This window comes from Streptosporangium sp. NPDC002721, assembly GCF_042888905.1.
Lineage (GTDB): Bacteria > Actinomycetota > Actinomycetes > Streptosporangiales > Streptosporangiaceae > Streptosporangium.
Genome location: NZ_JBIAQI010000002.1, coordinates 1 through 57,453 on the forward strand (window position 1 = coordinate 1; position 57,453 = coordinate 57,453).

Below are 57,453 nucleotides of genomic sequence, written 5' to 3' on the forward strand. Positions count from 1 at the left end.
GCGCTACGAGCGCCGGGCCGACCACTTCGCATCCTTCGTCGCCATCGCCGCAGCCCTCATTTGCTACCGCCGACTCACCAAATGAGTCATGGTCTAAGTAGTCGTGCTCGTTCAGTAAGGACAAGAGCACGGGGCGCAACGGTCGGTCCCGTAGATAGCGCACGACAGCCGCACGGCTTGAGCGCACATTCCCGCTGGTAGAGGGAGAGATCGCGCTACGTGCGCACTTGGCGGCGCCGAAGTGGTCGAACACTGCGGCGGGTCCTTGACCGCACACTGGAGGTGCGATCCATGGATCACTCTAGGGGCGATCCGCCTCGCGTCACAGAAGAGCATGCCGAGAATCAGGAGAGGGCTCTCGCTGTCGTGCAGCGACTCCTGCAAGAGCGGGGAGTCCGCGCCCACCGGCACAGCACGATCGTCCTGGAATTGTCCGTCACCGGGAGACAATGGCCCGCCCCTCCGGTGCAATCGTCGGTAGAGCGACACCCGCCCGAACTGGCGGTGATCGGTCCGCAGGGCTGGCGCGATGCCACGGTGACGGTAGGGCAGCGCTCGGGCTCTTACTTGGTCAGCGTCCGTGGTGCTCCCACTCTTCAGACGGTGAGAAGTGAGCACCCGGAGCAAGTGGTTGATTTGATCATCGCCGCCCGGTCGGGTAGGCAGTCATGACCATGGCGGAGTTGGTGAAGCTCCACGGGCGGACCTGGAAGTTCTCGGAGGCAGTAGGAGGCGGCTGGTATGCCGTGCGGCGTGCTGACCTCTCCTCCTACGGGCTTGAACACGGCTTGTCCAACGTGCGGTGCGGAGACTCCCTGGCGGAACTGGCTTGCAATCTGGAAGCTGAGATGCGGCTGGAGAACCAGGCTTGGCGTCGTGTGCCGTTGCGAGTGGTCTCCTGACCGCTGACTGATCCTCAGAAGAGCGCTAGATCACTATGGGGCGATCCGTATGAGCGGATCGCCCCTTTCGGCTTTCAAAGTAGCAACAGCCAACAAGGTCATTTCCACGAGTCTGCAGGGCCTTCCAAAGTCACTACGGAGCGGAGCGGCCGGCGCCAATCCGAAGTAACCCGTAGGGTCCGCGTAGTGGTTGGGGCCGGTGGTCGGAGCGGCCTACCGCTGGGTGTCAGCCATCGTGGGACCGGTACGTCATGTAGATGAGTTGTCGAGGAGAATCGGGCCGGATTTTGGCGATAGACAAGCCGTGGCCGATTCAGCCCGTACTGTGGCCACCGAAGACGATGCAGAACGGGTGACCGACGGGATCGGTGAAGACGCGAAAGCCTGTCTCGCGTTCTCCTGGGACACGGGTGGCACCCAGAGCAAGAAGTTCTTGCTCGGCCCGGTCGGGATCGCTTACGCGAATATCGAGGTGCATCTGCTGGGGATACACCGGGTCAGGCCAGCGCGGTGGAACCCACGGGGTCGCCCTCTGGAAGGCCAACTGTCGAAGACCAGGTTCCAGGCCAATGACCACCCAGCCGTCGATGTCCTCGTTGACCCTCATGCCAAGCACCCGGCAGTAGAACTTCGCGAGAGCGCGCGGATCCGGGCAGTCGATCACTGTCTTTTCGAGATGTCCGATCATGCATAGAGAATGCCAGCATGCTGGTGACGAACGCTTCCGTGCATCGGCAGATCCGCACGCTATAGACCGTTGCCTGCTGAGCCCTACCGTCAAAATTCGGCCCGGTCCTCCCTGAAGGCCATGACGTACTGCGCGGGTGTACGTCATCGCGTCGTCCTGGGGCTGAGGGGGCTGCGCGTTGGTGGTCGGCGGGTTCGTTCGGTACGGCGGGTGGGCTGTGCGGCGGGCGGCGGGGTCCGGCCGTCCGCGCCGGGCGGGCGCGGGACGGGACTGGCCTCCAGGCCGCATGCCCGCGGTCCCGATGTCCGCGCGGCGCGGACGGGCGTGCCGCGCCGGACAGTGGCGTGGAGCACTGACGCCTTAACAATGCAGATGAACCTGCGGTCTCTTTATCCCGAAGCAATCAGGATGTGATCAAGGCCGACGCACAGATACGAACTTTGTCCAGCCGTGGGTCTCGGCGACGTGCTGGGCCTTGGCGAACCGCCAGGCGTACATGCTGGAGGCGCCGAGGTGGCGGGCCTTGCCCGACCGTACGACGTCGTGCAGGGCCTGCATGGTCTCCTCGATCGGCGTGTCGGGGTCCCAGCGATGGATCTGGTACAGATCCACGTAGTCGGTGCCCAGGCGGCGCAGCGAGGCGTCGATTTCTCCGCTTCGCGCGGGTCAGCTCGTCAAGCCGTCTTCGTCCCCCAAGCCCGCGAAGCGGATCATCCGCCGGTCACCGGGTAGCGGCTGAAGATCTCGGCTCGCTGCGTCTCCGACGGCCGGTGGAAGTAGAGCAGCTCGCCGGGGGTGTTCAGGCACTGGACCGGGCCGGCCAGCTCGGCGCCGTGGGTCTCATCGATGATGAGAAGATCGCTCGTCGCACCGTGGGCCGCCAGCTCCGCCGTCGCGGCGTCGACTGTGTCCTCCTCGACCACCACGAGCCGGTAGGTGACGGGCACCGGCAGCCGGCCGTCGAGGGCCCGCGCGGCGGACTCGAAGCAGCGCATCGCCTCCACCCAGCCGATCCGTTGGCCGGTGGGGTTCATGGCCAGGCCGACGATCGACTGGATCGCCACCTCGGGCGCCTGATGCTTGGCCGTCATGTAGGCGAGGTTGCGGACCCAGTCGTTGTACATTCCGGCGTCTATCCCCCGGCGCCGCTGGTGGTAGGCCACGGCCGAGACGTTGAAGGCGAAGGCCAGTCCCGCCTGCCGCAGCCGATATCCCAGGTCGGTGTCCTCAAGGCCCCAGCCGAGAAACGCCTCGTCGAAACCACCGAGCCGGCGTAGGTGCTCGACGCGCACCGAGGCGTTGCAGGTGAACAGGAGATGCCAGCAGATGGCGAGCCGGTTCATGTTGCCCGAGAATTCGGCCAGCACCTTCTCGCGCGGATCATCCCAGGCGACGGCGGGCATGGCGTCGAAGGTGAATTCGCGGCTGAGGCGCTCCTCGTCGAAGTCTCCCTCTCCGAGGTCCGGGCGGGGGCCGATCACTACGAGATCATTCCTGAGCCGGTGATAACGAATGTGTTCGGCGAGATAGGTCGGCCCGACCACCGTGTCGGCGTCGACCATGACGACGAGCTCCCCGGTGGCCTTGGCGATGGCCGCGTTACGGGCGGCCGCCCGGCTCGACCGATCGGTGCGTGGGAGGTAGAGGTAGGTCAGATCGTCATGGCCCGCCAGCTCGGCGACCATCTCGCCGGTGCCGTCGGTGGAGCCGTCGTCGGCGACGACGATCTCGAAGGAGTCTTCCGGATCGAGCACGCTGTGCGCGAGGGTGTGCAGCAACAGGCGCAACGTGCTCCGCGCGTTGAAGGTTGGAATGACGACGCTGACCTTCACGGAACCTCCTGTGAACGGGCGACAAAGGATGACCGGCACGGTCACGTCGAACGCCTTCGCGACCAGAATTATCAACCGTCCGCAAGTCCGGTGCAACGATTGCGGGACGGGCGGGGCTCCGTTCTTCCAGGCTTGATAGAGAGGTTCGGAGTTAGATCCAGCCGTACTGGCGGGCGACGCGGGCGGCCTCGTGGCGGTTCGCGGCGCCGAGTTTTCCGGCCGCGGAGGAGAGATAGTTGCGTACGGTGCCGGGTGACAGTGCCGCCCTGCGGGCTATCTCCTCCACCGGTGCTCCCTCGGCTGCCAGTTCCAGCACGTCGGCCTCGCGCGGGGTGAGAGGGCTGTCGCCCGCGCCGATCGCCTCGGCGGCGAGTTGCGGGTCGACGTAGCGGCCCCCGGCGTGGATCGTGCGCACGACGTCGGCCAGCACGGCGGCGGAGACGGTCTTCGGGAGGAAACCCCGCACGCCGGCGGAGAGCGCCCGCTTCAGGTGCCCGGGGCGGCCGTGGCTCGTGACGATCATGGTGTGGCAGCCCGGCACCTCCTCGTGGATCATGCGGGCCACGGACACCCCGTCCAGGTCGGGCAGTTGCAGGTCGAGCATGGCCACGTCCGGCCGGAAGACGCGGGCCATGGCGAGCGTGTCGGCGCCGGTGGCCGCCTGGGCCACCACGCTCAGGTCCTCCTCAAGGGCGAGCAGCGCCACCAGGGCACCCCGGATGAGGTGCTCGTCCTCGGCGAGCAGGATCCGGATCGGCGCGCCGCTCACCTGACGTCCCCCGGCCGGGCCGGGGGCCGCGCGTTGGTCATGCGCGGCGGTCATCGGGTCTCCTCCCGGGTGGCCACGGGCAACGGCAGTTCGGCGACGAGACGGAACCGGCCGGGTGTCTCCCGCTCGGTGACGACACTCCCGCCGAGCGCCGCGAGACGTTCCGCCAGGCCGGGAAAACCGTTGCCGATCGGCGGGTGGCCGTCGGGAGACTCAGGACCCGTCACTCCGTCGTTCTCCATGCTCAGCGTGAGCCGCTCGGTGCCGCCACTCGTCGACCGGCGCAGGGAGACCGTGCACGTCCGCGCCTCGCTGTGCCGCAGCACGTTCGTCGTACCCTCTCGCACCACCCAGCCGAGCGTGCTCTGCACCTCGGCGGACAGGCCCTGCCCGTCGCCGACCACCTGGCAGCGCACCCCGGCCGAGGCGAGCACCGACCTGGCGCCGGCCAGTTCCGTGTCCAGGTCGGCGGTACGGTACCCGCGCACCACCGCGCGCATCTCGGCCAGCGACTCGTGCGCGATCCTGCTCACCTCGCGCATCTCGTCCACCGCCCCGGACCGGCCACGCTCGGCCAGCCCCGCCGCGAGCTCACTCTTGAGAGCCACCACCGACAGGTTGCGGCCGATCACGTCGTGCAGGTCGCGGGCGAAGCGCAGCCGTTCCTCGGCCACCGCGAGCCGGGCGTGCGCCTTCCTGGAGTGGTCCAGTTCCCAGACGCCCTTCAGCCCCCACATCGAGACACGGTAGGTGAGCAGCCAGGCGACCATGAGGCCGCCCAGGCTGATCGCGGCCGGGAGGGCGAGCGACATCGGAGCGCCCTCCATCAGGGACACCGCGACCTTCGTCGCCACGGCCGCCGCCAGCACGCCCACGGTGACGGAGGACGGCGCCGCCGACGACACGGCGGCGACGAACGCGGTCGCGAGGAGGATCACCAGGCCCGAGGCCGGACCGTCGGGGTGGCCGGGTTGCGCGTCGGGATAGGCCACGGCCCCGGCCGCCACGCCCGCGACCGTGAGCCCGGCGGTGAGAGCGATCAGTCTCACCGGCCGGGACCGACGCCCCAGACAGTGATCCAGGCCCGCGTGAACGAGCCACGCGCAACTGACGGCATGGAGGGTGACATAGGCCGATATCACCCACCGCGCGAGCGACCCCACCTCAGGGCCGATCATGATGACGGCCCACATCGGTTCGAGGGCGTACGCCCCGCAGAGCGAGACGCGGGTCCACAGTTCCCAGCGCTCCGCCTGGCCACGCCGGCGCCACCGCCGCGCCCGGTCCGCGAGCCCGCTTCCCATCCCACCCACCCCGTCATGGTCGCACCCGTTCTCGCGGGACGCTTCCGGCTTCGGCTGCCCGTACGGTCCCCGCTACGGCGCGAACCGCATCTCCGGCCAGAGCTTGGACGGCTCGGCGAGCAACGGGCTCGGCCGTCCCAGCAGATGGCGGTCGAAGAACGCGCGCACGTAGCGGCGCTGGATCAGCACCGAACGGGGACCGTCGATCTCACCGATCATCCCGGTGACCTGGTCCGGCGGCAGTCCCAGTGGATGCTGCCGCAGCAGCACCTGAAGGTCGGTGAACGAGGTGTGGCCCGTACCGTCCAGCCGTAGCTCCAGCCGCCACCCCCGCAGGCGGGTCCACAGCGCCGCCCAGCTCGGGTCGTCGCCCCGGCCGTGCCCCGAGCTGCCGACCTGCAGGAACGGCCGGTCCAGTCCCTCCCGCAGGACCGGGCCGAACAGCGAGCCGTCCAGATTGACGCCGGCCTTGACGCGCGCGTCCGCGTGCATGGTCGCGGCGGCGGTGGCGCCACCCAGTGAGTGCCCGAACATGCCGACGCGGGACAGGTTGAGCGCGCCGCGCAGTCCCCTGGGCACGGGCCGGCGCCCCGCGTCGACGACGTGCCCGCGATTGAGCGCGGTCAGCCGGTCAACGACGAAACGCGTGTCGGCGAGGCGGGCGGCCACCGCCTTGGTGGCGACGGGATCGTCCGGGTCGTCGAAGTCCGGCGGTGGTGAGCTCGCCGCGTGGAGCCTCACCCGCCCGTCCGGGAACTCCACCGCTCCGGCATCGTGGGTGTGGTCGATGGTGGCGACCACGTACCCGTGGCTGGCGAGATCCTCCACCAGGGCGGTGCTGGAGGTTCGGTCGGCGGCGAAGCCGTGCGAGAAGAGCACCACCGGCCACGGCCCCCGCCCTTGACGCACCGGGGCTCCCACGCGCCCATGTGTGACCGGCAGGCGTACGGTCCCCGCCGGAACACCCGCCAGGACGGCCTCGGCGATCTTGGGTGAGAGCCATGGTGCCCGGGGGTACGTCGTGGCCTTCCGGGCCGGGTACCACAGCTGGACCATGAGCTCCCGGGACGGGATGGCGGGCACCCACGGGTCGGGGCGTGAACGGTCGACCAGGTGGAGCGACACGGTTCCGACCCGGTACGGGCCGGTGGGTTCCGGCAGCGTGAGCACGACGGGCGCCCTCTGGCCCGCGCCGGGGCCGGTGAACGCGGCATTGGTGACTTCGGGGGAGGCAAGCGCGGGGTCGGCGACTTCAGGGATGGCGAGTGCGGGGGAGGCGAGTGCTGGACCGGCCACGAGCGCCAGTCCCAGCACCGACGCCAGCGCGGCCCGGCAGAGCGTCGCGACCCCTCGCCGGGGCGAGCCGGCCTCTCGTGGAGCCGTCTCAGCAGGTCGGGGCCGGAAGGCCGGGGAGAATCGATCGGGTGTCGTCATGATCCCAGCGTCCGGCGCCGCCCGGCCGCGAAGTAGTGCGAACACTCACCGGCTCAGGTGATCTCCTCCCGGCCGGACGATGACAAATCTCACGGGCGGCGGCGAGAGACGGCGTGCCGTCCCCGCTCCGCCTTCACACTCACCCGGGACCGGGCTGAGCTGGTTTCCCGGCGCCGGATGGAGTGTCGCGATCCGTCAGGGGCCCAACGGAGTGCTCCGGGGGCCATCGGGGGTGACGCCCGGGACCGGGAGGTGAGTATGTACTTTTACTCATGGAATCAGTCGATAGCACTCAAAACCGTACATTCGATATGACAGGTGGCGAGGTCAGGCGCGACAATCCCAGGCATGAGTTCATCGCGACACGACCATCCCCTGCCTCCCGCGCGCGTCGAGGAGGTCTCCGACGGGATCTACGCCTACCTGCAGCCCGACGGAAGCTGGTGGATCAACAACACGGGCTTCCTGGTCGGACGCCACGGAGTGATCAGTGTGGACTCCTGCTCCACCGAGCGCCGCACGCTCGCCTACCGCGAGGCCATCAGGTCGGTCACCGACCGGCCGATCACGACACTGGTCAACACCCACCACCACGGTGACCACACCTTCGGCAACTTCGCCTTCCCCGAGGCGACCATCGTCGGGCACGAGCGGACCAGGGAGATGATCCTCGCCGAGGGGATCCCCAACTACCTGGGCATGGCCTGGACCGAGGTCGAGTGGGGCGACCTGGAGGTCCGCCCGCCGTTCCTCACCTACACCGACGGGGTGAGCGTCTACTCCGACGAGCTGCGCTGCGAGGTACGGCACATCGGCGTCCCCGCCCACACGACCAACGACTCGATCGTGTGGATTCCCGAGCGGTCGCTGCTGTTCGCCGGTGACCTGGTGTTCAACGGCGGCACGCCGTTCGTGATGATGGGGTCGGTGACCGGGGCCATCGCGGCGCTCGACGAGCTCAGGGCGCTGGGCGCGGAGACGATCGTCCCGGGGCACGGCGGGGTGTGCGGGCCGGAGGTGATCGACCGCGTGCAGGGCTACCTGCGGTTCGTGCTCGACACCGCCGAGCGCGGCAGGGCCGCCGGGCTGTCGCCGCTGGAGACCGCGCGCGAGACCGACCTCGGGGAGTACGCCGGGCTGCTCGACCGCGAGCGGATCGTCGGCAACCTGCACCGGGCCTACGCCGAGCTGGACGGGCTGCCCCCGGGCGCGCCGATCGACCTGGTCACCGCGATGCTGGAGATGATCGACTACAACGGGGGGAAGCCCCTCACCTGCCTGGCCTGACCGGGCCGGTCCCGGCGGGCGCCGGGACCTGCGGCCGGGGGGGCCTGAGCCGCGGGTGCCGTACGCGAACGCCCGGCCGGGGGCCTGAGCCGCGGGTGCCGTACGCGGATGCCGCGGGTCCCGTACGCGAACGTCAGGACAGGTGGCGGGACCACCATTCCAGGACGGCCTCGAAGCGCTGCACGCGATGCCTCGGACGGCCGCCGCGTGTGAGCTCGTGCCCCCCGGCGGGGAAGAGCAGGAGCTCGGCGGGTGTGCCGTTGCGGCGCAGCGCGACGAACATCCGCTGCGCCTGCTCGACCGGGCAGCGGAGGTCGTCCTCGGAGTGGACCACCGCGAACGGCAGGGTGATCCGGTCGGCCTGATAGAGCGGGCTCATCGCGCGCTGGGCCTCCGGGTCGGGGCCGCAGTAGGCCTCGGCGAAGTACCAGCCGATGTCGGAGGAGCCGGTGAAGGAGTCCCAGGCGTTGACCGCGCGCTCGCTCCAGGCGGCCCGGAACCGGTCCCCGTGGTGGGCGGCGAGCCAGCTCGTCATGAAGCCGCCGTAGGAGCCGCCCATCACGCCCACCCGCCCGGCGTCGCACGCGGGGTCGGCCAGCGCGGCGTCCAGCAGGGCGAGCACGTCGTCGGCGTCCACGGTGCCCAGCGCGCCGACCACCGACCGGCCGTGCGCCTCGCCGTACCCGCTGGAGCCGCGCGGGTTGGGCAGGACCACCGCGTACCCGGCGCCCGCGTAGACCTGGGTCTCGTCCAGGAAGGACCACCCGTGCTGGTGGAACGGGCCGCCGTGCACGTTCAGCAGGACCGGGTGCGGCCCGTCGCCCTCGGGCAGGGCCAGCCAGCCGTGGACCGGGTAGCCGTCGGCGGAGACGGCGGTGATCTCCCGCAGCGGCCTGACCCCCGGGAGCGGGCCCGTGAAGTCGGTCAGCGCCCCGTCGGGGGTGACCACCTCGCCGGGGCTCACGGGCGTGGACACCACCGCGACGATCCGCTCCCCGTGGGAGGTGAACGCCTTGACCCTCGCCCGCTCGCCCAGGACGAGGGCGAGCTTCTCCAGCGGCGCGCCGACGGCGTCGAAGGGGACCAGGCGCAGCTCGATCGCGCCGCGCGTCCGCACCGCGACCAGGACGCCGTCCCCGTGGGGCACGGGGGGCAGCGCCTCGCAGTCCACCGACTCCTCCTCGGTCAGCCGGGTCCCGGCCGCGCCCGCCCCGTCGTCGCCGATCTGGAGTGGCGCGCGGTAGAGGCCCAGGTTGTGGGCCACCGCGTCGAGGCCGGAGAACTCCGTGCCGAGGTAGAGCACCTCCCCGCCCGGCAGGGCGACGGGATGCTCGGCGGAGCCGCCGCTGCGCACCGCGAGGACGGGGGCGCCCCCGCCGGAGGGGACCGCGTAAACGTCCGTGTGCAGGCTCTCGCCGTCGAGGTCGCGGGGGGCCGAGACCAGCACGTGCTCGCCGTCCGGCGTCCAGGCGGGGGAGTCCACGTCGTAGGGGCCCTCGGTCAGCCGTACCGGCCGCGGGACGTCGGCGAGGGCGTTGACCACGAACAGGCTCTGCCGCCGGTCGACGACGAAGCCGACCCCCTCGGTCCGGTAGCGCAGCCCGGTGATCCGGCGGGGCGCCTCGGCCGCGGCGCTCACCCCCTCCTCGGTGCCGTACCGGCCGGGCTCGGCGACGCGGGCGACGAACGCGATCCGGCGCGAGTCCGGGGCCCAGACGGGGACGCCCACGCCCAGCGGCAGATCGGTGACCTGCCTGGCCTCGCCGCCGCCGGTGGGCATCACGTACAGCCGCACGGGGCCCTCGTCGCCGGCGCGCAGGAAGGCGACCCAGGCGCCGTCGGGGGAGACGCGCGGCGCGCTGTCGTGCTCGCCGAAGGTGAACCGGACGGGCGGGCCGTCCGCCGGAACCCGCCACAGGCCTCCCCGGTAGGCGTCGGCCTCCGGATCGGGCCTGGACACGTCGACGAGGAGGAGGTCGCCGTGGAGCGTGACGCTGCCGGGGACGTTGAGCAGGGCGAGGTCTTCAGGGCGCATGGTCAATAACGCTATCACCCCTTTAGTCATTAATAAGGCTATTTAAAGTGCTATATCGGTTTTGGTGAGGATGGTGCTTGTGTTGTGTCTTTTTAGGGAAGGGGATTGTTTGTCCGATCCCCCGAATACCTGAAGGCGTCGATACGAAAGAACGGTTGAGTCGTCGGTAGGGTCGTGTCACTTTTGGTAGGAGCCTTCCTTTTGGTGAAGGCCCTGGTGAAAGGACGGTCGCGGTGTCCGCCAAACGAACTCTCTCGCGAGTCGTGTACGGCTCCCGCTACGACCACGTCCCCTGGGGACAGAGGGTCTACGTCCGCCCGGGGGAAAGGCTCGCCCGCGAGATCCAGTGGCGCCTGAGAATCCGCCGGGCCCCCGTGATGAGGTTCCAGGACTACCGCGAACGGACACTCCTGGGGGAGATCGAGGAATTCGTCACCTGCCACCTGTGCGGGGAGACGCGCCAGCAGCCGATGTTCGAACCGGCGGGCGACAGGCGGGGATGGAGCTACCGGGTGGTGCGCTGCCCGACGTGCGGCTTCCTCTACCGCAACCCCAACATCCGGCCCGAACGGCTGGGCGACCTGTACTCCACCGGCTACAGCGGCTTTTTGACGGGGAAGTACGCGGCCAACCGGCAGCGGCGCTACCGGCTCACCATGGACGCCTTCGGCCCCGTCTTCTCCTCCGGGCGGGGGCGCAGGCTGCTCGACTTCGGCTGCGGCACCGGCCTCTTCCTGCAGCTCGCCGAGCAGCGCGGCTTCGACGCGGTCGGGATCGACCTCTCGCCCGACTCGGTGGTCGCCGCCAACAAGCGCCTCACCTCCGCGAGGGCCTACCTCGGTGCCCCGCAGGACGTCCCGGAGGTCGCCGCGGGGGGCTTCGACGTCATCACCCTGTGGTCGGTCCTGGCCCACCTGCCCCGCCCGCTCGACGACTTCGGGCGCTTCCGGTCCCTGCTCGCCCCCGGCGGGGTGCTGCTCGTCCTCACCGTGAACGCCGCCTCCCTGCAGCTCAAGGCGTACGGCAGCGGCTGGAACGGCTTCACCAGGAACCACCTGATGTTCTACTCGGCCGAGACCATGCCCGTCCTGCTGCGCCGCACCGGATTCGCCGGGGTGGCCTTCGCCCCCTTCTACGGCGACACCGTCGAGGCGAGCACCACCAAGCTGCCGGAGCAGCTGAGCCGGCGCCTGCGCCGCAACGTCGAGATCAGCGACGGGGGGAACATGCTCAGGGCCCTGGCCTTCGCCGACGCCGAGGCCGTCGACAGGTGGGGCGCGAACCTCCAGGTCCGCCGCCTGACCTGACCTGACCGGCCCGGTGATCCCTCAGCGCCGGGGCGGCAGGATCATCGTCACGCCGGGGACGGAGCCGATCGAGGCGAGCGCGGCCCCCGCCTCCTCCAGGCCGATGGAGCGGGTGACCAGGGCGTCCGGCCTCAGGGCGCCGGAGGCGACGGCCTCCAGCATCGCCGGGTAGGCGTGGGCGGCCATGCCGTGGCTGCCGAGGAGTTCGAGCTCGTAGCCGATCACCCGGCCCATCGGGAGCGGGGTGAGGCCGGGCAGCAGGCCGATCTGGACGTGGCGTCCCCGGCGGCGCAGGCTCTCGATCGACGCCACGCACGTTTCGGGACTGCCCAGCGCGTCGATGGAGACGTGGGCACCGCCCGAGGTCAGCTCCCTGACCCGCTCGGCGACCTCGACCCCGGCCCCGGACGGTTCGGCTCGGGACGGTTCGGCCCGGGGAGCTCCGGCCCTCGACGGTCCGGCGCCGGGCGGTCCGGCTTCGAACGCTCCGGCTCCCGGCGGTTCGGCGCCGGACGGTTCGGCGCCGACACAGGCGACGGCGCCGAACTTCCGGGCCAGCTCCAGGGCGCCCGCCGAGACGTCCACGGCGACCACCCGGGCCCCGGCCGCGGCGGCGATCATGACGGCCGACAGCCCCACGCCGCCGCACCCGTGCACGACCACCCACTCGTCCGGCCGGACCCGGCCCACGGCGGTCACGGCGCGGTACGAGGTGGCGAAGCGGCAGCCCAGGCTCGCGGCGGTGGAGAAGGACATCTCCCCGGGGAGCCGTACCAGATTCACGTCCGCGTGGTCGACGGCCACGTACTCGGCGAAGGAACCCCAGCGGGTGAACCCGGGCTGGGTCTGGCGCTCGCAGACCTGCTGGTCGCCGGACAGGCAGGCCGCGCAGGAGCCACAGGCGCAGACGAACGGAACGGTGACGCGGTCGCCCGGCCGCCACGAGGCGACGCCGGGACCCACCGCCTCGACGACCCCGGCGAGCTCGTGCCCCGGCACGTGCGGGAGGACCCGGATGTCGGGGTCGTGGCCCTGCCAGCCGTGCCAGTCGCTCCGGCACAGCCCGGTCGCCTCCACGCGGATCACCGCTCCGCCGGGCGGGGGCTCGGGGGCGGGCACCTCCCGTACCTCCGGATCGGCCCCGAAGGCGTCGAAGACCACCGCTCGCATCCGCGCACACTCCTTGGCCCTGGCTCCCCGGTCCTCCCACCGGTGAGGCCGATGAGGCCGGTGAGGCCGGTCTGGTGGACGAGCCTATTCGCTGCCGTGCGGTCCTGTCCGGTCCTGCCCGGCCCTGTCCGACCCGCTGGGCCGATCTTGTGGACAGGCCCACACGGGCCAGGCGGCCGGGACAGGTCCGCCGGGCGTTCCCCGGCCGCCTCGAAGGCCGTACGACCTGCGGTGACGCCGTACGCGCCCCCGGTGGCGATGTGCCCCGATTAGAACGCGCACTCTGGGAGAGAGGGAGGGGCACAAGGGTCAACGGATCGGACGGTGCGATGGGGCAGAAAGTCGACAAGGACCGTTACTCCGAGGCGGAGTTCATCCGTTTCAGGGCGAGGCTGGCGGAGCAGCTCGACACCCTCCGTGAGGTGCTCGCGAGGCCGGGTTTCGGCACCGGTCCCGCGACCATCGGAGCCGAGCTGGAGATGTTCCTCATAACGCCCGAAGGGCGGCCGCTTCCCCGTAACCACGAGGTGCAGGACGCCGCGGACGACGACCGGCTCACGCTGGAGCTGGGCAGGTTCAACCTGGAGGCCAACCTGACCCCGCTGCCGATCGCCGGGCGGCCGTTCACCGCCCTGGTGCGCGAGATGCGGGAGATCATGACCGTGGTGGACGAGGCGGCCGCCACGCAGGGCGGGCAGGCCGTGGCGATCGGGATCCTGCCCTCGCTGAGCGAGTTCGACTTCACCCACGAGGCGCTGAGCGGCGAGGGCCGCTACCGGGCGCTGGCCAGGGGCATGCGGCGGCTGCGCACGGAGCCGTTCCGGGTGCGCGTCGAGGGCGTCGAGCTGCTGGAACTGGAGGTCGAGGGGGTGATCCTGGAGAGCGCCAACACCTCCTGGCAGGTCCATCTCCGCACGGCCCCCGCCGACTTCGCCCGCGTCTACAACGCCGCCCAGCTGGCCATCGGCCCGGTCCTCGCGGTCAGCGGGAACTCGCCCTCCTTCCTGGGCAGGAAGCTCTGGGAGGAGACGAGGATCGCGCTGTTCGAGGAGGCCGCCGACGACCGGGACGTGGAGCGGCTCGACCGCAGGGACCGGCGGGTCGGGTTCGGCTCGGGCTGGGTGCGGGGCATCGAGGAGATGTTCGAGACGTGCGTCCGCGACTACGAGCCGGTGCTGCCGATGACCTCGGCGCCGGAGGAGGCGCCCGGCGGCGTCCCGGAGCTGGCCGAGCTCCGGCTCCACCAGGGCACCGTGTGGCAGTGGAACCGGCCGGTCTACGACCCCGGTGACGGAGGCCACCTGCGGGTGGAGATGCGCGCCCTGCCCGCGGGGCCGAGCGCGGCCGACATGGCCGCCAACAGCGCGTTCCTGCTCGGGCTCACCGCGGCCCTCGCCGTCCGGCCGGTCGAGGACTTCCCCTTCTCCGGGGCCTACCGCAACTTCTACCGCGCCGCGATCCACGGCCTGGACGCGCCGCTGAGCTGGCCGGGCCTGAGCGAGGAGATCCCGGCCGAGCGGCTCGCCCTGGACCTGCTGCCGCTCGCCGAGGCAGGGCTCGAGAGGATGGGGGTGGACCCGGACGAGATCAAATGGACGCTGGACATCGTGCGGGAACGCGTCGTCCGCCGCCGTACCGGCGCGATCTGGCAGCGGGAGGCGCTGGCCCGCGAGGGCGGCGACCAGGCCGCGGCGGCGCGCGTGGTGAGCCGGTACCGGGAGCTGTCACTGGCCGGGGACCCCGTGCACACCTGGCCTGTATGACGACGGAAGGGACTTTTCACAGCTGACTCTCAGCACAAAAGGGATTTGAGTACCGGCATACTCATGAACTCCGCATCTTGATCCGCCGATCCTGGTGGAACCGGACAGGGAGAGACCCCTCATGAGTCAGATGAAGGCCGTGTCGGCGGAGCCGTTCGGGCTGAAGCGGGACGGTGGCGGCCTCGCCGCCGGGATCAAGATCCTGGAGAAGGAGCTCAAACGGGCTTCCCTCGACACCGTCCTGGCCAAGGCCAACCGCGTCACGGTCAGGAAGGGGTCGGCCGGCGCCGGGGCGTTCGCCACGATGAGGCCGAAGCCGGTCGACTGGTACACCTTCGACGCCGGGGACAACGCCACCCGGGAGTGGTACCCCCAAGGCCTGACCTGCGCCTCCGACGCCGGGATCGGCGGGAGCGCGTTCGTGGTGAGCTGGTACCACACCCCGGCGTCGGGGGCCGAGCGAGGCGTGCGCCTGAGCTTCCTGAACACCGCGACGCTCCGCTACCGGCACGTCCTGCTCGTCCGGGCCGGCGCCGACGGCGACATCGCGCCGATCAACATCCACGCGGGAGGTGTCGCCTGGTACGGCAACCTGCTGTACGTCGCCGACACCACCCGTGGCCTGCGGGTCTTCGACACCCGGCAGATCTTCGAGATCGACGGGACCGGCACGGAGAGCATCGGCAGGAAGGGCGACGTGTACGAGGCGTTCGGCTACCGCTACGTGATGCCGCAGACCGACGCCTGGACCACCACCAGCGGCACCGTCCGCTTCTCCTTCGCCGCCGTCGACCGCAGCACCACCCCCGACACCCTGATCTCCGGCGAGTACGTCGACACCGCGGGCACGGTCGGGCGGGTGGCCCGCTGGACGCTGACCGAGGGGGGAACCCTGAACGCCCCCGCCGGCGGCGTCGTCAAGGCCCTGGACGCCTACGCGCTGCCCGGAGGCAAGATCCAGGGCGCGCTCTCCTACGAGGGCACCTGGTATCTCAGCCAGACCGTGGGCGCCGCCGGGAACGGCACCCTGATCGTGGTCGGCGACACGGTGCGCAGGCGGCCCTACCCGGTGGGCCCGGAGGACCTGACCTGCGTCCGCGACAAGAGGACGCTGTGGAGCGTGAGCGAGTTCCCCGGCCGCCGCACGGTGTACGGCGTGCCCCTCTGACAAGGCCGCACCGAATTTGACAAGGCCGCACCGAGCACGGCCGGCGGCTCTCAGCAGGGGCCTACCGGGCGCCGACGAGTGGTCCTCAGCGGGGAGAGCGGCTCAAGGTGCGGAGGCCCTCAGTGCAGGGAGCCGCCGATCAGGCGGAGGTCGCCGCCCAGGGAGACGGAGAGGGCGGTGGTCACGATCGCGGTGAGGGCCTGGGCGACCACCGGGACCGGCATGGAGGGCACGGCCTCGTCCAGGACCTGCTCGGGGCTGAACGGCACGTGCACGAACCCCCCGCGGATCGTCGGCCTCTCGGTGGCGATCATGTGCATGAGGCCGTAGAAGAGGTGGTTGCACAGGAACGTCCCGGCGCTCTGCGAGACGCTCGCCGGAACTCCCACGGCCCGCGAGGCCGCCACGCACGCCTTCACCGGCAGGGTGGAGAAGTAGGCGGCGGGACCGCCGCGCACCACCGGCTCGTCGATCGGCCGGCGCCCAGCGCTGTCGGGGATGCGGGCGTCGTCGAGGTTGACGGCCACCCGCTCCACCGTCACGTCCGGCCGTCCCCCGGCCTGCCCGACGCACACGACCACCGCCGGATCATGCTCGGCCACCGCCGCGTGCAGGTGCTCCAGAGCCCCGCCGAACGCGCAGGGAAGCAGCGCGGTCCGCGCCCCGGGCACCAGCCCGATCGCCTCCCACGAGGGGTTGCCGACACCGTCGAGCGGCTCGAACCCGGTGATCAGGACGCCCTTCATCGACGCTCCGAAACCGCGGGCCCGGAAGTCGCGGAGCTGGAAGGCGCGGGGTCCGGAACCCCGGGATCGGAGATCATGGAACTCGCGGGCGGGGAACCCGCGGGCGGCGAGCCCGCGGGCGGCGAGCCCGCGGGCCCGGAGCGCGGGGGCAGGGCGCAGGCGGGGGTGCCGCCCGGCAGCCGGTGACGGTTGGCGGCGACGAGCCGGTAGACCCCCCGGGCCACCCACCGGAACGGCGGGACCCGCAGCACGAACCCCAGGGGGCTCCACGGGAGACCGGCGGCGATCAGCAGCCGGGCCACCGCCTGGGCCCCGCCGGACACCCGGCCGTCCTCCGCGACCCAGAGCACCTCGCGCTCGGCCCGCTCGCGCGTGACGCCCAGCGCCCGGAGGTCCGCGAACTGCCAGGGGACGACCCGGGCGCGCACCCCGACGCGGCGCTCGGCGAACCGGACGCTCGTCGTGCAGAAACCGCAGTCGCCGTCGAAGACCAGTACAGGTTCTCCCGTCATGCAGCTGACATTACCCAGCGCGATCCGATCAAGGCTCGGCGACCAGGGTGACCGCGACCGGACGGTGGTCGGAGTGCGGGACGTCGGGGTTGGCGTGGTCCTTCCCGGTGAGACCCGGGGTGACGAGCACGTGGTCGATCTGCTCGGCCGGGCCGCTCCGGGACGGGATGGTGTTGAACGGCCTCACGGGCGCGAAGGGGTCGGTCAGGTTCGCGTCGGCCAGCACCCGCCAGGCGGGGTCACCGGGCTGGAGGTTGAGGTCACCGGCCACGACCACCGGGGCGCCGCTCTTCGAGGCGTTCCTCACGATCTCCCCGAGCTGCTCGACCTGGTCGAGCTCGCGCCAGTCCGGCGGGGGCTGCAGGTGGGTGCCGATCACGGTGACGTCCTTGCCCTGCCAGCGCAGCCCGACCTCCAGCGCCTGCGCGCCGGTCGGGCCGCCCTGCACCAGCACGTGGTTCCTTATCGAGGTGATCGGCAGCGTGGTGAGCAGGGCGTCGCCCCACACCTCGTCGGTCGCCGGGGCCCAGATGTAGTGCATGTCCAGCCGCTCGGCGATCAGCCGTACCCCGTCGTGGCCGCCGTTGAGCAGCCAGCCCCTGTCGGCCTCGCTCAGCACCACCACGTGCGGCCGGAGCGCCCTGATCGCGTCGGCCTGCCGCTCCAGGGAGAGCCTGCCGGACTCGCCGTACCCCATCCTGATGTTGTACGCCGCGATCCGCAGCCCGTCGCCCGGCCCCTCCCAGCGGGGCGGGGTGCCCTGCCACAGGGGGACGGCCGCCACCAGCGCGACCGAGGCCACGGCGGCGGCCGCGAACCGGCGGTCGTAGGAGCGGCGCGGCAGGCCCGCGCTGCCCACCACACCCAGGAGCGCGACGACGAGCGCCGCGCCGATCGGCACCCACCCGTTGGGCAGGTAGAGGTCGTAGGCGGCGTAGTAGCCGAAGACGAACACGACGAACAGCAGCATCCCCCCGGCCGCCGACAGGCCACGCCGGGCCGGCCGCTCCCGGCCGAAGGTCGTCGCGGCGTGCGCCAGGCAGGCGCCCAGCGCGACCTGGCCGACGATCTGCGCGACGATCGTCCAGCCGGGCGCCACGCCGTGGACGCCGTCCACGGTGGCCCTGCCCAGGGTGAACGCCACCGCCGAGGCCACCAGGGCGATCGCGGGCAGGAGCGGGCGGCGCAGCACCGGCAGCGCGGCGGGCGCCGCCGACACCACCGCGAACGCCGCCACGATCACGGCGGCGGCCTGCTGGGCGGAGTCGGTCGCCGCCTGGGCGTGCGCGGTGTTGCCCGTGTAGAGACCCCAGAGCAGCAGGGCGGGACCGATCGCCAGCCAGGCGCGGGGAGCCCCGGAGTACTCCTCGTCCGGGGGTTCGGCCCGGACCGTGAACGCGCAGAAGAGGAAGAGCTCCACCAGCAGCAGCGCCCACGGGACCGCTCCAGAACGCCACATCAGGTCGATGCCGTCCAGCGCCGCGTGGACCACCGTGGCGGCGGCCAGGCCGACGATCAGCCCGCCCATCACGGGCCGGGCGTCCCGGCTGCTCATCGCGATCGCCACCAGCCAGACCAGCCCGGCCAGCAGGCCCAGGCTCGCCACGTACAGCTGCGCGTCACCGCCGCCGGTCATCTGGAGCACGAGCCTGGCCAGGAGCAGCAGGCCTGCGGCGCCGAGGGCGATCAGCGGCGGCCGGACGCGCCTGGCCAGCGGAACGGCCAGGAAGGCCAGCACGAACCAGGAGACGGCGTACAGGCCCATCATCTCCGCGGGGGTGCTTCCCGCCCGTCCGAAGAGTGTGATCAGCGACGGCAGGAAGACCCTGAGCACGTCGACGAGCACGACCACGCCGAGGGTCACGTCCAGGCGGATCCGCATGCTACCTCCAAAGAATGCGAGCTATCCTCGCCTTCTTCGCGACCCCTGACAAGGGCGAGACCTGCCCGAACCGTCACCGCGCTCCCGGGAGGACCCCGAGGAACCGGAAGGATCCGGAAGGGCCCGCCTGAGTGTCTCAGCGGCCCGGAGGTTCCTCCGCGGCGCCCCCGGAAGAAGACGCGTCCCCGGCCCCGGGGGAGGACACGTCACCGGGAAAAGACGCGTTACCGGAAGAGCCGGAAGAGCCGGAAGAGCCGGGAGAGCCGGGAGAGCCGGGAGAGCCGGGAGAGCCGGGAGAGCCGGAAGAGCCGGGGGACCCCTTCGCGAAGGGCGCGGGGCCGTCGAGGTAGCGGAACGCCTCGTGCGCCGAGCGGACGCTGTCGCGCAGCGCCTGCTCAAGGTGACCGGCGTCCTCGGCCAGCCGCCCTATCTCCGGTACGGCGAAGGCGTCCGCGCCGGACTCCGCCAGGAGCTCCTCGTAGCGGGGGAGCCGCGCGCGAAGCGCCTCGATCTGGTCGTGGGCGCGCAGGGCCCGCTCGGCGTCGGACACGTGGCCCGCGTAGCGTTCCAACGCCTCGACCCGCGCGAGGACGGCGGCCTCGCTGGCGGCCAGCGCCCGCTCCAGCGGCGCCATGGCGGCGGCCACCTCCGGCGTGCTGCCGCCGTACACGAACTCGTGGTGCTCGTTCCGCAGCGCGGAGAGCTTGGTCAGCAGCCGGGCGATCTCCCACTCCTGCGCGGGGAGCATCACCGAGTTGCGCACGCTGTCGAGCATGCCCACCGCGTTGACTCGCGAGCGCAGGATGTAGTCGATCGCCTGCTGGGTCCGGTCGAGCAGCTGCCCGGCGTTGTAGTCGAAGTCCTCGGCGGGCAGCAGGTAGCGGCCCTCGTACCAGCGGGCCTCGCGGTAGAGCTCGTGCTCGACCGTCTCCGGCTCGGCGGGCTCGCGGGCGGCGAGCAGGCCGACGAAGACCACGAAGACGAGCAGCGCGAGCATGAAGAACAGCAGCTGCCCGACGTCGGCGAGGAACATCAGGCACACCAGGAAGAGCGCCGCCACCCCTCCGCCGACGTTCAGGAAGCGTCCGGGCAGGCGCGAGTTGGGCGTCGGAGGCTCGGGGCTCCAGCCGGCGCGGATGCGTGACAACATCGACGCGTGCCGGCGGAACAGATCGGCGGTCTTGGGGGGGACTTCAGGATCGACCACCACTCGCCGCACAGGCTCGCCCCTCCGTTCGATCGCGTTCAATTCAACCGTCGAGATGGCGAAACGCCTCGTGCGCCGAGCGTACGCTCTCGCGGAGCGCCCGCCGGAGCATGTCGGCGTCGTCGCTGAGATGCCCGATCTCCGGGCCGGAGAACCTGGCCGCGCCCGTCTCGGCGACGAGCTGTTCGTACTCGGGCAGGTGCGCCCGCAGGACCTCGATCTGTCCCTGGGCGAGAAGCGCCCGCTCGGCGTCGGACACGTGGCCCGCGTAGCGTTCCAACGCCTCGACCCGCGCGAGGACGGCGGCCTCGCTGGCGGCCAGCGCCCGCTCCAGCGGCGCCATGGCCGCGACCACCTCGGGGCTCCTGCCCGCCCTGGCGAGGTTGTGGTGCTTGGCCCGCAGCGCGGAGAGCTTGGTCAGCAGCCGGGCGATCTCCCACTCCTCGGCGGGGAGCATCACCGAGTTGCGCACGCTGTCGAGCATGCCCATCGCGTTGACCCGCGAGCGCATGATGTGGTCGATCGCCCGCTGGACCCGTCCGAGCAGGTGCCTGGCGTCGTGGTCGAAGTCCTCCAGGATGAGGAAGTGCCCGTGCCACCGCCGCGAGTGCGCGTACAGGATCCGCTCGGCGGAGGTGAGGGACGTGGGCTTCCTCACGAGGTAGACGACCCCGAGGATGAAGAGGTAGAGGAAGATCAGCGGGGTGAGTAGCACGACGGACGCCGAGAGCGGGGCACCGAGGGCGAAGAGGGTGCCCGCCGCGAGCGCCGTCGTCCCGCCGAAGAACCCTATGAGCACTCCGGGGACCGCAGCGTCGTCCTTGTCCCTGGGCGGGCGCATTGTGCGGAGGCGGTAGAGCAGCGGGCCGTGCTGGCGGAAGAGGTCGGCGACATCCCTGGGCACCTCAGGATCCACTACCACGCGCTGCACAGGCTCGCCCCCTTTGCCATGTTTCAAGAGCATAGCGATTAACCATGTTTCAGGTCATGCGTCCTTACATGGTGCCTCCCTATCATCGAGTATCGCGTGCCAAAAAGATGATCGTAATAATTGCCCGGGGATCACCCCGGGTGGGAACGGCCCGCTCGGGGCGCGGTTCCGGGGCGCGGAGCCATGGCGACAGGCGAGGGGAAGGCACGGAATGGGCGGCGGGGCCCGGTGGAGCGACAGGTCCGAGCGCGGCTCCGGGACGTCGCTCGGTGAGGAATCGCTGGACCGGTCGCTGGCGCAGGGGGTGAATCCGGATCTGATCTACCTGGTGGACCTGCCGGGATTCGAGCTGGTCGACATGTCGGTCGGCGTGGTCGGGGACGACGGGTTCGGGGCCGACTACCTCTCGTCGAGGGGCACCTCGGAGGGCAGGCGTGTGCAACTGAGGATTCATCGCGAGACGTTCGGCGACGCCCTGTGCGCGAGCACGAGGCTCAGCGGCTCCGTCCCGTGGACGGTGCCGCTGAGGTGGGAGCGCGACGAGGTGGGCTGGTACCGCCTGGGGGGAGGCCGGCACGAGTACGCGGTGCTCCGGGGCGCCGATCACCTCATCCGGCTGAACTGCCCCGTCGGGGACGCCGATCGGGCCCTGTTGAAGGCCGCCGTGGCGGGCGCGTGGCACGTGTCCTGGAAGGGCCCTCGTACACCCCCGCCGCGAGACCCCCCGGTGCGGCGCGGCGACCTGCCGAGCTTCGGCGGCGGCCCGCCGATCAAGCGGAGGGGCGTCGGCGGCTGACCCGGTCGAGCCGGCTGACCCGATCGAGCCGGCTGACCCGGCCCGTGCGGAGCGCGATCCGGTACGGACATGGCGCGGCACGGACCGGGGGTGCCGTGCGCACCGGGGGTGCGGCACGGAGCGGTGCGCGAGAGCCCGGCCGGGTGCTGTCAGCCGATCCTCTCGCCGTACACGTGGTCGACCGTCATCACCATGAGCACCCGGCGGTCGGACACCATGACGGAGCGGTACTCGTCCCAGTCCGGGTGCTCCCCGGCGGCGGCGCGGTAGTAGTCGACCAGCGCCTCGACCTCGGGACCGTGCGGGTCGGTCCCCGGCCCGGTGAGCGTGGCCGTGCCCTCGGCGGTGGCCCACGCCCGGCCGTCGGGGCCGGTGACCTCCAGGGTGGCCCGGGGGTCCCGGCGCAGGTTCGCCGTCTTGGCCCGCCCCTCGGTCATCGAGACGTACAGGACACCGGCCTCCCGGTCGTAGAAGGGCATGACGGGGGAGAGCTGGGGGCGGCCGTCCGACTTGATCGTCGCGAGGACGCCGAGCCTGCTCTCCGCGAGCAGCGTGCGCGGATCGAATGATGTGGCGGTCATGCTCAGGGCCAAGTCGCGAGCGGGCACCGGTTATTCCTGCCGTTCCCGCTCGCCCGCCCGCGCGGGCCCGGGAGGCAGGCGGGTGCGGTGGCGGCTCACCCGGTCTCAAGCGTGACTCACCCGGTCTCAAGCGTGGCTCACCTGGTCTTGGGGGTGTCTCAGCCGGTCTCGGGGGTGGCGGGGGCGTCCTCGGCCGGGAACAGGATCGGGCTGAGCAGGTACCGGGCGCGGCCGGGCGCGGGCGGGTTCGCCAGCCGGGGCGCGATCGCGTCGCGCAGCTCGCCGATCATCTCCAGGAGCTCGTCCCGGCTGAGCCAGGCGGCGTGCTGCCGGTAGCCGACGAGATCCGCCACCGGGTCGGCGTGGTCCCGGTCGAGGTAGGCGTTGAACTCGGCGAGCAGGGTGGCCATCGCCGTGGCGAACCCGTGCCGGTGGTCGTCGAGCGACATCGACTCGACCATGCCGGCGTCGATCGTCGCCCGGTCCTGGCGCAGGCGGTAGCGCCGCTCGACCGCGCCGCGGACGCGCTGCTCGCCGGCCACCTCCAAAATCCCCCCGGTCGCGAGCAACTCGACGTGCCGGTAGACGGTGGCCTTGGAGACGTCGGGGATGCGGGCGCACAGCTGGGAGGTCGTCAGCGTCCGCCCCCCGCGCATCGCGTGCACGACGCGCAGCCGTATCGGGTGCCCCAGAAGCTCGAAGGTGTTCACCCCCGTACGATCTCATGTCGTGCTACCTTTCTCAAAAATCGAGAAAGGTTGTGTCGGGGATGACGATGGGAACCGACCCGGCGGCGACCGCCCTCGCGGTCGTCGAGATGGCGCGCCGGGAACGCTTCGCCGAGATCGAGGAGCTCTTCGCGCCGCCGCTGCGGGCGATGGCCGGAGCCGAGGCGGTGCGGGCCGCCTGGACGGCCGAGACGGACAGGAACGGGCCGGTCTCCACCGTCGGAGAGCCGGTGAGCGAACCGGCCGGGGCGGGGCCCGTCCTCGTGAGCGTCCCGGTGACCTGCGAGCGCGGCGGGCTCACCGTGATGATGTCGGTCGGCCGCGACGGCCTGCTGCACGGCCTGCGGCTCACCGCGGACACCGCGCCCTGGCAGCCGCCGTCGTACGCCGACCCGGCGAGCTTCGGCGAGCACGACGTCACGGTCGGCGACGGGCCCCTCGCCGTGTCCGGCACGGTGAGCCTGCCGCACGGTCCCGGCCCGCGACCGGGGGTCGTGCTGCTCGGCGGGGGAGGCCCCTTCGACCGCGACGCCACCGCGGGGGCGAACAGGCCGCTCAAGGACCTGGCCTGGGGGCTGGCCACCCGGGGTGTCGCGGTTGCGCGGTTCGACAAGGTGACCCACACTCACGGCGACCAGGTGGCGGGCATACCCGGTTTCACGGTGACCGACGAGTACGTGCCGCACGCGGTCGCCGCCGTCCGCCTGCTCCAGAGGCAGCCGGGCGTGGACCCGGCCCGCGTCTTCGTGCTCGGCCACAGCATGGGCGGCAGGGCCGCCCCCCGCGTCGCGGCCGCCGAGGCGTCGGTCGCCGGTCTGGTGATCATGGCCGGTGACACGCAGCCGATGCACCGGGCCGCGGTCCGCGTCGTCCGCCACCTCGCCTCGCTGGATCCCGGACCGGCGATGGAGGCCGCCGTCGAGGCGTTCACGCGGCAGGCGGAAGCGGTCGCCGATCCCGGCCTGTCACCGTCGACCCCGGCCGAGACGCTGCTGTTCGGCCGGTCGGGGGCGTACTGGCTGGACCTGCGCGACGACGACCCGGTCGCGACCGCGGCGGCGCTGGACAGGCCGATGTTCGTCCTCCAGGGTGGCCGCGACTATCAGGTGACCGTCGCCGACGACCTGCCGGCCTGGAGGGCCGGCCTCGCCCACCGGCCGGATGTCACGATCCGTGTCTACGACGCCGACGACCACCTGTTCTTCCCCGGCACCGGCCCGTCGACGCCCGCGGGGTACGAACCCGCGCAGCACGTGGACCCGGCCGTCGTCGCCGACGTCGCCGAGTGGCTGACATCGCCGGGGTGGCTGATCGTGGACCGCGAGAGGATCACCTGACCGGTTTCCGGCGTCGCGTGGAAGCCGTTCGCCGTGTGAGGGCCGTTCGCCGTGTGAGGGCCGGCCGTCACGCGGGCCACTGCGAGTGGGTGACGGAGTCGGTCAACGGGTCCATCCGCCGGTGGCGCGCCGAGGAGGGGGGTTGCTGGTCGGGGGCGGCCCGCCGGGCGCTGGCCAGCGCGGCCAGGGAGGTGGTGATCGGGACGGCGGCGATGAGCCCCAGGGTGCCCACGACGCTGCGGATGATCTCGGTGGCGATGACCGGATTGGTCAGCACCTCGCCGAGGGGCTGTTCGCCGACGCTGACCAGCAGGAGCAGCGGCAGGGACGCGCCCGCGTAGGCGAGGATGATCGTGTTGATCACCGAGGCGATGTGGGCGCGGCCGACCCGGGCGGCGGCCCGGTACAGCTGGGCGAAGGTGTAGCCGGGGTTGGCGTGCGCGAGTTCGGTGACGGTGACGGCCTGGGTGACGGTGACGTCGTCCAGCACACCGAGCGAGCCGATGATGATGCTGGCCAGCAGCAGGCCCTCGGTGTTGATCCGGTAGCTGACGTCCAGGTAGAACGAGCTCTCGTCGGTGATCCCGTTGAGCTGGGCGAGGCCGATGGCCGCGTACGAGAGCACGCCGGTCAGGCTGAGGCTGATCAGGGTGCCGACCACGGCCATCGAGGTGGGAACGGTGAAGCCGTGGGTGAGATAGAGCACCGTGAGCATGATCGCCGCGGCGCCGACGATGGCGACCAGCAACGGCTGCTGCCCGGTCAGGATCGCCGGGATGACGAACATCAGGAGCAGCACGAACGTGATGGCCAGCCCGACCAGCGCCATCACCCCGCGCCAGCGGCCGAAGGCGATCACCGCCGCCGCGAACGCCACCCCGGCCAGCCACAGCGGGGAGGACCGGTCGTGGTCGGAGATCTGGTACGGCGGCAGCTCCAGCTCGCCGCCGTCAGGGGTGTGGATCAGGATCACGTCGTCGCCCGCGGCGAACTTCTGCGACCCGGGCCCGCTGGGCAGGCCGCTGGTGACGAAATGGCCGGCCCGCGGCCCGCTGGTCAGCTCGACCTTGGCGTCGCCGCAGGTGGCGGGGTCGGTCGGCTGCTGCCGTCCGGCGGGCTGCCCGTCCGGGGGCGGCTCCTGCGGGCACGGGGTGAGGGTGACGGCGGTGATCGTCCCGGTCACCCGCTCCAGGTTGGCCGGCTGCTGACCGGTGGAGGTGAGCTCGGCGGGCCACAACCAGATCAGCGCGGCCAGCGTGGCCAGCGCGAGGGGAACGATGACGGCCAGTGTCGCCCACACCGTGCCACGGGAGCTGGGAGCGGCCGGGCCGTGTGAATGGTTGGCACCCATGGTCGAAAAGCTCTCCTCAGGGACGGGAAAGCCGAAAGTACCGCACCACGGAGGTGGCCGCGTCGCCGTACACCGGTGTGAGGGGCCGGACGCCGGCCACTCCTTCCCCGGCTGGGAAGTGGTGGCCGGCGTGCGGGTCGGGTGAGGGCCTTGTCCCGGGACCGGTCAGCGGTAGCCGGCGGTGATCACGTTGGCCTGCACGGCGTTCTCGGTGGCGTCGGTGGGGTAGCCGGCGACCATGGCCCCCTCGTAGAAGGTGCCCGCGCTGAGGTTGGCGCCGCCGTCGGGCTTGCAGCAGTCGCCGCCGCTGCCCAGGATGATCGCTCCCTGCTTTCTCATCGGGCTGTATCCCGGGGGAAGCGAGCCGTCGTACAGGGTGTACAGGCCGCCGGACTGGGCGTTGCTGCCCTTGATCGCGAACCGGGTCGTGCCGTTGTTCTTCAGCGTGGCGGTGACGAACTTGTGCGGGAAGGCCCGCTGGTTGGGGTTCCACGCCTGGCTGCCGCCGGGGAACAGACCCCATTCCAGGTCGGCCTGGACCCAGGGGCCGCTCCCGGAGCAGCCGCCGAACCAGCACTGGGTGCTGAAGTTGATGGCGTCCATGGCGCCGGCGGCGTCGGCCTTCCTGGTGGTCTCGCTGTTGCCGTAGTCGAAGCAGCAGCCGCCGTTGACGTGGGTGCCGCTGGTCACCATGTACATGCCCTCGGGGGCGCTGCCCGTGGGGACGCCGGTCAGGTGGCCGTCGCGCCAGTAGCTGTTGCCGGGGTTGATGTAGAGGGAGTAGGCCTTGTTGCCGCCGACGGTGAGCGACTCGGTGGTCGCGGTCGCGGGCCTGCTCTGGGGGGAGCCGGGGACCACGCTGGATCCCTGGTACCACAGGTCGTTGCCCCGCCCGGACTGGTCGTACACGACCGTGATGACGCACGCTGTGCCGGTGCAGAACGAGTCCTGTGCCGCGGCGTTGGCGACGCCGCCCGCGGTCAGGACGGCGATGTTCCGGGTCGTGCTGTCGGAGGAGCGCCTGACCTGGTAGAGGTTGCCGCCGTAGGCGCCGTAGAGCGCCCGGGTCGTGCTGTGCGCGGCCACGCACGGCGTGCCGCCCGAGGCGTAGAGGTCACACGGGCGCGCGCCGGGCGGGGGCGGCGTCGGGGTCACGGTCGGCGTCGGGGTGGGCTGGGTTCCGGTGCCCCACTTCTGGTTGGTGCCGCCGTGGCAGGTCCAGATGTGCACCCTGGTGCCGTTGGCGGTGCCGTAGCCGGAGACGTCCAGGCACTTGCCGCTGCCGGCCGCGGTGACGCTGCCGTCGCTGTTCAGGCGCCATTTCTGGTTGTTCTGGCCGTTGCAGTCCCAGATGATCACCGCGGTGCCGTCGGCGGTCCCGGCCCCGTTGACGTCCAGGCACTTGCCGCCGTACACCCGCAGCTCGTCCGAGGCGGTCGTGGTCCACTGCTGGTTGGCCTGGCCGTTGCAGTCCCAGATGTTCACCGCGGCGCCGTTGGCCTGCGAGGCGCCGTTGACGTCCAGGCACCGGCCCGAGGCCGCGCCCACCAGCGGCGTGGTCGCCGCCGAAGCCGGTGCCCACCAGCTCAGGCCGGCGGCCAGGAGGGCCGTCAGCACCGTCACGGCGGACGCGACGACGGCCGTCCGGGAGCGCCGCTCACGGGTCGTACGGCCGGGTAAGGGAACGGGGGAAGCCCGCATTGTCGTGCTCCTTGGGAGTAGGGCCCGGCGGAGACGGACGCGTCCGGAGGACCGCGAGGCTCCGCCGGGAAGCCGGCCGCCACTACGGATGTGAATCGATTCGACACGATTCTGAATTCGCCGGGGAGGAGGAGACGGTGGTGTACAGCGAAGCACATACGACGGTCGGACCGCTTGTCAAGGCTCAGTTCTGCCCGGCTGCCTGCCGGGTTCCCACCCGGCGGCTCTCGCCGGTGACGCTCGCGTCCCGCCGGAGACCGGGCCCGGAGAAACGCCCATCCGTCCCGCACACCTGCTCACCACCCGCCCGGACCTCCCGCGATCGAACCGGTTCGGACATCATTGCGGCCGATCACCGGCTGGAGCCGAAAGGGAGCCGGAGGGGAGCCGGAAGGTATCGAGAGGGAGGGCGTCGCCGGATCCCGTCGCGGCGGTCGTCGGGGGTGTCGTCGGCGCGCGCGACGCCGGCCAGGGCACAACCGGCCAGAACGCCCTCGCGGCGGGCCCGGCGGCGCCCGATCAGTACGACACATATGAACATTTCATACGGGACGATCGGCGCGGATGTTCGTGACGGCGGACATATCCGCAGGTCAAATCAGAAAATGGCTAACTATGCCCCCGGTCTAAGTGTGCGTATTGTGAAATAAGTGGGCTTAAGGTCTTGACGGGCATAAGTGGTCGGAACGTAATTGGTACTGAGGTCCGGGGGTGATCCTTCCGGTGCCTCCGCAGCCGGATCACATGAGCGGGATGTGACCGGATCCGCACAGCCGGCCGCCGTCGTACACCTCCCCGTCCGGCGACGGCCTCCACCTCGGGAAAGGCGTCACCCACCTGACCTCCACCTCGGGAAAGGCGTCACCCACCTGAGGAGGAGGGCGTGACCTGACCCACACCCCCCACCCCCGAAGGAAGCACAGTGCAACCACCTTCACCCGCCGTGGCGCGTAGACCGGTCCTGACCGGCGTCGTCGCCGCGGCGCTGGCCGCGACGTTCACCCTCGTCGCCCCGGTCACCTCCACCCTCGCGGCCACCCCGACCCGGCACGCGTCGTCCTCCGGCACCGGCGGTGCGGGCGCGCTCGCGCTGAACATCCCGGCGTCCGACTACCAGCAGATCCCGCTCGCGACGGGCGGCAACGAGCTGGGTGAGGCGATGTCACTGGCCGTGATGCCGAACCGGTCGGTCTTCCACACGGCCCGCGACGGCACACTGCGCGTGACCGACGTCAGCGGCAACACGAAGGTGGCCGCCAGGCTCAACGTCTACACCCACGACGAGGAGGGCCTCCAGGGGGTGGCGGTCGACCCGAACTTCGCCACGAACCGGTACGTCTGGCTGTACTACTCACCCCGGCTGAGCACGTCGAGCGGCGACGCCCCCTCCACCGGCAACCAGTCGCAGTTCGACCAGTGGAAGGGCGAGTTCTATCTGTCGCGCTTCACCGTCAAATCGGACGAGACGCTCGACACGAGCAGCGAGAAGGTGGTCCTGCGGGTCGCCAACGACCGCGGCCAGTGCTGTCACGCGGGCGGCGACCTCGACTTCGACGCCCAGGGCAACCTGTACCTGACCACCGGCGACGACACCAACCCCTTCGAGTCGAGCGGCTACTCCCCGCTGGACGAGCGGACCAACCGCAACCCGCAGTACGACGCCCAGCGCTCGGCCGGCAACACCAACGACCTGCGCGGCAAGCTCCTGCGGATCAAGCCGCAGGCGGACGGCACCTACACGATCCCCAGCGGCAACCTGTTCGCGCCGGGCACGGCGGGGACGCGGCCGGAGATCTACGCGATGGGCCTGCGCAACCCGTTCCGGATGAGCGTCGACAAGGCGACCGGCGTCGTCTACCTGGGCGACTACGGGCCGGACGCGGGGTCGAGCAACTCCAGCCGGGGACCGAGCGGGCAGGTGGAGTTCAACCGCATCACCAGCGCGGGCAACTACGGCTGGCCGTACTGCACGGGAAGCAACTCCACCGGCGAGACCTACAACGAGTGGAACTTCTCCTCCAACAGCACCGGCTCGAAGTACAACTGCTCGGGCGGCCCGACCAACAACTCCTTCCGCAACACCGGCCTGACCACGCTGCCCCCGGCCAGGCCGGCGTGGATCAGGTACGCCGGTGACTCCGGCTCGCCGCCGGAGTTCGGCAGCGGCTCGGAGTCGCCGATGGGCGGCCCGGTCTACCGGTACGACGCGAACCTGAACTCCGGCGTCAAGTTCCCCCCGTCGCTCGACGGGCGTTTCTTCGCCGGCGAGTACGGCCGCCGCTGGATCAAGGCCATCGAGGTCAGGAGCGACGGCGGCTACGGGGAGATCTCCTCGTTCCCCTGGTCGGGGACGCAGGTGATGGACATGGCCTTCGGCCCCGACGGGGCGCTGTACGTGCTGGACTACGGCACCGGGAACAACAACCAGGCGCTCTACCGGATCGAGTACATCGGCCAGGCCGCCAACCGCAACCCGATCGCCAGGGCCTCGGCCGACAGGACCTCGGGCCCGGCCCCGCTGACGGTGAACTTCTCCTCCTCGGGCAGTTCCGACCCCGAGGGCGGCGCGCTGTCGTACTCGTGGAACTTCGGCGACGGCACCACCTCCACCTCCGCCAACCCGAGCAAGACCTACTCCGCCAACGGCTCGTACACCGCCACGCTCACCGTCCGCGACCCGCAGGGGCTGACCGGGAGCGCGAGCGTCGCCGTGTCCGTCGGCAACACGGCCCCGGCCGTCACGCTCACGAGCCCCGGCGACGGCCAGCTGTTCTCCTTCGGCGACACGGTGCCGTTCCAGATCGGCGTGAGCGACCCCGAGGACGGCACGATCGACTGCTCGAAGGTCACGTTGACCTACTCGCTCGGCCATGACAGCCACGCCCACCAGATCACTTCCAAGACCGGCTGCGGCGGCTCCATCGCGGTGCCGGTCGACGGCGAGCACGACTCCGCGGCGAACATCTTCGGCGTCTTCACGGCCTCCTACACCGACGCGGGCGGCCTGACCTCCACCAGCACCCGGACGCTGCAGCCTCGGCACCGGCAGGCCGAGCACTTCGGCGCCCAGCAGGGCGTGCAGACGGCCGACCACGCCACCGCCGAGGGCGGCAAGACCGCGGGCTTCATCGACGACGGCGACTGGATCTCCTTGCAGCCGTACAACCTGAGCAACGCCAACAGGTTCACCGCGAGGGTGTCCTCGGCGGGCGCGGGCGGCCGGATCGAGGTCCGGGCGGGCTCGGCCACGGGCACGCTGCTGGGAACGGCGACCGTCGCGAGCACCGGCAGCTGGGAGACCTTCGCCGACGTCTCGGCGAACCTCGGCGGCGGGCCGGGCGGCGCCACGACGCTGTACCTCGTCTTCCGGGGCTCGACCGGCCAGGGCTACCTGTTCGACCTGGACGCCTTCACCCTCGGTACCGGCACGACGACCACGCCGACCCCGACCCCGACGCCCTCCGGTGAGACGAGCGCGTTCCGCGGGACGGGTTCGAACCGGTGCCTGGACGTCTCCGGCGCCTCGCAGTCCAACGGCGCCGCGGTGAACATCTGGGACTGCAACGGGCAGACCAACCAGCGGTGGACCACGACCAGCGCGGGCGAGCTGCGGGTGTACGGCAACAAGTGCCTGGACGTCAACGGCGGGGCCACCGCCGACGGCACCGCGGTGATCATCTGGGACTGCAACGGCCAGAACAACCAGAAGTGGCGCCTGAACAGCGACGGGACGATCACCGCGATCGGCAGCGGCAAGTGCCTGGACGTGTCCAACTACGGCACCGCCAACGGCAGCAAGGTGCACATCTGGACCTGCCAGGGCGGCACCAACCAGAAGTGGACCCGCGTCTGAGGTCGTCCGCCGACCACGCGACCTCGACCACCCCCCGAGCACCAGTCGATGTGGCGCCCGGCGCGGCCCTGCTCGTCGCCGAGAAGGGCCGTGCCGGGCGCCACGACGGAAGGACACCCATGCTTCGACATCTGACACCCGCCGCGGGCGGCGGCCGGAGGACATCCGTGCTGCGCCGCCTGTCGGTGGCCGCGGTGGCGCTCGCCGCCGCCGCGGCCACGACCGTGATCCCCGCCCTCCCCGCCCAGGCCGCCGCCTTCGAGGTGCTGGTCTTCTCCAAGACGGCCGGGTTCCGGCACGACGCCATCTCCGTCGGGATCCAGACCATCCGCGACCTGGGGGCCTCCAACGACTTCACCGTCACCGCCACCGAGGACGCCGGCGCCTTCAGCACGTCCAACCTCGCCCGGTACAGGGCGGTGGTGTTCCTCAACACCACCGGTGACGTGCTGAACGACACCCAGCAGAGCGCCTTCCAGACGTACGTGGACGGCGGGGGCGGTTACGTGGGGGTGCACTCGGCCGCCGACACCGAGTACAACTGGCCGTACTACGGGCAGCTGGTGGGCGCCTGGTTCAACAGCCACCCGGCGATCCAGCAGGCCACGGTGCGCACCGAGGACCGGGCGCACGCGGCGACCTCCCACCTGGGGGCGACCTGGTCGCGCAGCGACGAGTGGTACAGCTTCCGGAGCAACCCCCGCCCGAACGTGCGGGTCTTGCAGAACCTGGACGAGAGCAGCTACAGCGGCGGCGGCATGGGCGACCACCCGATCACCTGGTGCCGCACCCAGTCCGCGGGCCGCTCGTTCTACACCGGGCTCGGGCACACCCAGGCGTCGTACTCGGACTCGAACTTCCGCACGCTGCTGCTGGGCGGCATCCGGTACGCGGCCAAGGCGGTCAACGCCGACTGCCGCCCGGAGACCGGCTACACGACGCTGTACAACGGGTCGACGACGGGCTGGACGCAGGCCGGTCCGGGGTCGTTCACCAACAGCAACGCCACGCTGAGCTCCCAGGGCGGCATGGGCATGCTCTGGTACAACGCCAAGGAGTTCGGCTCCTACTCGCTGAAGCTCGACTGGAGGCTGAACGGCGACTCCAACTCGGGGGTGGTCGTCGGGTTCCCGGCCACCACCGACCCGAGCACGGCGCTCAACACCGGCCACGAGGTGCAGATCGACGCGACCGACAGCGCGGACAAGACGACGGGCGCGATCTACGGATTCAAGGCGGCGGACATCGCCGCACGCGACGCGGCGCTGAACCCGCCGGGTCAATGGAACACCTACGAGCTGCTGGTGGAGGGTGAGCGGCTGCAGGTCTTCCTGAACGGCACGAAGATCAACGACTTCACCAACACCGACCCGGCCCGCTCGCTCCAGCAGGGCTACATCGGCATCCAGAACCACGGGTCCCCCGACGTGGCGGCGTTCCGCAACATCCGCGTCAAGGAACTGGGAGGCGTGACCCCGACGCCCACCCCGACCCCCACTCCCACCCCGACCCCGACCGCCAACACGAGCGCGTTGCGCGGGGTGCCGTCGGGCCGGTGCCTGGACGTCGCCGGCGCCTCGCAGTCCAACGGCGCCGTGGTGAACATCTGGGACTGCAACGGGCAGGCCAACCAGCGGTGGACCACGACCGGCGCGAGTGAGCTGCGGGTGTACGGCAACAAGTGCCTGGACGTGAACGGGGGAGGGACGGCGAACGGTACCGCGGTGATCATCTGGGACTGCAACGGCCAGAACAACCAGAAGTGGCGCCTGAACAGCGACGGCACCGTCACCGCTGTCGCCAGCGGCAAGTGCCTGGACGTGTCCAACTACGGCACCGCCAACGGCAGCAGGGTGCACATCTGGACCTGCCAGGGCAGCACCAACCAGCTGTGGACCCGGTCGTGACCGGATGATGTGACGCGACCCCGGCTCCAGGACATCCTCACAGGACAGGAGCCGTCGGCCCGTCCCCCGGCCCGTACCGGGCCCACGGCTCAGGCGCGGCCGGTCCGGGGGCGGGCCGGCCCGGTCGTCTCCCGCAGCGAGATCGGCGGCGCGACGAGCAGGTGGCGATGCGGGACGCCGGGATCGGCGATGCGCTGGATCAGCAGGTCGACGGCGTGCGCCCCGAGCTCGTCGGCCAGGATGTCGGCGGCGGTGAGCGGCGGGTGCAGGTTCTCCGCCCAGTGCCTGGCGGAGACCCCGGTGATCGAGAAGTCGCCGGGCACGCTCAGGCGCGCGCCGGCCAGCGCGCGGTACATCCCGGGGATGGCGGCCTCGTTGACGGTGGCGATGGCGGTCAGCCCCGGGTGCGCGGCCAGGAGCCGCTCGACGCACGACCTCCCCGCCTGCGCGTCGTCCGCGCAGCAGACCTCCACGCCCTCCAGGCCCCGCTCGGCGACGGCGCCGGCGAAGCCGAGCTGCGCCCGGTGGCTGGGGCCGTACCCGGCGGCGACGAGTTCGGCCGAACGGTTGACCAGGGCGATGTGACGATGACCGAGGTCGGCGAGATGACGGACACACCGGGCCATCAGGGTCTCGTAGTCGATGTCCACCCATGTCATCTCCTCCGGGCGGCTGGTGTGGCCTATGCCGACGAACGGCAGCCCGGTCTGCCGCAGGCGGGTGACCCGGTCGTCCTCCAGCCGGATCTCCATGAGGATGACCCCGTCGACCCGGCTGCCGGTGACGACGCGCTCGAACGAGCGGTCGTGCTCGCCGCCGGAGGGTGAGAGCAGGATGTCGAGGTCGGCGCGCGCGGCCGCGTCGACCACGCTGGCCACGAAGCCCAGCTGGACGTCGGTGAGGCGCCGGCTGGCCGGGGGGATGACCAGGCCGATCGTGCGTGTCCTGCCCTCCTTGAGTGCCCTGGCCGCCGCGTTGGGGCGGTAGCCGAGCTCGTCGATGACCGCCTGGATGCGCCGCCGGGTCTTCTCCGCCACCGGTCGCTTGCCGCTCAGCGCGTAGGACACCGTGCTGCGCGACACGCCGGACCGCTTGGCGATCTCCCCGATGTTCACCGGCACTCCTCAGATGGCTCGACTACGACGCCTCCACATATTAGATCGAACCGGTTCACAGCGAGGAGCCGGGAAGGTGAACGACGAGAGTTCGCCGAATACCTGGTCATCCTGCGACTTCGCCGCCCGCCATTGACGCGACCGTGGGGCCGACCTACTCTCGGTCGAACCGATTCGCGGAATCGATTCGACTCCATGCGGAGACACGCGCGTGATCCCCCAGGAAGGGCGGCCCGGCCTGTGAAAGCGGCGAGATCGACGAGACGGAGCCGGCGCGCGCTCGGCGGAGGCCTGACGGTCCTGGTCACCGCGGGCCTCCTGGCCGGGTGCTCGAACACCACGACCACCACGGCCGGCGACGGCGCCGAGGCCGGTACGGAGCCGGGGGGCGGCGGGACGTACACCGTGTGGGATCCCTACCCGCAGTACGACAGGAGCTCCCCTTGGGTGAAGCTGCTGGACGCCTGCGGCACCCGGGCCGGTGTGACGATCGAACGCACGGGCCACGACACCACCGACCTGACCGGCAAGGCGCTGCTCGCCGCGCAGCAGGGCAACGCCCCCGACGTGCTCGTCGTCGACAACCCCGTGGTGTCGACGCTCGCGGAGGCCGGAGTGCTGACCACGACGGGAGAGAACAGGCTCGACGTCTCCGCCGTCTCGCCGAACCTCCTCGGGGCCGGGCAGCGCGGGCAGGACACGTACGGCGTCCCGATCGGCGCCAACACCCTCGCGCTCTACTACAACAGGGCGGTGCTCGACGAGGCGAAGGTGGACGTCGCCTCGGTCAAGGACTGGGCCTCGCTGACCGCCGCCCTGGAGAAGGTCACGGCGGCCGGCAAGAAGGGCATCACGTTCTCCGCCATCGGCACCGAGGAGGGCAGCTTCCAGTTCCTGCCCTGGTTCTGGGGGGCGGGCGCGCGGCTCACCGAGCTCGACTCGCCGCAGGGCGTGTCGGCGCTGACGCTGTGGACCGACTGGCTGAAGAAGAAATACGCCCCCAACTCCGTCATCACCAACACGCAGACCACCAGCTGGCAGGAGTTCGCCACCGGCGAGTACGCCTTCGCCGAGAACGGCACCTGGCAACTGGCCGGCGCCAGGGAGGCCGGCTTCGAGTACGGCGTCATCCCCATCCCCGGCGAGCGCGGGGGAACCGCCGCGGCGCCCACCGGCGGCGAGTTCGTCAGCATCCCCGTGCAGGAGGACACCGCGCGCTACACGACCTCGCAGCGGCTGGTGACCTGCCTGACGAGCACCGAGAACTCGTTCGCCACGACGACGGCGTTGTCGTACGTCGCGCCCACCGAGCGGGTGCAGGCCCGGCAGGTCGAGGAGAACCCCGAACTGGAGGTGTGGGTGGCGGCGGTCAGGGCGGCCAAGGGCCGCACCGGCGACGATCTCGGCACCAAGTACCCGAAGATCTCCGAGCCGATGTGGGGCGCGGTGCAGGCGGCGCTGAGCGGGGCCAAGAGCCCGCAGCGGGCGATGGCCGACGCGCAGAGCGCGGCGGCGAGCGCGACCCGGTAGGCGGCCGCGTCATGAGCCGTCTCACCCAGGCGCCCCCTCGGCGTCCGGCCACCGCCGATGCCCCCGCTCCAGGTGGAGGGGGGCGCCGGAGGGCGGCGACATTCCGGTCGGAGCAGTGGGCGGCATGGGGCTTCCTGCTGCCGATCGGCGCCTACCTGCTCGCGTTCTACGCCTACCCGCTGTACCGCAACCTCGAACTGAGCCTGCGCGACTACACGGTGCGCTCGTTCGTGCGGGGCGACGCCCCCTTCGTCGGGCCGGCGAACTACCTCAAGGTTCTCGACGATCCGACGTTCGGCCCCGCGCTGGGGCACACCGTGGTGTTCACGGTGGTGTCGCTGGCCTTCCAGTTCGCCATCGGGCTCGCGCTGGCCCTGTTCTTCGCCGGTGACTTCCGGCTGTCGGCCACGTTGCGCGCGCTGTTCCTGGTGCCGTGGCTGCTGCCGCTGATCGTGTCGTCCTCCACCTGGGCATGGATGCTCAACAGCGACTCCGGCGTGGTCAACGCCGCCCTCGGCCTGTTCGGCGTCGCCCCGGTCAACTGGCTGACCTCGCCGGACCGGTCGCTGTGGTCGGTGATCGTCGCCAACATATGGATCGGCGTCCCGTTCAACCTGGTCGTCCTGCACTCGGGCCTGCGGGCGATCAATCCCGTGATCTACGAGGCCGCCGCGCTGGACGGGGCCACGGGCTGGCAGCGGTTCCGGCACATCACCCTCCCCCTGCTGCGCCCGGTCTCGGCGATCACGCTGCTGCTCGGGCTGGTCTACACGCTGAAGGTGTTCGACATCATCTGGATCATGACGAGGGGCGGGCCGAGCGGCTCCTCCACCACGTTCGCCACCTGGTCCTACCGGCTCGGTTTCGGGAACCCGGTGCCGTCCTTCGGCCCGGGGGCCGCGGTCGGCAACCTCCTGATCGTGGTCGCGCTCGTCTTCGGCCTGCTGTACATCCGGTTCCAGCGAAGGCGGGACCTCGCATGAGCGCCACGCGCCCCTGGTGGAAGACCCTGACCGGAATCGTGCTGACGGGCGTGATGCTGTTCCCGGTCTACTGGATGATCAACGTGTCGTTCACCCGCGAGCGGGACATGCGCAGGAATCCGCCGTCCTGGTTCCCCGTGAACGGCACCCTGGAGGGGTACCGCGCGGTCCTCGACCAGCAGCTTCCCTACCTCGGGACCAGCCTGGTCGTCGGGCTGGCGACCGTGGTCCTGACCCTGGCGGTCGCGGCGCCGGCCGCGTACTCGCTGGCCAGGCTGCGTCCGCGGGGCGGCGGGGCCCTGAGCTTCGCGCTGCTGATCGCGCAGATGATCCCCGGCGTCATCATGGCGATGGGCCTCTACGCCATGTTCCTCAATCTCGGCGTGCTCAACACGCTCCCCGGGCTGATCGTGGCCGACTCCACCCTCGCTGTCCCCTTCGCGGTGCTCGTCCTCACCGTGTTCATGTCGGGCATCCCCCGGGAACTCCTCCAGGCCGCCCGCGTCGACGGCGCGGGCGCCTTCCGGATCTTCCGGTCGATCGTCCTGCCGGTCAGCCGCAACGCGATCGTCACGGTGTCGCTGTTCGCGTTCCTCTGGGCGTGGTCGGACTTCGTCTTCGCCGGAACCCTGGACAGCGGGGGAGACCACCAGCCGATCACCCTCGGCATCTACCACTACATCGGCAACAACAACCAGCAGTGGAACGCGATCATGGCCACCGCGGTGGTCGCCTCAGTACCGGCCGCCGTTCTGATCGTCATCGCGCAGCGCTACGTCACCGCGGGCGTCACCGCCGGCGCCGTCAAGGACTGACCGGGTCACCCTCCCACCGAAAGGATCATCCCTTCATGACCGTCGCCGCCACCGGCCCGGTGTTCTCCCTGCGGGAGATCCCGTTCAGTTTCCGGGGGTCGTGGTTCTGCTTCTCACCGGTCGTCGGGGAGAACACCTACGCCCGGGACGTCCACCTCGTCTCCCACCAGAGCGGCATGCACCCCGTCCTGCGGCTGACCCCCTTCCTCGGGCGCGAACCCGCCGAGAGCGCCGTCACCGCCACGCCACACCGGCTCACCTGGAGCCGCGGCTCCGGCAGGATCGAGCTCGCGTACGAGACCGCCGACACCGTACGGCTGCGCGGCCGGGGTCTCGCCCTGCGCCTGCTGGCCGCCGACCCGGTCCTGACGCCGTTCAGCGGCCCCTACTTCTTCGAGGACCCCCGGGACGGCTCGCCGGTCTTCACCGTGTACCAGACCGGCCGCCGCTACCGCGTCACGCTGCTGCGCGGGCGGATCGCCGAACACCTGGGCGTCCAGGCGCTCGGCACCGCCGAGCGGGGCGTCGTGGTGACCGGGGACGAGACGGGATGGGAGATCGCCGTCGAGGAGTACGAGACCGCCCGCGCCCCCTACGCGAGCGAGCGCGGCTTCGACCAGGTGGTCGCGGCGGCCCGGCGCGACTTCGACGGGTTCTGCGACGCCGTGGCGCCGTGGCGGGACGACCGGGTGCCCGCCGCCGTGCTCGCCGCCTACGTCCTGTGGTCGGCCACGGTCCGCGCCGCGGGGTTCGTCACCCGTACGGCGGTGCTGATGTCCAAGCACTGGATGGACAAGGTGTGGAGCTGGGACCACTGCTTCAACGCGATCGCCCTCGCCGGAGGGCTGCCCTCGCTGGCCTGGGACCAGTTCCGGCTGCCCTTCGACCACCAGGACGCCGCCGGCGCGCTGCCGGACTCCGTCACCCACTCCGAGATCCTCTACAACTTCGTCAAGCCGCCCATCCACGGCTGGGTCCTGGGACACCTTCCGGCGGTGCCGCCGGGGGAGCTGGCCGAGACCTACCGCCTGCTCGAACGCTGGACCGCCTTCTGGCTCGCCGCCCGCCGAGCCCCCGGCCGGGAGCTCCCCCACTACCAGCACGGCAACGACAGCGGATGGGACAACGCGACCACCTTCACCCCCGAACGCGTCGTCGAGAGCGCCGACCTGGCGGCGTTCCTCGTCCTGCAGATGCGCGCGCTCTCCCGGATGGCCGGCGAGCTCGCGATGACCGGCGAGGCGGCCCGCTGGTCACGGGCGGCCGACCGGATGCGCGACGCGATGATCGAGCAGCTGTGGCGCGACGACCGTTTCGTGGCCAGGAGCGCGGGCTCGGAGCACGAGTGGTCCAGCTCCAGCCTGCTCGACCTCATGCCGATCGTGCTGGGTGAGGAACTGCCCGAAGCCGTCCACGTGCCCCTGGCCGCCAGGATCAAGACCCATCTGACCGAGTACGGGCTCGCCACCGAGCTGCCCACCTCGCCGCACTACCGGGACGACGGCTACTGGAGGGGCCCCATCTGGGCCCCCTCCACGGTCCTGATCGAGGACGGCCTGCGCCGCGCGGGTCACACCGTCCTGGCCGACGAGATCAGCGCGCGTTTCCGAGCCCTGTGCGAGAGGTCGGGATTCGCGGAGAACTTCGACGCCCGCACCGGCTCCGGGCTCCGTGACCGCGCCTACACCTGGACGGCCAGCGCCTATCTCATCCTGGCCGCCGCCCACACGCGCCGTACCGACACCCAGGCGTGAACCTGTTCCGCGCCCCCACCCCCCATCCAGGAAGGCATCCATGGACACCTCGCCCCGCAGGCGGCCGCTCCGCCGCTTGGCCGACCTCATCGCCGTCGGCGTGCTCGTCGCCGCCTCCGCCGTCACGACCGCGGCACCGGCCCAGGCCGCCGACGAGTCCATCACCGTCAACCTCGCCACGGCGGGCGGCTCCCCGACCTATCGGGCCTCCGGCTGGATCTACGGCATGACCGAGAACGCCTCGGGGCCGGCCGACCACTTCTTCCGGGACGTGAGGTTCCGGTACATGCGCGCCGGCGGCGCGCAGCTCGACGGCCCGGGTGGCTGGGTCTCGGGCAGGTACGACCGCCGCTGGAACGCCACCCGCGCCCAGCTGCTGCGCACCCGGGCCCTGGGCGGGGAGTTCGTCCTTCTCCCGCACGACCTCTGGGGCGCCGACGGCTACCCGATCTCGCGCTTCCCCGGCGACAACGGCAACTGGAGCGACTACGACGCCTTCCTCACCCGCCTGATCGGCGACGTGCGGGCCACCGGCGCGCCGGTCCAGTGGGACCTCTGGAACGAGCCCAACATCACCCTGTTCTGGAACCGCCCCCAGTCCCAGTACCTCGAGCTGTGGCGACGCACCTACCAGCGGATCCGCGCCGAGTTCCCGGCACACCTGATCGTGGGCCCGAGCTGCGCGTGCGTGCCGTCCACCACGAACACCTGGTGGAACCAGTACCTCGACTACGTCAAGGCCAACAACGTGATCCCCGACATCATCAGCTGGCACTCCCTGCCCGGCGACCCGGTGGCCAACGTGGCGGCGGCCGACACCACACTGAACTCCCGTGGCATCCCGCACCCGAGGCCGTACCAGATCAACGAGTACGGGGCGTCCAACGAGCAGAACCCGGGCGACGGCTCCTGGTACATCGCGCGCCTGGAGCGGGCCGGCGCCGACGGCCTGCGGGCCAACTGGGCGGGGGGCGGGAACCTGCACAACGATCTCGGCAACCTGCTCGTCCGCAACTCGGCGGGACAGCACCTGCCGAAGGGCGAATGGTGGGTCTACCGCTTCTACGGCTCGCAGACGGGCCAGATCGTGTCCGTCACCCCCAGCGCGTCGTACGACGCGTTCGCCACCAAGGCCGACGGCGCCGTGAAGGTCCTCGTCGGTGGAGGCCGCACGACCGGCAACCTCGCGGTCAACCTGCAACGCCTCGACACCACCGGCGGCGTCGTGCAGAACAACCAGGTACGGGTGGTCGTCCAGCGGATCCCCCACAACGGCGGCGGCGCGGTCCAGGGCCCGGTCACCGTTCAGAACTCCGTGGTCACCCTGTCCGGAAACGCCACGACGGTCAACGTGCCGAACGGCAACGTCAACGACACCCACACCGTCACCCTCCTGCCGCCCTCGGACGGCGGCTTCCAGTCCGTCGCCGTCGCCCAGCACTCCCAGCAGTGCCTGGACGACACCAACCTGAGCACGGCCGACGGCACCCGGCAGCAGCAGTTCCACTGCGAGGGCGGTGACCAGCAGCTGTGGAACTTCCGCCCGGTCACCGGGGTCGCCGGCACCTTCACCGTGGTCAACCAGCACTCGGGCAAGTGCCTCGACGTCAACGGCGCCTCCACCGCCGACGGCGCGGCGGCCATCCAGTGGACCTGCGCCGTCGGCGCGACGAACCAGCAGTTCACGCTGCGGAAGGTGACCTACGCGGGCAACGACTCCCACGACCACCAGCTCGTGGCCCGGCACAGCGGCAAGTGCGTCGACGTGAGCGCGATCTCCACGGCCGCCCAGGCCCCGGTCCACCAGTGGACCTGCATCCCCGCCGGTCAGGGCAGCCCGCTCAACCAGACGTGGCGGCTCTGGGGCCGATAGGGCCTCGGGACCGCGCCCCGGGCCGGCCGGGACGAACCGGCCCGGTCCGGCCCGGGGCGGCGGGGATCCGGCGACGCCGATCACGGGCCGACGTGACAGGGGACAACGGTGATCGGGAAAGACAGGAGACAACGGCGACAGGGAAAGCGAAAGGCCGCCAAGACCCTCGAACGGGGACCTTGGCGGCCTTTCGGGTGGTGGACGATACAGGGATTGAACCTGTGACCTCTTCCGTGTCAGGGAAGCGCTCTCCCGCTGAGCTAATCGTCCTCGGGTGAACCAGAGCGGAAGACGGGATTCGAACCCGCGACCCTCACCTTGGCAAGGTGATGCTCTACCACTGAGCCACTTCCGCGTATCCGCTTCGGGTTTCCCCTCGGCGCTCGCACCACTTTACCGGATCCCGGAGGGTCCGATGGTCGTGCGTTGAGGTGGAGACGGGATTTGAACCCGTGTAGACGGCTTTGCAGGCCGTTGCCTCGCCTCTCGGCCACTCCACCGGCCGGGCCCCCGAAGGACCCGCCGGAGCGGAAGACGGGATTCGAACCCGCGACCCTCACCTTGGCAAGGTGATGCTCTACCACTGAGCCACTTCCGCGTGATCCCCGGAACCGGCTCCGGGGCACGTGAAAACTCTAGCGCCTCCGCAGGGCGGATGTGCGCAACCGGCGCAGCCGCCGGAGATCCTCACCTGGTGACCGGCTGGACGTCGGAGGCCCGGACGAACATGACCCGGTGCCCGAACTGGATCTGCCGGTAGCGGATCCCGCCCGTCACGACACGGTGCTCGGAGGGGTCGAAGGCCGCCGCCCTGAGGTACGAGGCCCTCGTCGCCTCGCCTGAGCTGTACGCCTGCCCGGCGGGTATCGAGTACTGCAGCGGGGCCAGGGCCTGCACGGGAACGCCCCCGGGGTAGGCGTGCGCCTTGGGGTACGCCCTGCCGTACACCCTGATCGGGGCCCGGCCCGGCCTGGGCGTCACCAGGGGGCCGGAGGCGCGCACGGAGGTGGGGGCCCCGGCCGGGTCGTGGAACCACGCCTTCTGGCCGAGGTACCAGATCGCGGTCCAGTCGCCCCTGCGCTCGGCGAGCGCGTACCGCTGGCCGGTGGAGGCGCGGGCGGCGTGGTCGTAGACGCTGTACGTGGAGCCGCCGGTGGGGTGCTTGCCGACGTCCTTGACCAGCGGCGCGGTGGGGGAGGGGCGCGTGCGCAGCCAGACCGAGGCGGCGCCCAGGCCCCGGCACCCCCCGGTGCAGCCGGTGAACCCCGGGCTGTTGGTGCCGTAGTCGGGCCTGATCAGCACCGAGCGCGCGTCGTCGCCGCCCGAGGCGCGCAGCGGCCTGCCGAGCAGCTCGAAGTAGTGGGCCCAGTCCCAGTAGGGGCCGGGGTCGTCGTGCATGCCGCCCACGGTCTCGGGGGTGGTGCCCGGCACGTTGTCGTGTCCCAGGATGTGCGCCCGGTCGAGGGGGACGTCGTACTTGGCGGCGAGGTGGCGGACCAGCCTGGCCGACGCCCGGTACATCGCCTCGGTGAACCAGGCGCCGCCCCTGGCCAGGTAGCCCTCGTGCTCCAGGCCGATGGAGCGGGAGTTGACATACCAGTTTCCCGCGTGCCAGCCGATGTCCCTGGCCCGCAGGTGCTGGGCGATGTGGCCGTCGGCGGAGCGGATGGTGAAGTGCCAGCTGAGGTAGGCGGGGTTCTTGACCAGGCGGGTCATGGCGTCGTAGCTCGTCTCCCCGTCGTGGATCACGATGTAGTCGATCTTCCGGGGGCCGGCGGAGCGGTCGTGGTTGCCGTACCCGCCGCCGGGGAGCCGCTGGTAGGCGGCCGGGAGCCACTCGCAGGAGACGCTCCTCGGGCAGTCGGGTCCCGGTACGGGAGCGGGGGCGGGCCGCTTGGCGAGTGCCATGGGCGTCTTCGTGGAGGGAGCGGGGGTCCTCGTGGCGGGAGCGGGCGTGGGCGACGGGGTGGGGGTGACCGGGGTGGGGGTGGGTGGGGCGGAGGGCGAGGCGCGCCGTTCCAGGGGGAGCGGCGCTCGCGGACCGGACGGCCCGGAGCGCCCCGCCGGGATGAACGGCGCGGCGGGCCTGAAGGGCGCCGGGCGCACGGGGTGCGTTGAGCGTGCGGGGTGCGTTGAGCGTGCGGGGTGCGTTGAGCGTGCGGGGTGCGTTGAGCGTGCGGGGTGCGTTGAGCGTGCGGGGCGGGTTGAGCGTGCGGGGTGCGTTGAGCGTGCGGGGCGGGTGGAGAGTTCGGGGGGAACGACCAGGTCCGGGGTGGGGGGGAGGACCACGAGCTCGCCGTCGTCGGTCACCCGCGCGGCGCCGGCCCGGATCGTCGCGTAGACCTCGTCGGCGAAGGACAGCGCCGCCTCCCTCCCCGCCGTGCCCCTCTCCGGGGTGCCGGGGTAGCGGGCCACCGCGTCGTACCAGCTCGCCGGATCCTCGAGGGAGCCCCCGCCGGGACCTCTGCCGACTCGGCGCCGGTGGTCGGCGAGCAGCGCGGCGCCGCCCATGATGTTGGCGGAGGCGTCCTCGCGCAGCCGGCCGGGGGACAGGCCGGTCAGCCGCGAGGCCCGTCGCAGGGTGTCCTCCGGCGGGTTCGTCTCCATCGGCGGCAGGGCGATCACGCGCGGCCGGGTCTCGTCGCCGCGTGGGTCCTCCCCGGCGCCGTGGGGGCGCCCGGGTTCGGCCCGGCCGTCGATCAGGTGCATCGGGCCGTATCCGGCGGAGACGCTGGGCAGCCCGCCGTGACCCTCCCAGCGGGACTGCAGGTAGGAGACCGCGAGCAGCACGCTCTCCGGCACCTCGTACCGCCGCGCCGCCTCGGTGAAGGCGGCCTGCCTGCCGGACCGCGCCCCCGTCGGCGCGCCGGGCGGTGTCGCGGTCCCGGCGGGGGCCGGGGGTGTCCGGAGCCCCGTCGGCCGGTCCGCGTGGACGACCGGGGCCGGGGCGCCGGAAGCCGGGACGGCCGAGATCAGGGCAGTCGAGGTCGGGGCGGCTGAGGCCAGGACGGTGAGAGCGGCGACGGCAGTGATCCCCGGCAGGCGGCGCATGGCGGTGTTCCTCCCCCTCTGGTAACTACCTAGAGTTATCAGAGATTACCGACTGTCGCTCATTGTGGCGGGGTTGAGATGTTGAAGAGATTCTCTGCCCGAAATCGGGCAGGAAACTTGGTGTGTTCTCTCCCGGATGCGTATGGTCCTGCTCTGTGTCCACGGCACGGAATCCGCACGAGGATCTGATCACCCACCTGACCCGGACGAGCGCGCTCGGTCCGGGCGAGGCGGCGCGGGTCGTCGCGGACGTGCTGGCCTACTTCTCCGAGCCCGTCGACGAGTTCGTCCGGCGGCGTCACGCGGAGCTCAAGGCCAGGGGGCTGGTCAACGACGAGATCTTCCCCAGGGTCGCCGCCGAGCTGGCGGTGCGCCGTGTCGCGGCACCCGAACTCTCCCTGCGACAGCTTCGCCGGATCGTCTACGGGTAGCGGACGGCGGCACCCCGATCGTTTACGGACAAGGAGCGGTACATGTGCGGAATCGTGGCCTACGTGGGGCCCAAGGACGCGGCCCCCATCCTGCTGGAGGGCCTGCAGCGTCTTGAGTACCGGGGTTACGACTCGGCCGGGGTGGTGATCTCCAACAAGGGCCTCAAGATGCGCAAGGTCAAGGGGCGGGTGGCCGACCTGGCCGCGGTCGTGCCCGCGCGGTTCAAGGGCGGCCTGGGCATCGGCCACACCCGCTGGGCCACCCACGGCGCGCCCAGCGACGTCAACGCCCACCCGCACCTGTCCACCGACGAGCGCATCGGCGTCGTGCACAACGGCATCATCGAGAACGCCGACGAGCTGCGCGCCAAGCTGGAGGCCGACGGGGCGATCTTCCTGTCGGAGACCGACACCGAGGTGCTGTCGCACCTGATCTCCCGTACGGTCAAGGAGGCCGACTCGCTGGAGGAGGCCGTGCGGACCGCGCTCAAGCGGGTCGTCGGCACGTACGGGATCGCGGTGATCGACTCCGAGCGTCCCGGTGAGGTGGTCGTGGCGCGCAACGGCAGCCCCATCGTGCTGGGCATCGGCGAGAAGGAGATGTTCGCCGCCTCCGACGTCGCCGCGCTGGTCCGCTACACCCGCCAGGTGGTGCACCTGGAGGACGGCGAGATCGCCGTGCTGCGGGCCGACGGGTTCAACACCTTCGCCAGCGACGCGCGGGAGACGGCCAAGGAGACGCTGACCGTCGACTGGGAGGCCGGGCACTACGACACCGGCGGCTACGAGCACTACCTGCTCAAGGAGATCTCCGAGCAGCCCGACACGGTGGCCAGGACGCTGCGCGGGCGGCTGGACGACCGCTTCCACATCGCCCACCTGGGCGGCCTCAACATGGACGCGCGGGAGACCCGCTCGTTCCGCCGGGTGAAGATCATCGGCTGCGGGTCCGCGTACTACTCGGGCCAGATCGGCGCGCAGCTCATCGAGGAGCTGGCGCGCATCCCGGCCGACGCCGAGCCGGCGAGCGAGTTCCGCTACCGCAGCCCGGTGGTGGAGGCCGACACCCTCTACGTGGCGATCAGCCAGTCGGGGGAGACCTACGACACCCTCGCCGCCGTGCAGGAGCTCAAGCGCAAGGGCGGCAGGGTGCTCGGCATCGTCAACACCGTGGGCAGCGCGATCGCCCGCGAGTGCGACGGCGGCGTCTACCTGCACGCGGGTCCCGAGGTCTCGGTGGCGAGCACCAAGGCGTTCACCTCGACCGCCGTGGCGTTCGCGCTGCTCGCGCTGCACCTGGGCCGGGTGCGCGACCTGTCCCCCGCCGACGGCCGCAGGATCTGCGACGGCCTGCGGAGGCTGCCGGACCAGATCAAGGAGATCCTGGCGCTGGAGCCGCAGATCAAGGAGCTGGCGGGCAGGTACGCCGAGTCGCCGAGCATGATGTTCGTGGGCCGGGTGAGGGGCTACCCGGTGGCCCGCGAGGGTGCGCAGAAGCTCAAGGAGATCTCGTACGTGCACGCCGAGGCGTATCCGGCCAGCGAGCTCAAGCACGGGCCGCTCGCGCTGATCGGCCCGGACATGCCGACGGTGGCGATCGTCCCCGACGACGAGCTGCTGGACAAGAACCTCACCACGCTGGGCGAGATCCGCGCCCGGGGCGGCCGGGTGCTCATGGTGGGCCACCGCACGGCCGACCCCAAGCTGGCCGAGGACTGCGTCGTGGTGCCCAAGAACGAGACCGAGCTGGACCCGATCCTGCTGTCGATCCCGCTCCAGCTCTTCGCCTACCACGCCGCGGTGGCGCTGGGACGGGACGTTGACAAGCCCAGGAACCTGGCCAAGAGCGTCACGGTGGAGTGACCTCCCCGCGCCCTCGCTCTCGCCCCCGTCCCCGGCCCGCCGGGGGCGGGGGCGCCGCGCTTCCCGGCGCCGCGCTTCCCGGCGTCCGCGCGGGGCGGCCGTCCTCGGTGCCCGGACGGCCGAGGTCCTTTTCGGCGGCCCGGTACGCGGGCCGCCGAGAGTTCGGGCATACCCCACTTAGTCACAGAAAGTGACGTGAAAGTAACCTATGGAATAGGGGGTTCTCCGGGGGGAGGGGCGCTCATGCGCCGTAGGAGGTTCTGCGCGCTGGCGGCGGGGGCCGTGCTCGCCGCGGGGTGCGGCGCGGGCGGTGACGCCGGCCGGGTGGTGAGGCGCCTGTTCATCCTCGAACCGACCGCCGACGGCCACGGCTGGGACGGGATCGCGGGCAGGCTGGCGACCGTCCTGGTCCAGTCGGGGCTGGTGCGCACCGCGATGACCGTCGAGCGGGCCGGGCCCCTGGGCTCCGCCCCGCGCGACGCGTTCGGCGCCTTCCGCGGCCCCTTCGCGCGCGAGGGCAGGCTGCTCGTCACCGCGATGCCGATGGTGGCCGCCGCGGAGATCGCCAACACCGCCGCCGTGGTGAACGCCGCCACCCCCATCGCCCGCCTGGTCGGCGACTGGACGGTCCTGGTCGTCCCCTCCGGCTCCCGCCTGCGCACCTTCGAGGACTTCGTCGCGCGGCTGCGCGACGACCCCGCGGGCCTGACGGTCGGCGGCCGGTCGGAGGGCGGCTCCGACCACGTGCTCTACGGCATGATCGGCAAGTGCCTCGGGGTGGACGCCCGGCTGCTGGAGTACGCCGGGTACCTCGCCCCCGAGGACGCCGCCGAGGCGCTCCAGGTCGGCAGGGTGGCGGCCCTGCTGGGATCGGCGCGCGCCCTGCGGCCCGAGATCGCCGCGGGCCGCCTGCGGCCCCTGGTGGTCTCCTCCGGCGGCCGGATCGACGGGATCGACGCTCCGACGCTCATGGAGGTCGACGTCCGGCTGGAGTACAGCGACTGGTGCGGGCTGCTCGGCCCCAAGGGCATGAGCCCGGGGGACCGGGACGCCGCGATCGCCCTGTGTGACAGGATCGACGCCGCGCCGCGCTGGGGTGCCCTGTGCGCCTCCCGCGGCTGGAGCCGGGTCTATCTCAGCGGCGACGAGTTCCGCCAGTGGCTCTCCACCGAGACGGCCCGCACCCGGGGCGTGCTGCACGAGCTCGGGCTGCTGAAGTCCTCCGCCACAACTTGTTGGGGTAGTTGCGTCAGACGCCCCTAGATGTAGGATCCTGCTCGTTGCTGGTTCGCCCCGCGAGGGGCGAGGCAAGAGGGAACCCGGTGAGATTCCGGGACTGCCCCGCAGCGGTGAACGGGAACGAAAGCCGTCATTTGAGCACTGGGCGAACCATGCCTGGGAAGCGACGGCCGGTAGGCGTGTGTGGTGTGCCCGTGAGTCCGAAGACCTGCCGGTGACGTGATTGTCCAGGGCCTCGTGGGAGGGCCCGCGGAACGAGGCGATCCGGCGTGCCCGGGATCGCTCGCGGACGCGTGCCCATCCGGCGGAGCCGTACGGGGAAGTCCGATCGAGCGAGGGGCACTACGTGACACAGGCATTGGCGGAGACCGCGGCGGCGACCGCAGTGAGCGGTACGGCGGAGACCGCGGCGGGCGACGGAGGCGGCGAGAGCGTCGCGGGTGCCGCCGTCGCGGGCGGTGGCGCCGCCGAGAACGCCGGGAGTGCCGGGAACAGCGGGAACGCCGAGGGCGCAGAAAAAGCCGGAAGCGTCGCGAACGCCGGGAACGCCGGGAACGCCGCGAACGCCGCGAACGCGGCGGACGAGCGCAGGCTGGCGATCGACGAGGCCGCCGCGCGGGTGATCACCGACCCCGAGAACTCCAGGGTCGCCGCCGCGATGCTGGCCGAGCTGATCGCCGACGAGGCCGCCGAGCACGGCGTCCGCGAGTTCTCCGAGTCCATCGCCGCGACCCACGAGGCGGGGCTGATCCAGGACGGGCTCGCGGAGTTCGTGGCCGCCCACGCCGGGGTGCTGGACGCGCTGGCCGACCCGGGGGCCGACGCCAGGTTCGAGTACTTCGGGCTGCGTACCGTCTACGACCGCTACCTGCTGCGTCACCCGAGGACCCGCAAGGTCCTGGAGCGCCCGCAGCACTTCTTCCTGCGGGTGGCCTGCGGCCTGTCCGAGAGCGTCGAGGAGGCCACCGAGCTGTACGCGCTCATGGCCACCCTCTCCTACCTGCCCAGCTCGCCCACGCTGTTCAACTCCGGCTCCCGCAGGCCCCAGCTCTCCTCGTGCTTCCTGCTCGACTCGCCCCGCGACGAGCTGGAGTCCATCTACGACCGCTACGGGCAGGTCGCGCGGCTGTCGAAGTACGCGGGGGGCATCGGGATCGCCTGGACCAGGGTCCGCTCGCGGGGCTCGCTGATCCGGGGCACCAACGGCCACTCCAACGGCATCGTGCCCTGGCTGCGCACGCTCGACTCCAGCGTCGCCGCGGTCAACCAGGGCGGCCGGCGCAAGGGCGCGGCCTGCGTCTACCTGGAGCCCTGGCACGCCGACGTCGAGGAATTCCTGGAACTGCGCGACAACACCGGCGAGGAGGCCCGCCGCACGCACAACCTGAACCTGGCCAACTGGATCCCCGACGAGTTCATGCGCCGGGTCGAGGACGACGGGACCTGGTCGCTGTTCGACCCCAAGGACGTCCCGCACCTCACCGACCTGTACGGCTCCGCGTTCGACGACGCCTACCGGGCCGCCGAGGCCGAGGGCCGGTTCACCCGGCAGATCCCGGCCCGCGCCCTGTACGGGCGGATGATGCGCACGCTCGCCCAGACCGGCAACGGCTGGATGACCTTCAAGGACGCGGCGAACCGGACCTCCAACCAGACGGCCAGGCCCCAGAACGTCATCCACCTGTCGAACCTCTGCACCGAGATCCTGGAGGTCACCGGCGACGCGGAGACCGCCGTCTGCAACCTCGGCTCGATCAACCTCGCCGCCCACCTTTCGGCGGACTCCGGGGAGGCGATCGACTGGGCGCGGCTGCGCGCGACCGTCCGTACCGCCGTGCGCTTCCTCGACCGCACCATCGACCTGGGCTTCTACCCGACCCCCGAGGCGGAGGCGGCCAACCGGAGGTGGCGCCCGATCGGGCTCGGCGTGATGGGCCTGGCCGACGTGCTGTTCGCGCTGCGGCTGCCGTTCGACTCGCCGCGCGCCCTGGAGCTGTCCACCCGGATCTCCGAGGAGATCGCGCTCGCCGCCTACCGCACCTCCTCCGACCTGGCCGTGGAGCGGGGCCGCCATCCCTCGTACGGGGAGACCAGGGCCGCCGACGGGGTGCTGCACCCCGACCACTACGGGGCGGCGAGGTCCGCGGAGTGGGCGGAGGTGAGGGAGCGGGTCGCCAGGACGGGCCTGCGCAACTCGCTGATGGTCGCGATCGCGCCGACGGCCACGATCGCCTCCATCGCGGGCTGCTACGAGTGCATCGAGCCGCAGGTCTCCAACGTCTTCAAGCGTGAGACCCTCTCGGGGGAGTTCCTCCAGGTCAACCGCTATCTCGTCCGAGACCTCCAGGCCCGTGGGCTGTGGACCCCGCTGGTCCGCGACGCGATCAAGCGCGCCGACGGCTCCGTCCAGGACATCCCGGAGATCCCCGCCGACCTGAAGGCGCTCTACCGGACCGCATGGGAGCTGCCGCAGAAGGCGCTGATCGACCTCGCCGCCGCGCGCACCCCCTACATCGACCAGTCGCAGTCGCTGAACCTCTTCATGGCCACGCCGACCATCGGCAAGCTCTCCTCGATGTACGCCTACGCGTGGAAGTCGGGCCTCAAGACCACCTACTACCTGCGCTCGCGCCCGGCCACCCGGATCGCGCAGGCCACCGTGGCGGCGCCGGTCGCCGATCCCGAGGCGATCGCCTGCTCCCTGGAGAACCCCGAGTACTGCGACGCGTGCCAGTAGCCGTCGTCCCGGTTCCCCGAAAGCTCTGAGAAAGGCGTTTCACCGATGTTGCTCGACCCCGGCATGGACCTCACCCTGCGGCCGATGCGCTACCCCGAGTTCTACGAGCGCTACCGGGCCGCGATCCGCAACACCTGGACCGTCGAGGAGGTGGACCTCACCTCCGACCTCGCCGACCTGGCGAGGATGACGCCCGAGGAGCGCCACCTGATCAACCGCCTCGTGGCGTTCTTCGCCACCGGCGACTCGATCGTGGCCAACAACCTCGTCCTCAACCTCTACCAGCACCTCAACGCCCCCGAGGCGCGCCTGTATCTCAGCAGGCAGCTGTTCGAGGAGGCCGTGCACGTCCAGTTCTACCTGACCCTGCTGGACACCTACCTGCCCGATCACGACGAGCGGGTCAAGGCCTTCGCCGCGGTCGAGCACATCCCCTCGATCCGGGACAAGGCGGAGTTCTGCTTCCGCTGGATCGACTCGCTCGGCGGGCTGACCCGGCTGGAGACGCGGGAGGACCGGCGGGCGTTCCTGCTCAACCTGATCTGCTTCGCGGCGTGCATCGAGGGCCTGTTCTTCTACGGCGCCTTCGCCTACGTGTACTGGTTCCGCTCCAGGGGCCTGCTCGGCGGCCTGGCCACCGGGACGAACTGGGTGTTCCGCGACGAGTCCATGCACATGGAGTTCGCGTTCAGCGTCGTGGAGACCGTACGGGCCGAGGAGCCCGACCTGTTCGACGACAAGCTCGCCGAGCAGGTGACCCGGATGATCGAGGAGGCGGTCGCGGCCGAGCTGGCCTTCGCGGCCGACCTGTGCGGGGACGGCCTGCTCGGGATGGGCGTGGACCAGATGCGTCAGTACCTGGAGTACGTGGCCGACCAGCGCCTGGTCAGGCTGCGGATGCCCGCCCGCTACGGCACGGCCAACCCGTTCGCGTTCATGGAGTTGCAGGACGTGCAGGAGCTGGCCAACTTCTTCGAGCGGCGGGTTTCGGCCTACCAGATAGCCGTGGAAGGGAATGTCACATTCGACGAATCCTTCTGATTAGCTGGTGATCCAGGAAAGATGACGACGAGGATGAAAGACGTCGAGGGGGACGCCTCAAGTGTCCGGCTGGATCATGATGATTGTTTCCGTTGCCGCCGCCGTCGTGGCGGTGGAGGTGGTGCGACGGGTGTTGCGCTCGCGGCTGATCGGTGAGAAATGGGTTCTCGCCGGTCCGCTCGTGCGCCGCTGCACCTGGCCGGGGTTCGCCACGGCCGCCGTGGCGACGGCCCACACCATCTACGAGCCGACCATGGCGACGGCCTCGATCGGCCAGGTGATCGACCGGGGTCTCAGCCTGGCGATGATCGGGTGCGCCACCTGGCTGGTCATCCAGGCCGCCTACGCGGTCACCGACGTGGTGCTGGACCGCCTGATCACCGTCGAGGGCGAGGGCAACCGCAGGGCCCGGCGCATCCGTACCCAGATCACCCTGGTCCGCCGGGTCGCCTCGGCGGTGATCATCGTGGTCGCGCTGGGCGCGATGCTCTTCACCTTCCCGCAGGTGCGGGCGCTCGGGGCCGGGCTGCTGGCCTCGGCCGGTATCGCCGGTGTCGTCGTCGGCATCGCCGCCCAGTCGACCCTGGGCAACATGCTCGCCGGGCTCCAGCTGGCCTTCAGCGACGCGCTCCGGCTGGACGACGTCGTCGTGGTGAAGGGCGAGTGGGGCCGGATCGAGGAGCTCAGCCTCACCTACGTGGTGCTGCGGCTGTGGGACGAGCGGCGGCTGGTCCTGCCGGTCTCCTACTTCACGGCCAACCCGTTCGAGAACTGGACCCGGCACAGCAGCCGGGTGATCGGCCACGTGATGTTCCGGGTCGACTGGTCGGTGCCGGTGGAGGAGCTGCGCACCGAGCTCTACCGGGCCCTGCGCGAGCACCCGCTCTGGGACCAGAAGGACTGGACCCTCCAGGTCACCGACACCCTCCCCAACGGGCTGCTGGAGCTGCGCGCCCTGATGAGCGCCGCCGACTCCGCCAGCGCCTGGGACCTCAAGTGCGACATGCGCGAGCACATGGTGGCCTTCGTCCGCGAGAAGTATCCCGAGGCGCTGCCCCGCTTCCGGGTCGAGACCCCGCCCCCGTCCGCGACCGTCCCCGGGACGCTCACCGGGCTGATGGGCGCGGGGCTGATGTCGCGGGGTCTGGGCGGCCCCGGCGAGCGGGACGGCGCCCGCGAGAAGGACGGCGAACAGCCGGACCCGGTCTGAGGCCGGGACCGGGGCCGGTGCTGGGACGGCAGGTTCGCCCGTCCGGTTCGTGAGGCGCGATCGGTCCGGGAGCCGTCCGCGATGTCCGGCGGGCCGCTCCCCGGAGTTCCCGGAGTTCCCGAAGTCTCAGGCGTTGCAGTCGCAGCAGCACCCGTCGCACTTGCTGCAGCACTTGCAGCAGTCGCAGCACCCGTCGCATCCGTCACAGCCGCAGCCGTCGCATCCTCTGAGGTAGCAGCGCTCGTCCCAGGCGCCGTGCTTCCGGGAACTCCACCGGGGCCGCCACAGACCGCAGGTCAGAAAGGTCCCCACCCCGGCGGCGGACTTGCGGACGAATCCGGGCCGCTCGTAGGAGTGGCCCGCCTCCCCGGCCGGGGACGGTGTCTCGTGGTCGTGTCCGGTGGGGGAGTGGCCGTGCCCCTCGGGAAGGTGGTCGTGCTCCGCGGGGGAGGGGGCGTGCCCGGTGGGGGAGTGGCCGTGCTCCCCGTGCGGGCGCTCCCCGTGCGGGCGGGCGCACGTCTCGCGGGCGTGGCCGCGGTCCGGGCCGGAGGCGTGGCGGAACGTCCTGTCCACCGCCCGCCGCACCTCGGTGTCCAGCAGCACGTCCACCAGGTGCCGGTCGGCGAGTTCCAGCTCCAGCAGCGCCAGCTTCAGGCCGTGCGCGGCGTCGTCACACAATCGCCGCGCCTCCCGTACGGAGGTGCCGGTGGCGGTCAGCGGGTTGAACGCGCCCCGGGCGGCGTCCTCCTCCCGGTCCTCCACGGCGTCCAGCAGGTGGGCGATCCGGCCGAAGAACCGGCCCGCCTCTGCCAGCGCCGCCGCGTTGCCGGGGGTGCCCGCGAGCGTCGCGGTGTACGCGAACGCGGCGGCGACGGCCTCCTCGGTGGGGCCGGTCAGTTCCAGCAGCGTCACTCCCGGGCCGCTCTCCAGCTCGATCTGGCGTTCGGCCGTCGAGACCAGCGAGGTGGTGTCGAACCCGATCCCGGCGCCCATCCGGGCCCCCGCCGCCTCCCAGCGGGACGCCAGCATCCTGCGCGCCGCGCCGGTGCCCGGCGCCGAGTCGCCGTCGGCCACGTGGTCGCGCAGCTTGCCCGCCGCGAGGATCAGCGACACCGTGGCGGCCAGCCGCACACCCCCGGCCCGCGCGTCGACCACGTCCGCCGGCCGGAACCCGCGCAGCGCGCAGGGGCCGGCGGTCCGGTGCGGGGAGCCCGCCGGGGCCTGGGCCTCGGCCAGCACCGAGATGATCAGGCCGTCGTAGTTGGTGGCGAGCCGGGCCGCGTGCCCCTGCCCGTCCCTGAGGGTCAGGCACAGCCCGCACAGGTGCGCCATCCAGGCTCGGTGCAGCGTCGGGCAGGAGTGCTCGCCGCAGGGGCGAATGATGCCGAACATGCGATCTCTCGTACTTGGGGGGTGTGTCCGAAATTCGTGCGACGTACCGGGAGAATCTATCCCCTACGGATCACGAAGTCGCAATGGCACTCGGGGTGTCTCGGGGGGCCTCGTGGTCAGTCGGACATGACCTCGTAGAGGTTTCCCGTCTCGTCCGCGAAGAACAGGCCGCGAGGGCGGAGCGGGTGGTCGATCCGCCCGTTGTCGTGACGGGCCGGGTGGTTGCCGTACGGCACCCGCCGTTCCTCGAGCCGGGCGAGGATGCCGTCGAAGGTGTCCGGGTCGACGTCGAAGGCCAGGTGGTGCCCCTCGGGGGCCTCGACGGTCATGAAGTCGAGGGTGAGGGACTCGTTCACCCGGACCGGGGCGAAGTGGCCGTGTGCCCCGGCGGGCGGCAGGCACTCCACGCCCATGACGGCGGCGAAGAAGTCGGCCGCCCGCCGCCTGTCGAGCGCGGGCACGATGGTGTGGTTCAGCGTGATGGTCATGCGGGGTCTTCTTCCGGCAGGGGGTGGGCCAGGGCGCCGTGCACGAACACGTCGACGAGGTCGGCGCTCGGTTCGGGCTCGCCCCCCGGCCAGCGGACGGGGGAGAACGCCATCGCGAGGAAGAGCGTGGCCAGGCGTTCCGGAGGCAGCCGCAGCGAGTCGCGCTCGGGCTCGAACAACTCGGCCAGCGCCGCGCGGGTCTCCCTGAACGAGGTCTCCCGGTTGGGCGGGGGTGCTCCCTCCGCGTCGCGCTCGGGAGGTCTGGTGGCGGGGCGCTCCAGGGGGCGGCCCGAGGCGTGCAGGGCGGCGATGACGGTGCCGACCCGCGCGGTGTGCGCCCGCATGGCCTCGACGGCCTCGACGAGGCGGACGGTCAGCGGCTGGTCGAGCGGGATCGCGGCGAGCTGTTCCAGCACGTGGTCGGGGCGGAGCGCCTCGGCCACACAGGCGCCGAGCAGCTCGTCCTTGTCGGCGAACACCCGGAAGATCGTGGCCTCGCCGATCCCGGCGGCCCTGGCGATCTGGCCGGTGGTCACGGCGGCACCGTACTCGGCGACCAGGGGGAGGGCGGCCGCCACGACCATCTCGCGGCGCCGCTCCGGACTCATTCCCGGCGCGCGCCGCCGGGCGGGTGGGGTTCTCATGCGGCCATTCTGCGGAGTGAGTACTCACTCCGTCAAAGGCTTTTTGTGACACGCCCACCCCGTATGGGTATATAACGATCTTGATTGGAACGTTTCTCAACCGCCGGGAGGGAACCCGCCGCACCGGCCGGGGGCTTTTCTTCCACCGCTGGTCGCGGGGTTGGGAAAGCGGCCGCCGAAGCTCGGGAAAGCCGCCAGGCTGTTCGCCGCGAGGACCCGCGCCCCTGATCCCCCTCCTCGCCGGCGAGCCTTCGCTACGCTGAATTCCACGTTCGGAGAACACTCTCATGATCACACTTGAGGAGCGGGTGGCCCGCTTGGAAAGCGAGTTCATGGTGCTCAGCACCACCTGCGGCCCACGGGCCTCGGAGCGCGCCTACGAGGCGCTGACGCCCGTCTACGGCAAGCTGGAGGTGGTGACGGAGCGCCTCGGACAGGTCGAGCACCGGGTGTCGGAGATCGACACGAAGGTCGACCTGCTCCGCGACGAGATGCGCGCGGGGTTCGCCGCCGCCGACGAGCGTTTCGCCGCCATCGATGCCCGGTTCGTCGCCATGGACGACAAGTTCGCCGCCATCGATGCCCGGTTCGTCGCCATGGACGACAAGTTCGTCGCGATTGACGCCCGGTTCGTCGCGATGGACGACAGGTTCGCTGCGATCGATGCCCGGTTCGTCGCCATGGACGACAAGTTCGCCGCGATCGACGACAGGTTCGCCGCCATCGATGCCCGGTTCGTGGCGATGGATGAGAAGTTCGCTGCGATCGATGCCCGGTTCGTGGCGATGGACGAGAAGTTCGCTGCGATCGACGACAGGTTCGCCGCGATCGACGATCAATTCGTGATCGTGAACAGCCGGATCAGCGAGCTGGGCCTGCGGCTCGACAGTCGGATCGACAGGTTGGACGGCCGGATCGACAAGCTGGACGGTCGGATCGACAAGCTGGACGGCCGCATCGATGAGCTGAGCACGAAGGTCGACGCGCTGGCCACGTCCAACGCGGCCATGTTCCAGGCGATCCTCGACCGCCTTCCCCCGAAGGCGCCCGCCGAGTTCTAGGGCGCCGGTCGGGTAACGGGGGCGGGTGGCCGGGGCGTCATCGTTCGCCCAGGTGGACGGTGGACGCGTCGCGGCCAGGCCACCCGAGCATCGGCAGGCGCGGCGTGTCCGGCTCTGATCTCGGGGTCGCCCGCCCGGTTCTCCCATGGGGGCCGGAACCCGAGCACGAAGATCAGAATCCGGGCATGGAGACCGGAACCCGAGCCGACCGGACGCGACTCCCGGCCCCGCTCACCGGGCGGGGCCGGAAACCACCGGTGAACCGGGTCGGGAACCGGCGGCGGGCCGGGCTCCGGGGTGGTGCCCGACGACGCGGGACCCGGGTGGCGTCCGGCCGGGTGGGCCCGGTGTCAGCGTTCGACGATCTCGTTCTTGCCGATGACGACGATGCCGCCGCTGGTCACCGCGAAGCGGCTGCGGTCGTACTCCAGGTCGAAGCCGATCCTGGCGCCGTCCGGGATGACCACGTTCTTGTCGATGATGGCCTTGCGGACGATGGCGCCGCGGCCCACCTTCACGTTGCCCATCAGGACCGAGTCCTCGACCTGGGAGTGGGAGTGCAGCACCACGCCGGGGGAGAGGATCGAGCGTTCCGCCAGCCCGCCGGAGACGATCGCGCCCGCCGAGACCAGGGAGTCGATCGCCCTGCCCACCCGGTCGCCGTCGTTGTGCACGAACTTGGCCGGGGGGAGCGGGTCGTGGCCGGTGTAGATCGGCCACCGGCTGTTGTAGAGGTTGAAGACCGGGTGCGCCGAGATGAGGTCCATGTGGGCCTCGTAGTAGGCGTCGAGGGTCCCGACGTCCCTCCAGTAGCCCCGGTCGCGCTCGGTGGAGCCGGGCACGTTGTTGTCGGCGAAGTCGTAGACCTCCGCGCTGCCCGACTTCACCATCATCGGGATGATGTTGCCGCCCAGGTCGTGCTTGCTCGTCGGGTCGAGCGCGTCCTCCCTGAGCGCGTCGATCATCGACTGGGTCTTGAAGACGTAGTTGCCCATCGACGCGTACACCTGGTCGGGCGCGTCGGGCAGGCCCACC

42 protein-coding genes, 4 tRNA genes, 2 pseudogenes and 1 riboswitch (1 of these 49 only partly in view) are annotated in these 57,453 nt (G+C 71.3%); of the genes and pseudogenes, 21 read left to right on the forward strand and 27 right to left on the reverse strand.

The genetic code is table 11. The annotated features are described in order from the left end of the window. Window positions 1–85, forward strand: a pseudogene (locus ACFYWM_RS02245) (IS5/IS1182 family transposase); the annotation flags it as partial. Between the two features lie 1,130 nt (window positions 86–1,215). Here the strand turns inward: ACFYWM_RS02245 and ACFYWM_RS02250 are convergent. From ACFYWM_RS02250 to ACFYWM_RS02275, 6 genes and pseudogenes are all read right to left on the reverse strand, one after another. Beyond that, the gene (locus ACFYWM_RS02250) at window positions 1,216–1,590 is read right to left on the reverse strand and encodes a VOC family protein (RefSeq protein WP_389907538.1); all 375 of its coding nucleotides are present in this window, start codon (window positions 1,588–1,590) and stop codon (window positions 1,216–1,218) included. A 423-nt stretch (window positions 1,591–2,013) separates the two neighbouring features. Next, window positions 2,014–2,241, reverse strand: a pseudogene (locus tag ACFYWM_RS02255) (aldo/keto reductase); the annotation flags it as partial. A gap of 59 nt (window positions 2,242–2,300) precedes the next feature. After that, on the reverse strand, window positions 2,301–3,422 hold the full coding sequence (locus tag ACFYWM_RS02260) for a glycosyltransferase family 2 protein (protein WP_389907540.1): 1,122 nt from the start codon (window positions 3,420–3,422) through the stop codon (window positions 2,301–2,303). Window positions 3,423–3,573: 151 nt separating this feature from the next. Beyond that, window positions 3,574–4,245, reverse strand: a complete 672-nt coding sequence (locus tag ACFYWM_RS02265; protein WP_389907542.1) for a response regulator — start codon at window positions 4,243–4,245, stop codon at window positions 3,574–3,576. Further along, window positions 4,242–5,240 carry a sensor histidine kinase gene (locus ACFYWM_RS02270; RefSeq protein ID WP_389907544.1) on the reverse strand — a complete coding sequence of 333 codons (999 nt, stop codon included), beginning with the start codon at window positions 5,238–5,240 and terminating at the stop codon, window positions 4,242–4,244. Before ACFYWM_RS02270 ends, ACFYWM_RS02265 begins: the two co-directional genes overlap by 4 nt. Before the next feature lie 327 nt (window positions 5,241–5,567). Beyond that, entirely contained in the window at window positions 5,568–6,929 is a 1,362-nt protein-coding gene (locus tag ACFYWM_RS02275; protein ID WP_389907546.1) for an alpha/beta hydrolase family protein, read from the reverse strand. Between the two features lie 348 nt (window positions 6,930–7,277). Between ACFYWM_RS02275 and ACFYWM_RS02280 the strand changes: the two genes are divergently transcribed. After that, the gene (locus ACFYWM_RS02280) at window positions 7,278–8,216 is read left to right on the forward strand and encodes an MBL fold metallo-hydrolase (RefSeq protein ID WP_389907548.1); all 939 of its coding nucleotides are present in this window, start codon (window positions 7,278–7,280) and stop codon (window positions 8,214–8,216) included. Window positions 8,217–8,349: 133 nt separating this feature from the next. Here the strand turns inward: ACFYWM_RS02280 and ACFYWM_RS02285 are convergent, their stop codons facing one another. Beyond that, entirely contained in the window at window positions 8,350–10,251 is a 1,902-nt protein-coding gene (locus tag ACFYWM_RS02285; protein ID WP_389907550.1) for a S9 family peptidase, read from the reverse strand. A gap of 233 nt (window positions 10,252–10,484) precedes the next feature. Between ACFYWM_RS02285 and ACFYWM_RS02290 the strand changes: the two genes are divergently transcribed. Next, window positions 10,485–11,558 (forward strand): class I SAM-dependent methyltransferase, encoded by a 1,074-nt coding sequence (locus ACFYWM_RS02290; protein ID WP_389907552.1) that lies wholly within the window; start codon window positions 10,485–10,487, stop codon window positions 11,556–11,558. Window positions 11,559–11,579: 21 nt separating this feature from the next. On the opposite strand, the gene ACFYWM_RS02295 is transcribed toward ACFYWM_RS02290, so the two are convergent. Next, window positions 11,580–12,728 carry an alcohol dehydrogenase catalytic domain-containing protein gene (locus ACFYWM_RS02295; RefSeq protein ID WP_389907554.1) on the reverse strand — a complete coding sequence of 383 codons (1,149 nt, stop codon included), beginning with the start codon at window positions 12,726–12,728 and terminating at the stop codon, window positions 11,580–11,582. A gap of 329 nt (window positions 12,729–13,057) precedes the next feature. Between ACFYWM_RS02295 and ACFYWM_RS02300 the strand changes: the two genes are divergently transcribed. Both ACFYWM_RS02300 and ACFYWM_RS02305 read left to right on the forward strand, forming a co-directional pair. Then, entirely contained in the window at window positions 13,058–14,491 is a 1,434-nt protein-coding gene (locus ACFYWM_RS02300; protein ID WP_389907556.1) for a glutamate--cysteine ligase, read from the forward strand. Window positions 14,492–14,612: 121 nt separating this feature from the next. Continuing rightward, on the forward strand, window positions 14,613–15,659 hold the full coding sequence (locus ACFYWM_RS02305; protein WP_389907558.1) for a hypothetical protein: 1,047 nt from the start codon (window positions 14,613–14,615) through the stop codon (window positions 15,657–15,659). Between the two features lie 119 nt (window positions 15,660–15,778). On the opposite strand, the gene pcp is transcribed toward ACFYWM_RS02305, so the two are convergent. The 5 genes from pcp to ACFYWM_RS02330 form a co-directional block, all read right to left on the reverse strand. Further along, window positions 15,779–16,405, reverse strand: a complete 627-nt coding sequence (pcp, locus tag ACFYWM_RS02310; protein WP_389907560.1) for a pyroglutamyl-peptidase I — start codon at window positions 16,403–16,405, stop codon at window positions 15,779–15,781. Next, complete coding sequence (locus ACFYWM_RS02315) at window positions 16,402–16,917, reverse strand: DCC1-like thiol-disulfide oxidoreductase family protein (RefSeq protein WP_389907562.1); 516 nt, start codon at window positions 16,915–16,917, stop codon at window positions 16,402–16,404. Before ACFYWM_RS02315 ends, pcp begins: the two co-directional genes overlap by 4 nt. A gap of 28 nt (window positions 16,918–16,945) precedes the next feature. Continuing rightward, on the reverse strand, window positions 16,946–18,799 hold the full coding sequence (locus ACFYWM_RS02320; RefSeq protein ID WP_389907564.1) for an endonuclease/exonuclease/phosphatase family protein: 1,854 nt from the start codon (window positions 18,797–18,799) through the stop codon (window positions 16,946–16,948). Window positions 18,800–18,935: 136 nt separating this feature from the next. After that, window positions 18,936–19,949, reverse strand: a complete 1,014-nt coding sequence (locus ACFYWM_RS02325; protein WP_389907566.1) for a hypothetical protein — start codon at window positions 19,947–19,949, stop codon at window positions 18,936–18,938. 100 nt (window positions 19,950–20,049) lie between these two features. Further along, the gene (locus tag ACFYWM_RS02330) at window positions 20,050–20,910 is read right to left on the reverse strand and encodes a hypothetical protein (RefSeq protein WP_389907568.1); all 861 of its coding nucleotides are present in this window, start codon (window positions 20,908–20,910) and stop codon (window positions 20,050–20,052) included. A 238-nt stretch (window positions 20,911–21,148) separates the two neighbouring features. Between ACFYWM_RS02330 and ACFYWM_RS02335 the strand changes: the two genes are divergently transcribed. Continuing rightward, a complete protein-coding gene (locus ACFYWM_RS02335) occupies window positions 21,149–21,733 on the forward strand; it encodes a hypothetical protein (RefSeq protein WP_389907570.1) in 585 nt (194 codons plus the stop codon). A 149-nt stretch (window positions 21,734–21,882) separates the two neighbouring features. Here the strand turns inward: ACFYWM_RS02335 and ACFYWM_RS02340 are convergent, their stop codons facing one another. Both ACFYWM_RS02340 and ACFYWM_RS02345 read right to left on the reverse strand, forming a co-directional pair. Further along, window positions 21,883–22,314, reverse strand: coding sequence for a PPOX class F420-dependent oxidoreductase (locus ACFYWM_RS02340; protein WP_389907572.1), 432 nt, complete (start codon window positions 22,312–22,314; stop codon window positions 21,883–21,885). A 158-nt stretch (window positions 22,315–22,472) separates the two neighbouring features. Continuing rightward, on the reverse strand, window positions 22,473–23,024 hold the full coding sequence (locus ACFYWM_RS02345; RefSeq protein WP_389907574.1) for a helix-turn-helix domain-containing protein: 552 nt from the start codon (window positions 23,022–23,024) through the stop codon (window positions 22,473–22,475). A 59-nt stretch (window positions 23,025–23,083) separates the two neighbouring features. Here ACFYWM_RS02345 and ACFYWM_RS02350 point away from each other — a divergent pair, with 59 nt between their 5' ends. Beyond that, window positions 23,084–24,379 carry an alpha/beta hydrolase family protein gene (locus tag ACFYWM_RS02350; protein WP_389907576.1) on the forward strand — a complete coding sequence of 432 codons (1,296 nt, stop codon included), beginning with the start codon at window positions 23,084–23,086 and terminating at the stop codon, window positions 24,377–24,379. Window positions 24,380–24,446: 67 nt separating this feature from the next. On the opposite strand, the gene ACFYWM_RS02355 is transcribed toward ACFYWM_RS02350, so the two are convergent. Together ACFYWM_RS02355 and ACFYWM_RS02360 are read right to left on the reverse strand one after the other, a co-directional pair. Continuing rightward, window positions 24,447–25,730: a YibE/F family protein gene (locus ACFYWM_RS02355; RefSeq protein ID WP_389907578.1), complete on the reverse strand. Its 1,284-nt coding sequence runs from the start codon at window positions 25,728–25,730 to the stop codon at window positions 24,447–24,449. A 165-nt stretch (window positions 25,731–25,895) separates the two neighbouring features. Beyond that, a complete protein-coding gene (locus ACFYWM_RS02360; RefSeq protein WP_389907580.1) occupies window positions 25,896–27,431 on the reverse strand; it encodes an arabinofuranosidase catalytic domain-containing protein in 1,536 nt (511 codons plus the stop codon). 943 nt (window positions 27,432–28,374) lie between these two features. Here ACFYWM_RS02360 and ACFYWM_RS02365 point away from each other — a divergent pair. Continuing rightward, the gene (locus ACFYWM_RS02365) at window positions 28,375–31,284 is read left to right on the forward strand and encodes a lectin (RefSeq protein WP_389907582.1); all 2,910 of its coding nucleotides are present in this window, start codon (window positions 28,375–28,377) and stop codon (window positions 31,282–31,284) included. 119 nt (window positions 31,285–31,403) lie between these two features. Next, window positions 31,404–33,191, forward strand: a complete 1,788-nt coding sequence (locus ACFYWM_RS02370) for a lectin (RefSeq protein ID WP_389907584.1) — start codon at window positions 31,404–31,406, stop codon at window positions 33,189–33,191. Between the two features lie 89 nt (window positions 33,192–33,280). On the opposite strand, the gene ACFYWM_RS02375 is transcribed toward ACFYWM_RS02370, so the two are convergent. Then, window positions 33,281–34,306 carry a LacI family DNA-binding transcriptional regulator gene (locus ACFYWM_RS02375; RefSeq protein WP_389907586.1) on the reverse strand — a complete coding sequence of 342 codons (1,026 nt, stop codon included), beginning with the start codon at window positions 34,304–34,306 and terminating at the stop codon, window positions 33,281–33,283. A 240-nt stretch (window positions 34,307–34,546) separates the two neighbouring features. Here ACFYWM_RS02375 and ACFYWM_RS02380 point away from each other — a divergent pair, with 240 nt between their 5' ends. Genes ACFYWM_RS02380 through ACFYWM_RS02400 form a run of 5 tightly spaced genes read left to right on the forward strand, consistent with a single transcriptional unit; the run spans window position 34,547 to window position 41,261 of the window. Beyond that, complete coding sequence (locus tag ACFYWM_RS02380; RefSeq protein ID WP_389907588.1) at window positions 34,547–35,836, forward strand: extracellular solute-binding protein; 1,290 nt, start codon at window positions 34,547–34,549, stop codon at window positions 35,834–35,836. A gap of 11 nt (window positions 35,837–35,847) precedes the next feature. Then, window positions 35,848–36,819 carry a carbohydrate ABC transporter permease gene (locus ACFYWM_RS02385; RefSeq protein WP_389907590.1) on the forward strand — a complete coding sequence of 324 codons (972 nt, stop codon included), beginning with the start codon at window positions 35,848–35,850 and terminating at the stop codon, window positions 36,817–36,819. Continuing rightward, complete coding sequence (locus ACFYWM_RS02390) at window positions 36,816–37,634, forward strand: carbohydrate ABC transporter permease (protein ID WP_389907592.1); 819 nt, start codon at window positions 36,816–36,818, stop codon at window positions 37,632–37,634. Before ACFYWM_RS02385 ends, ACFYWM_RS02390 begins: the two co-directional genes overlap by 4 nt. A gap of 35 nt (window positions 37,635–37,669) precedes the next feature. Further along, on the forward strand, window positions 37,670–39,388 hold the full coding sequence (locus ACFYWM_RS02395; RefSeq protein ID WP_389907594.1) for an amylo-alpha-1,6-glucosidase: 1,719 nt from the start codon (window positions 37,670–37,672) through the stop codon (window positions 39,386–39,388). A gap of 40 nt (window positions 39,389–39,428) precedes the next feature. Then, a complete protein-coding gene (locus ACFYWM_RS02400) occupies window positions 39,429–41,261 on the forward strand; it encodes an RICIN domain-containing protein (RefSeq protein WP_389907596.1) in 1,833 nt (610 codons plus the stop codon). 195 nt (window positions 41,262–41,456) lie between these two features. Here ACFYWM_RS02400 and ACFYWM_RS02405 read toward each other — a convergent pair. The 5 genes from ACFYWM_RS02405 to ACFYWM_RS02425 all read right to left on the reverse strand — a co-directional run bounded on the left by ACFYWM_RS02405 (window position 41,457) and on the right by ACFYWM_RS02425 (window position 44,312). Next, window positions 41,457–41,531: transfer RNA gene (locus tag ACFYWM_RS02405), tRNA-Val, on the reverse strand. A gap of 13 nt (window positions 41,532–41,544) precedes the next feature. Then, window positions 41,545–41,616 (reverse strand) — tRNA-Gly (locus tag ACFYWM_RS02410). Between the two features lie 74 nt (window positions 41,617–41,690). Further along, a tRNA-Cys gene (locus ACFYWM_RS02415) sits at window positions 41,691–41,761 on the reverse strand. A 26-nt stretch (window positions 41,762–41,787) separates the two neighbouring features. Further along, window positions 41,788–41,859, reverse strand: a tRNA-Gly gene (locus ACFYWM_RS02420). Between the two features lie 89 nt (window positions 41,860–41,948). Continuing rightward, window positions 41,949–44,312, reverse strand: coding sequence for an N-acetylmuramoyl-L-alanine amidase (locus ACFYWM_RS02425; RefSeq protein WP_389907598.1), 2,364 nt, complete (start codon window positions 44,310–44,312; stop codon window positions 41,949–41,951). A 155-nt stretch (window positions 44,313–44,467) separates the two neighbouring features. On the opposite strand from ACFYWM_RS02425, the gene ACFYWM_RS02430 reads away from it, so the two are divergent. From ACFYWM_RS02430 to ACFYWM_RS02455, 6 genes are all read left to right on the forward strand, one after another. Continuing rightward, window positions 44,468–44,743 (forward strand): hypothetical protein, encoded by a 276-nt coding sequence (locus tag ACFYWM_RS02430; RefSeq protein WP_344743159.1) that lies wholly within the window; start codon window positions 44,468–44,470, stop codon window positions 44,741–44,743. A 42-nt stretch (window positions 44,744–44,785) separates the two neighbouring features. Beyond that, on the forward strand, window positions 44,786–46,606 hold the full coding sequence (glmS, locus tag ACFYWM_RS02435; protein WP_389907600.1) for a glutamine--fructose-6-phosphate transaminase (isomerizing): 1,821 nt from the start codon (window positions 44,786–44,788) through the stop codon (window positions 46,604–46,606). Window positions 46,607–46,849: 243 nt separating this feature from the next. Further along, window positions 46,850–47,869 (forward strand): tripartite tricarboxylate transporter substrate-binding protein, encoded by a 1,020-nt coding sequence (locus ACFYWM_RS02440; protein ID WP_389907602.1) that lies wholly within the window; start codon window positions 46,850–46,852, stop codon window positions 47,867–47,869. A gap of 4 nt (window positions 47,870–47,873) precedes the next feature. Next, window positions 47,874–48,076, forward strand: a riboswitch (cobalamin riboswitch). A 115-nt stretch (window positions 48,077–48,191) separates the two neighbouring features. Next, window positions 48,192–50,582 carry a ribonucleoside-diphosphate reductase subunit alpha gene (locus tag ACFYWM_RS02445; RefSeq protein ID WP_389907605.1) on the forward strand — a complete coding sequence of 797 codons (2,391 nt, stop codon included), beginning with the start codon at window positions 48,192–48,194 and terminating at the stop codon, window positions 50,580–50,582. 45 nt (window positions 50,583–50,627) lie between these two features. After that, a complete protein-coding gene (locus ACFYWM_RS02450) occupies window positions 50,628–51,623 on the forward strand; it encodes a ribonucleotide-diphosphate reductase subunit beta (protein WP_389907607.1) in 996 nt (331 codons plus the stop codon). Between the two features lie 79 nt (window positions 51,624–51,702). After that, window positions 51,703–52,833, forward strand: a complete 1,131-nt coding sequence (locus ACFYWM_RS02455; RefSeq protein ID WP_389907609.1) for a mechanosensitive ion channel family protein — start codon at window positions 51,703–51,705, stop codon at window positions 52,831–52,833. A 126-nt stretch (window positions 52,834–52,959) separates the two neighbouring features. Here the strand turns inward: ACFYWM_RS02455 and ACFYWM_RS02460 are convergent, their stop codons facing one another. From ACFYWM_RS02460 to ACFYWM_RS02470, 3 genes are all read right to left on the reverse strand, one after another. Beyond that, window positions 52,960–54,225, reverse strand: coding sequence for a DUF5685 family protein (locus ACFYWM_RS02460; protein ID WP_389907611.1), 1,266 nt, complete (start codon window positions 54,223–54,225; stop codon window positions 52,960–52,962). A gap of 116 nt (window positions 54,226–54,341) precedes the next feature. After that, on the reverse strand, window positions 54,342–54,713 hold the full coding sequence (locus ACFYWM_RS02465) for a VOC family protein (protein ID WP_389907613.1): 372 nt from the start codon (window positions 54,711–54,713) through the stop codon (window positions 54,342–54,344). Then, window positions 54,710–55,357: a TetR/AcrR family transcriptional regulator gene (locus ACFYWM_RS02470; protein WP_389907615.1), complete on the reverse strand. Its 648-nt coding sequence runs from the start codon at window positions 55,355–55,357 to the stop codon at window positions 54,710–54,712. The genes ACFYWM_RS02465 and ACFYWM_RS02470 overlap by 4 nt, the downstream gene beginning before the upstream one ends. A 287-nt stretch (window positions 55,358–55,644) precedes the next feature. Between ACFYWM_RS02470 and ACFYWM_RS02475 the strand changes: the two genes are divergently transcribed. Further along, the gene (locus ACFYWM_RS02475; protein WP_389907617.1) at window positions 55,645–56,418 is read left to right on the forward strand and encodes a hypothetical protein; all 774 of its coding nucleotides are present in this window, start codon (window positions 55,645–55,647) and stop codon (window positions 56,416–56,418) included. 350 nt (window positions 56,419–56,768) lie between these two features. Here ACFYWM_RS02475 and glgC read toward each other — a convergent pair whose 3' ends face one another. Then, window positions 56,769–57,453: the 3' portion of a glucose-1-phosphate adenylyltransferase gene (gene glgC / locus ACFYWM_RS02480; RefSeq protein ID WP_389907619.1), read on the reverse strand. Its footprint extends 542 nt past the window's final position; 685 of the gene's 1,227 nt are visible here — the last part of the coding sequence; its start codon lies off the right edge, out of view — the gene reads right to left on this strand; its stop codon occupies window positions 56,769–56,771.

What these genes read in the sequence shown, in the direction of transcription:
- ACFYWM_RS02250 (WP_389907538.1), bottom strand. Translation starts at nt 1,590, where the DNA reads ATGATCGGACATCTCGAAAAGACAGTGATCGACTGCCCGGATCCGCGC.
- ACFYWM_RS02265 (WP_389907542.1), bottom strand. Translation starts at nt 4,245, where the DNA reads ATGACCGCCGCGCATGACCAACGCGCGGCCCCCGGCCCGGCCGGGGGA.
- ACFYWM_RS02275 (WP_389907546.1), bottom strand. Translation starts at nt 6,929, where the DNA reads ATGACGACACCCGATCGATTCTCCCCGGCCTTCCGGCCCCGACCTGCT.
- ACFYWM_RS02280 (WP_389907548.1), top strand. Translation starts at nt 7,278, where the DNA reads ATGAGTTCATCGCGACACGACCATCCCCTGCCTCCCGCGCGCGTCGAG.
- ACFYWM_RS02285 (WP_389907550.1), bottom strand. Translation starts at nt 10,251, where the DNA reads ATGCGCCCTGAAGACCTCGCCCTGCTCAACGTCCCCGGCAGCGTCACG.
- ACFYWM_RS02295 (WP_389907554.1), bottom strand. Translation starts at nt 12,728, where the DNA reads ATGCGAGCGGTGGTCTTCGACGCCTTCGGGGCCGATCCGGAGGTACGG.
- ACFYWM_RS02300 (WP_389907556.1), top strand. Translation starts at nt 13,058, where the DNA reads ATGGGGCAGAAAGTCGACAAGGACCGTTACTCCGAGGCGGAGTTCATC.
- ACFYWM_RS02305 (WP_389907558.1), top strand. Translation starts at nt 14,613, where the DNA reads ATGAGTCAGATGAAGGCCGTGTCGGCGGAGCCGTTCGGGCTGAAGCGG.
- pcp (WP_389907560.1), bottom strand. Translation starts at nt 16,405, where the DNA reads ATGAAGGGCGTCCTGATCACCGGGTTCGAGCCGCTCGACGGTGTCGGC.
- ACFYWM_RS02315 (WP_389907562.1), bottom strand. Translation starts at nt 16,917, where the DNA reads ATGACGGGAGAACCTGTACTGGTCTTCGACGGCGACTGCGGTTTCTGC.
- ACFYWM_RS02320 (WP_389907564.1), bottom strand. Translation starts at nt 18,799, where the DNA reads ATGCGGATCCGCCTGGACGTGACCCTCGGCGTGGTCGTGCTCGTCGAC.
- ACFYWM_RS02325 (WP_389907566.1), bottom strand. Translation starts at nt 19,949, where the DNA reads ATGTTGTCACGCATCCGCGCCGGCTGGAGCCCCGAGCCTCCGACGCCC.
- ACFYWM_RS02335 (WP_389907570.1), top strand. Translation starts at nt 21,149, where the DNA reads ATGGGCGGCGGGGCCCGGTGGAGCGACAGGTCCGAGCGCGGCTCCGGG.
- ACFYWM_RS02340 (WP_389907572.1), bottom strand. Translation starts at nt 22,314, where the DNA reads ATGACCGCCACATCATTCGATCCGCGCACGCTGCTCGCGGAGAGCAGG.
- ACFYWM_RS02350 (WP_389907576.1), top strand. Translation starts at nt 23,084, where the DNA reads ATGACGATGGGAACCGACCCGGCGGCGACCGCCCTCGCGGTCGTCGAG.
- ACFYWM_RS02355 (WP_389907578.1), bottom strand. Translation starts at nt 25,730, where the DNA reads ATGGGTGCCAACCATTCACACGGCCCGGCCGCTCCCAGCTCCCGTGGC.
- ACFYWM_RS02360 (WP_389907580.1), bottom strand. Translation starts at nt 27,431, where the DNA reads ATGCGGGCTTCCCCCGTTCCCTTACCCGGCCGTACGACCCGTGAGCGG.
- ACFYWM_RS02370 (WP_389907584.1), top strand. Translation starts at nt 31,404, where the DNA reads ATGCTTCGACATCTGACACCCGCCGCGGGCGGCGGCCGGAGGACATCC.
- ACFYWM_RS02385 (WP_389907590.1), top strand. Translation starts at nt 35,848, where the DNA reads ATGAGCCGTCTCACCCAGGCGCCCCCTCGGCGTCCGGCCACCGCCGAT.
- ACFYWM_RS02390 (WP_389907592.1), top strand. Translation starts at nt 36,816, where the DNA reads ATGAGCGCCACGCGCCCCTGGTGGAAGACCCTGACCGGAATCGTGCTG.
- ACFYWM_RS02395 (WP_389907594.1), top strand. Translation starts at nt 37,670, where the DNA reads ATGACCGTCGCCGCCACCGGCCCGGTGTTCTCCCTGCGGGAGATCCCG.
- ACFYWM_RS02400 (WP_389907596.1), top strand. Translation starts at nt 39,429, where the DNA reads ATGGACACCTCGCCCCGCAGGCGGCCGCTCCGCCGCTTGGCCGACCTC.
- ACFYWM_RS02425 (WP_389907598.1), bottom strand. Translation starts at nt 44,312, where the DNA reads ATGCGCCGCCTGCCGGGGATCACTGCCGTCGCCGCTCTCACCGTCCTG.
- glmS (WP_389907600.1), top strand. Translation starts at nt 44,786, where the DNA reads ATGTGCGGAATCGTGGCCTACGTGGGGCCCAAGGACGCGGCCCCCATC.
- ACFYWM_RS02440 (WP_389907602.1), top strand. Translation starts at nt 46,850, where the DNA reads ATGCGCCGTAGGAGGTTCTGCGCGCTGGCGGCGGGGGCCGTGCTCGCC.
- ACFYWM_RS02450 (WP_389907607.1), top strand. Translation starts at nt 50,628, where the DNA reads ATGTTGCTCGACCCCGGCATGGACCTCACCCTGCGGCCGATGCGCTAC.
- ACFYWM_RS02455 (WP_389907609.1), top strand. Translation starts at nt 51,703, where the DNA reads ATGATTGTTTCCGTTGCCGCCGCCGTCGTGGCGGTGGAGGTGGTGCGA.
- ACFYWM_RS02460 (WP_389907611.1), bottom strand. Translation starts at nt 54,225, where the DNA reads ATGTTCGGCATCATTCGCCCCTGCGGCGAGCACTCCTGCCCGACGCTG.
- ACFYWM_RS02465 (WP_389907613.1), bottom strand. Translation starts at nt 54,713, where the DNA reads ATGACCATCACGCTGAACCACACCATCGTGCCCGCGCTCGACAGGCGG.
- ACFYWM_RS02470 (WP_389907615.1), bottom strand. Translation starts at nt 55,357, where the DNA reads ATGAGAACCCCACCCGCCCGGCGGCGCGCGCCGGGAATGAGTCCGGAG.
- ACFYWM_RS02475 (WP_389907617.1), top strand. Translation starts at nt 55,645, where the DNA reads ATGATCACACTTGAGGAGCGGGTGGCCCGCTTGGAAAGCGAGTTCATG.